General features: G+C 61.0%; 48 protein-coding genes and 2 tRNA genes (1 of these 50 running past the window's edge). 12 read left to right on the top strand and 38 right to left on the bottom strand.

The window, feature by feature from the left end; genetic code table 11:
- Nucleotides 1–607: 607 nt before the first annotated feature.
- From HKK57_RS12060 to amaB, 7 genes are all read right to left on the bottom strand, one after another.
- The gene (locus HKK57_RS12060; RefSeq protein ID WP_029300502.1) at nucleotides 608–1,324 is read right to left on the bottom strand and encodes an ABC transporter ATP-binding protein; all 717 of its coding nucleotides are present in this window, start codon (nucleotides 1,322–1,324) and stop codon (nucleotides 608–610) included.
- Entirely contained in the window at nucleotides 1,321–2,196 is an 876-nt protein-coding gene (locus HKK57_RS12055) for an ABC transporter ATP-binding protein (RefSeq protein WP_029300504.1), read from the bottom strand. The genes HKK57_RS12060 and HKK57_RS12055 overlap by 4 nt, the downstream gene beginning before the upstream one ends.
- On the bottom strand, nucleotides 2,193–3,470 hold the full coding sequence (livM, locus tag HKK57_RS12050) for a high-affinity branched-chain amino acid ABC transporter permease LivM (RefSeq protein WP_029300505.1): 1,278 nt from the start codon (nucleotides 3,468–3,470) through the stop codon (nucleotides 2,193–2,195). The genes HKK57_RS12055 and livM overlap by 4 nt, the downstream gene beginning before the upstream one ends.
- 2 nt (nucleotides 3,471–3,472) lie before the next feature.
- A complete protein-coding gene (locus tag HKK57_RS12045; protein ID WP_029300506.1) occupies nucleotides 3,473–4,387 on the bottom strand; it encodes an ABC transporter permease subunit in 915 nt (304 codons plus the stop codon).
- A 222-nt stretch (nucleotides 4,388–4,609) separates the two neighbouring features.
- A complete protein-coding gene (locus tag HKK57_RS12040; RefSeq protein ID WP_029300507.1) occupies nucleotides 4,610–5,746 on the bottom strand; it encodes a branched-chain amino acid ABC transporter substrate-binding protein in 1,137 nt (378 codons plus the stop codon).
- A 389-nt stretch (nucleotides 5,747–6,135) separates the two neighbouring features.
- Nucleotides 6,136–7,419, bottom strand: coding sequence for an L-pipecolate oxidase (gene amaA, locus HKK57_RS12035; protein ID WP_029300509.1), 1,284 nt, complete (start codon nucleotides 7,417–7,419; stop codon nucleotides 6,136–6,138).
- 149 nt (nucleotides 7,420–7,568) lie between these two features.
- Nucleotides 7,569–9,059, bottom strand: a complete 1,491-nt coding sequence (gene amaB, locus HKK57_RS12030) for an L-piperidine-6-carboxylate dehydrogenase (RefSeq protein ID WP_169390211.1) — start codon at nucleotides 9,057–9,059, stop codon at nucleotides 7,569–7,571.
- A 149-nt stretch (nucleotides 9,060–9,208) separates the two neighbouring features.
- Between amaB and HKK57_RS12025 the strand changes: the two genes are divergently transcribed.
- From HKK57_RS12025 to nadE, 3 genes are all read left to right on the top strand, one after another.
- Complete coding sequence (locus HKK57_RS12025) at nucleotides 9,209–10,099, top strand: LysR family transcriptional regulator (RefSeq protein ID WP_169390210.1); 891 nt, start codon at nucleotides 9,209–9,211, stop codon at nucleotides 10,097–10,099.
- Nucleotides 10,100–10,247: 148 nt separating this feature from the next.
- Nucleotides 10,248–11,462: a nicotinate phosphoribosyltransferase gene (gene pncB / locus HKK57_RS12020; RefSeq protein WP_029300515.1), complete on the top strand. Its 1,215-nt coding sequence runs from the start codon at nucleotides 10,248–10,250 to the stop codon at nucleotides 11,460–11,462.
- A 3-nt stretch (nucleotides 11,463–11,465) separates the two neighbouring features.
- The gene (gene nadE / locus HKK57_RS12015) at nucleotides 11,466–12,293 is read left to right on the top strand and encodes an ammonia-dependent NAD(+) synthetase (protein ID WP_070996420.1); all 828 of its coding nucleotides are present in this window, start codon (nucleotides 11,466–11,468) and stop codon (nucleotides 12,291–12,293) included.
- Nucleotides 12,294–12,426: 133 nt separating this feature from the next.
- Here nadE and azu read toward each other — a convergent pair whose 3' ends face one another.
- Nucleotides 12,427–12,873: an azurin gene (gene azu / locus HKK57_RS12010; RefSeq protein WP_154907262.1), complete on the bottom strand. Its 447-nt coding sequence runs from the start codon at nucleotides 12,871–12,873 to the stop codon at nucleotides 12,427–12,429.
- Nucleotides 12,874–13,255: 382 nt separating this feature from the next.
- Between azu and HKK57_RS12005 the strand changes: the two genes are divergently transcribed.
- On the top strand, nucleotides 13,256–13,444 hold the full coding sequence (locus tag HKK57_RS12005) for a hypothetical protein (RefSeq protein ID WP_029300522.1): 189 nt from the start codon (nucleotides 13,256–13,258) through the stop codon (nucleotides 13,442–13,444).
- 155 nt (nucleotides 13,445–13,599) lie between these two features.
- On the opposite strand, the gene HKK57_RS12000 is transcribed toward HKK57_RS12005, so the two are convergent.
- From HKK57_RS12000 to rnr, 14 genes are all read right to left on the bottom strand, one after another.
- Nucleotides 13,600–14,490: a transglutaminase family protein gene (locus HKK57_RS12000; protein ID WP_169390209.1), complete on the bottom strand. Its 891-nt coding sequence runs from the start codon at nucleotides 14,488–14,490 to the stop codon at nucleotides 13,600–13,602.
- Nucleotides 14,490–16,976 carry a circularly permuted type 2 ATP-grasp protein gene (locus tag HKK57_RS11995; protein ID WP_029300526.1) on the bottom strand — a complete coding sequence of 829 codons (2,487 nt, stop codon included), beginning with the start codon at nucleotides 16,974–16,976 and terminating at the stop codon, nucleotides 14,490–14,492. Before HKK57_RS11995 ends, HKK57_RS12000 begins: the two co-directional genes overlap by 1 nt.
- Before the next feature lie 97 nt (nucleotides 16,977–17,073).
- On the bottom strand, nucleotides 17,074–20,358 hold the full coding sequence (locus HKK57_RS11990; RefSeq protein ID WP_169390208.1) for a transglutaminase family protein: 3,285 nt from the start codon (nucleotides 20,356–20,358) through the stop codon (nucleotides 17,074–17,076).
- Nucleotides 20,359–20,595: 237 nt separating this feature from the next.
- Entirely contained in the window at nucleotides 20,596–21,054 is a 459-nt protein-coding gene (locus tag HKK57_RS11985; protein ID WP_169390207.1) for a hypothetical protein, read from the bottom strand.
- Nucleotides 21,055–21,066: 12 nt separating this feature from the next.
- Nucleotides 21,067–21,516: a hypothetical protein gene (locus HKK57_RS11980; protein WP_169390206.1), complete on the bottom strand. Its 450-nt coding sequence runs from the start codon at nucleotides 21,514–21,516 to the stop codon at nucleotides 21,067–21,069.
- Nucleotides 21,513–22,433 carry a hypothetical protein gene (locus HKK57_RS11975; RefSeq protein WP_029300546.1) on the bottom strand — a complete coding sequence of 307 codons (921 nt, stop codon included), beginning with the start codon at nucleotides 22,431–22,433 and terminating at the stop codon, nucleotides 21,513–21,515. The genes HKK57_RS11980 and HKK57_RS11975 overlap by 4 nt, the downstream gene beginning before the upstream one ends.
- Before the next feature lie 250 nt (nucleotides 22,434–22,683).
- Nucleotides 22,684–24,987: a YgiQ family radical SAM protein gene (locus tag HKK57_RS11970; protein ID WP_029300547.1), complete on the bottom strand. Its 2,304-nt coding sequence runs from the start codon at nucleotides 24,985–24,987 to the stop codon at nucleotides 22,684–22,686.
- Between the two features lie 218 nt (nucleotides 24,988–25,205).
- The gene (gene dnaB, locus HKK57_RS11965) at nucleotides 25,206–26,603 is read right to left on the bottom strand and encodes a replicative DNA helicase (protein ID WP_017138451.1); all 1,398 of its coding nucleotides are present in this window, start codon (nucleotides 26,601–26,603) and stop codon (nucleotides 25,206–25,208) included.
- Between the two features lie 110 nt (nucleotides 26,604–26,713).
- Nucleotides 26,714–27,160 (bottom strand): 50S ribosomal protein L9, encoded by a 447-nt coding sequence (rplI, locus tag HKK57_RS11960; RefSeq protein WP_003171376.1) that lies wholly within the window; start codon nucleotides 27,158–27,160, stop codon nucleotides 26,714–26,716.
- A gap of 18 nt (nucleotides 27,161–27,178) precedes the next feature.
- Entirely contained in the window at nucleotides 27,179–28,072 is an 894-nt protein-coding gene (locus tag HKK57_RS11955) for a hypothetical protein (RefSeq protein WP_029299607.1), read from the bottom strand.
- A gap of 36 nt (nucleotides 28,073–28,108) precedes the next feature.
- The gene (gene rpsR, locus HKK57_RS11950) at nucleotides 28,109–28,339 is read right to left on the bottom strand and encodes a 30S ribosomal protein S18 (RefSeq protein WP_003171373.1); all 231 of its coding nucleotides are present in this window, start codon (nucleotides 28,337–28,339) and stop codon (nucleotides 28,109–28,111) included.
- A gap of 29 nt (nucleotides 28,340–28,368) precedes the next feature.
- The gene (gene rpsF / locus HKK57_RS11945) at nucleotides 28,369–28,791 is read right to left on the bottom strand and encodes a 30S ribosomal protein S6 (protein WP_003217491.1); all 423 of its coding nucleotides are present in this window, start codon (nucleotides 28,789–28,791) and stop codon (nucleotides 28,369–28,371) included.
- Nucleotides 28,792–29,117: 326 nt separating this feature from the next.
- On the bottom strand, nucleotides 29,118–29,873 hold the full coding sequence (gene rlmB / locus HKK57_RS11940) for a 23S rRNA (guanosine(2251)-2'-O)-methyltransferase RlmB (RefSeq protein WP_032862039.1): 756 nt from the start codon (nucleotides 29,871–29,873) through the stop codon (nucleotides 29,118–29,120).
- Nucleotides 29,870–32,500, bottom strand: coding sequence for a ribonuclease R (gene rnr, locus HKK57_RS11935; protein WP_029299598.1), 2,631 nt, complete (start codon nucleotides 32,498–32,500; stop codon nucleotides 29,870–29,872). The genes rlmB and rnr overlap by 4 nt, the downstream gene beginning before the upstream one ends.
- A gap of 224 nt (nucleotides 32,501–32,724) precedes the next feature.
- Between rnr and HKK57_RS11930 the strand changes: the two genes are divergently transcribed.
- The 4 genes from HKK57_RS11930 (at nucleotide 32,725) to HKK57_RS11915 (ending at nucleotide 35,810) form a co-directional block, all read left to right on the top strand.
- Nucleotides 32,725–32,811: transfer RNA gene (locus HKK57_RS11930), tRNA-Leu, on the top strand.
- Nucleotides 32,812–32,988: 177 nt separating this feature from the next.
- Nucleotides 32,989–33,075 (top strand) — tRNA-Leu (locus tag HKK57_RS11925).
- 144 nt (nucleotides 33,076–33,219) lie between these two features.
- Nucleotides 33,220–34,245 (top strand): extracellular solute-binding protein, encoded by a 1,026-nt coding sequence (locus tag HKK57_RS11920; protein ID WP_029299595.1) that lies wholly within the window; start codon nucleotides 33,220–33,222, stop codon nucleotides 34,243–34,245.
- Nucleotides 34,245–35,810: an ABC transporter permease gene (locus tag HKK57_RS11915; protein WP_104911466.1), complete on the top strand. Its 1,566-nt coding sequence runs from the start codon at nucleotides 34,245–34,247 to the stop codon at nucleotides 35,808–35,810. Before HKK57_RS11920 ends, HKK57_RS11915 begins: the two co-directional genes overlap by 1 nt.
- A gap of 90 nt (nucleotides 35,811–35,900) precedes the next feature.
- Here HKK57_RS11915 and HKK57_RS11910 read toward each other — a convergent pair whose 3' ends face one another.
- From HKK57_RS11910 to HKK57_RS11855, 12 genes are all read right to left on the bottom strand, one after another.
- A complete protein-coding gene (locus HKK57_RS11910) occupies nucleotides 35,901–37,835 on the bottom strand; it encodes a methyl-accepting chemotaxis protein (protein WP_169390205.1) in 1,935 nt (644 codons plus the stop codon).
- Between the two features lie 139 nt (nucleotides 37,836–37,974).
- On the bottom strand, nucleotides 37,975–39,264 hold the full coding sequence (locus HKK57_RS11905) for an adenylosuccinate synthase (RefSeq protein ID WP_029299589.1): 1,290 nt from the start codon (nucleotides 39,262–39,264) through the stop codon (nucleotides 37,975–37,977).
- A gap of 54 nt (nucleotides 39,265–39,318) precedes the next feature.
- A complete protein-coding gene (locus HKK57_RS11900) occupies nucleotides 39,319–40,506 on the bottom strand; it encodes an ATP phosphoribosyltransferase regulatory subunit (protein ID WP_029299587.1) in 1,188 nt (395 codons plus the stop codon).
- 296 nt (nucleotides 40,507–40,802) lie between these two features.
- Nucleotides 40,803–41,669, bottom strand: a complete 867-nt coding sequence (gene hflC, locus HKK57_RS11895; protein WP_010213607.1) for a protease modulator HflC — start codon at nucleotides 41,667–41,669, stop codon at nucleotides 40,803–40,805.
- Nucleotides 41,669–42,847: an FtsH protease activity modulator HflK gene (hflK, locus tag HKK57_RS11890; RefSeq protein ID WP_029299584.1), complete on the bottom strand. Its 1,179-nt coding sequence runs from the start codon at nucleotides 42,845–42,847 to the stop codon at nucleotides 41,669–41,671. The genes hflC and hflK overlap by 1 nt, the downstream gene beginning before the upstream one ends.
- A 96-nt stretch (nucleotides 42,848–42,943) precedes the next feature.
- The gene (hflX, locus tag HKK57_RS11885; protein ID WP_169390204.1) at nucleotides 42,944–44,245 is read right to left on the bottom strand and encodes a ribosome rescue GTPase HflX; all 1,302 of its coding nucleotides are present in this window, start codon (nucleotides 44,243–44,245) and stop codon (nucleotides 42,944–42,946) included.
- A gap of 12 nt (nucleotides 44,246–44,257) precedes the next feature.
- Complete coding sequence (gene hfq, locus HKK57_RS11880; protein ID WP_010221594.1) at nucleotides 44,258–44,518, bottom strand: RNA chaperone Hfq; 261 nt, start codon at nucleotides 44,516–44,518, stop codon at nucleotides 44,258–44,260.
- A gap of 95 nt (nucleotides 44,519–44,613) precedes the next feature.
- The gene (gene miaA, locus HKK57_RS11875) at nucleotides 44,614–45,585 is read right to left on the bottom strand and encodes a tRNA (adenosine(37)-N6)-dimethylallyltransferase MiaA (protein ID WP_070996436.1); all 972 of its coding nucleotides are present in this window, start codon (nucleotides 45,583–45,585) and stop codon (nucleotides 44,614–44,616) included.
- Nucleotides 45,585–47,483: a DNA mismatch repair endonuclease MutL gene (gene mutL, locus HKK57_RS11870; protein ID WP_166647829.1), complete on the bottom strand. Its 1,899-nt coding sequence runs from the start codon at nucleotides 47,481–47,483 to the stop codon at nucleotides 45,585–45,587. The genes miaA and mutL overlap by 1 nt, the downstream gene beginning before the upstream one ends.
- Before the next feature lie 14 nt (nucleotides 47,484–47,497).
- Nucleotides 47,498–48,919: an N-acetylmuramoyl-L-alanine amidase gene (locus HKK57_RS11865; RefSeq protein WP_029299576.1), complete on the bottom strand. Its 1,422-nt coding sequence runs from the start codon at nucleotides 48,917–48,919 to the stop codon at nucleotides 47,498–47,500.
- A 17-nt stretch (nucleotides 48,920–48,936) separates the two neighbouring features.
- Nucleotides 48,937–49,404 carry a tRNA (adenosine(37)-N6)-threonylcarbamoyltransferase complex ATPase subunit type 1 TsaE gene (gene tsaE, locus HKK57_RS11860; protein ID WP_029299575.1) on the bottom strand — a complete coding sequence of 156 codons (468 nt, stop codon included), beginning with the start codon at nucleotides 49,402–49,404 and terminating at the stop codon, nucleotides 48,937–48,939.
- A complete protein-coding gene (locus HKK57_RS11855) occupies nucleotides 49,392–50,252 on the bottom strand; it encodes an NAD(P)H-hydrate dehydratase (RefSeq protein ID WP_169390203.1) in 861 nt (286 codons plus the stop codon). Before HKK57_RS11855 ends, tsaE begins: the two co-directional genes overlap by 13 nt.
- 63 nt (nucleotides 50,253–50,315) lie before the next feature.
- Between HKK57_RS11855 and queG the strand changes: the two genes are divergently transcribed.
- Entirely contained in the window at nucleotides 50,316–51,395 is a 1,080-nt protein-coding gene (gene queG / locus HKK57_RS11850) for a tRNA epoxyqueuosine(34) reductase QueG (RefSeq protein ID WP_029299568.1), read from the top strand.
- Here queG and HKK57_RS11845 read toward each other — a convergent pair.
- Together HKK57_RS11845 and orn are read right to left on the bottom strand one after the other, a co-directional pair.
- Nucleotides 51,377–51,991 (bottom strand): trimeric intracellular cation channel family protein, encoded by a 615-nt coding sequence (locus HKK57_RS11845; RefSeq protein ID WP_169851492.1) that lies wholly within the window; start codon nucleotides 51,989–51,991, stop codon nucleotides 51,377–51,379. The two genes, queG and HKK57_RS11845, sit on opposite strands and share 19 nt — an antisense overlap.
- 205 nt (nucleotides 51,992–52,196) lie before the next feature.
- Entirely contained in the window at nucleotides 52,197–52,739 is a 543-nt protein-coding gene (orn, locus tag HKK57_RS11840) for an oligoribonuclease (RefSeq protein ID WP_010213620.1), read from the bottom strand.
- Nucleotides 52,740–52,847: 108 nt separating this feature from the next.
- Between orn and rsgA the strand changes: the two genes are divergently transcribed.
- Nucleotides 52,848–53,879: a small ribosomal subunit biogenesis GTPase RsgA gene (gene rsgA / locus HKK57_RS11835; protein ID WP_029299566.1), complete on the top strand. Its 1,032-nt coding sequence runs from the start codon at nucleotides 52,848–52,850 to the stop codon at nucleotides 53,877–53,879.
- Nucleotides 53,880–54,028: 149 nt separating this feature from the next.
- On the opposite strand, the gene motB is transcribed toward rsgA, so the two are convergent.
- Nucleotides 54,029–55,051 (bottom strand): flagellar motor protein MotB, encoded by a 1,023-nt coding sequence (gene motB, locus HKK57_RS11830; protein WP_029299134.1) that lies wholly within the window; start codon nucleotides 55,049–55,051, stop codon nucleotides 54,029–54,031.
- A 3-nt stretch (nucleotides 55,052–55,054) separates the two neighbouring features.
- Nucleotides 55,055–55,906 carry a flagellar motor stator protein MotA gene (motA, locus tag HKK57_RS11825; RefSeq protein ID WP_029299136.1) on the bottom strand — a complete coding sequence of 284 codons (852 nt, stop codon included), beginning with the start codon at nucleotides 55,904–55,906 and terminating at the stop codon, nucleotides 55,055–55,057.
- A gap of 166 nt (nucleotides 55,907–56,072) precedes the next feature.
- Here motA and HKK57_RS11820 point away from each other — a divergent pair, with 166 nt between their 5' ends.
- Complete coding sequence (locus HKK57_RS11820) at nucleotides 56,073–57,608, top strand: HDOD domain-containing protein (protein WP_029299137.1); 1,536 nt, start codon at nucleotides 56,073–56,075, stop codon at nucleotides 57,606–57,608.
- Nucleotides 57,609–57,666: 58 nt separating this feature from the next.
- Nucleotides 57,667–57,671 carry the beginning of a rhodanese-like domain-containing protein gene (locus HKK57_RS11815; protein ID WP_070996439.1) on the top strand. Its footprint extends 811 nt past the window's final position, so only the first 5 of its 816 coding nucleotides appear in the window; its start codon is at nucleotides 57,667–57,669; its stop codon lies beyond the right edge, outside the window.

Raw genomic sequence — 57,671 nt, 5'->3', positions numbered from 1 at the left:
TGCAAAACCCTCCAGGCCGCTATGTACAAGGCTTTCAGCGCGATTCAAAAAGTTTTTTGCTTGACCTTGGACCCGCCCTATGTAGGCCTGTGCAAAGCAACGCGCCGAGGGACATGGCTCCAGGCCAGTAAATCCGGCCTCTACCAAGGTCTTTCCAGAGTTTAACCACAGACTTATCCACAGGCTCCGGCATCATCTTTCGGTCATATACCTGTGTCTATGAACAGGTTGACAAATCCTGTGCAAGCCCACGAAAAAGCCGCTGATCAAAAAACACTCACCACGCTGCAGGCCACGTAAATAGAGGCTTGCAGCCAGCTACTCCCATGTTACCCACAGCCGGTTCCACAGTGAATGGGGACAAGTCATTTGTGTGACAAAACAGGGATTTGCGGCGGCTATATGTCGCGCTTTGGCAGGTGTGTGGATTTGTTTTCCACAATTTGCCTATGCGCCTGTGGACTACCGAAAAATGTAAGAGCCGGCTCTATGTGGGAGCCGGGCTTGCCCGCGAAGGCCCCCCTCGATTTACCGGAAACACCGAGGGGGATGCATCGCAGGCAAGCCAGCTCCCACACAAAGCCGGCGCCTACAATGGGGGCGGGGTTTAGTGCCCGCCGAGGTAGGCGTTGCGCACTTCCTCGTTCACCAGCAGCTCTTTGCCGCTGCCTGTGAGGCGAATCTCGCCGTTGACCATCACATACGCCCGGTCAGACAGGCGCAGCGCGTGGTTGGCGTTCTGCTCCACCAAAAAGATGGTCATCCCGGTGGCGGCCAACTCACGCAGTGTGGCAAAAATCTGCTTCACCACGATCGGCGCCAACCCCAGGCTCGGTTCATCGAGCAGCAGCAGCTTGGGCCGGCTCATCAGCGCCCGGGCGATGGCGAGCATTTGCTGCTCGCCACCGGACATGGTCATTGCGCGCTGGTTGCGCCGCTCCTTGAGCCGTGGAAACAGCTCGAACATGCGTTGCATATCTTCGCTGGCGTGCTTGTCACCAATCGGGATGGTGCCCATCAGCAGGTTTTCCTCGACGGTCATGTCGGGGAACACCCGCCGCCCTTCCGGGGACTGGGCGATGCCGTTGGAGGCGATGTAGTGGGACGACTTGTGGGTAATGTCCACGCCCTGATACAGGATCTGCCCGGACTCGGCGCGCGGCTGGCCGAAGATCGACATCAGCAGCGTGGACTTGCCCGCGCCATTGGAGCCGATCAGGCTCACCGTCTCGCCTTCGTCGATGTGCAGCGAGACCTTCTTCAAGGCCTGGATCGGGCCATAGAACACGTCCAGGTCCTTCATTTCGAGGATAGGCGTCGTCATACCAACTCCTCTTCATCGGCGCCCAGGTAGGCCGCGATCACTTTCGGGTCGTTGCGGATCGCTTCCGGCCCCCCCTCGGCGATGACGTTGCCGTGGTCCAGCACCACAATGTGGTCGGAAATACTCATCACCATGCCCATGTCGTGCTCGATCAGTACCACTGTGAGGTCGTGTTCGTCGCGCAGCAGGCGAATCATCGCGCTGAGGGCTTCGGTTTCCTGGGGGTTGAGGCCCGCAGCCGGTTCGTCCAGGCAGATGATCTGCGGCCGGGTGCACATGGCCCGGGCGATTTCCAGGCGGCGCTGCTGGCCGTAGGAGAGTTCGCCAGCCAGGCGGTTGGCGCAGTCCACCAGGTCCACCACTTCCAGCCAGTAGAAGGCGTGGTCCAGTGCATCGCTTTCGGCCTTGCGGTAGCCCTTGGTGTTGAGGATGCCCGCCAGCATGTTGCGGTTGACCCACATGTGTTGGGCCACCAGCAGGTTTTCCACCACAGACATTTCCTTGAACAGGCGAATGTTCTGGAACGTGCGGGCCAGGCCGGCGCGGTTCACCAGGTGGGTGCCGCCGAACATCTTGTAGTACACCCGGCTGAAAAAGCTCTTGGGCGAAACAAAGTCGGTGGGCTTGAAACGTTCCCCCAGCAACTGGATCACGTTGGTCTGCTTGCCGCGGATGTTGAGTTCGATCTTGCCGCCGCTGGCCGTATAAAACCCGGTCAGGCAGTTGAACACCGTGGTCTTGCCAGCGCCGTTGGGGCCGATCAGGGCGAAGATCGAGTTGCGCTCGACCTTGAGGCTTACATCGCTCAAGGCCTTGATGCCACCGAAGTGCATCATGAGGTGTTCCACGTTGAGAACGACTTCCTTGCTCATGGCGCCACCCCCTTGCGTGGTGTCACACCGGTACGGCTGATCCGTATCAGGCCCCGTGGCCGCCAGATCATCATCACCACCATCAACACGCCGAACAGCAGTACGCGGTACTCGGAGAAGCTGCGCAGCAGTTCAGGTGCCACGGTGAGCACAAACGCGGCAATTACCACGCCCACCGTCGAGCCCATGCCGCCCAGCACCACAATCGCAAGGATCAACGCCGATTCGAAGAAGGTAAACGACGAGGGGTTGACGAAGCCCTGGTAGCTGGCAAAAAACACACCGGCCAGGCCAGCGGTGGACGCACCAATGGTGAACGCCGAAAGCTTCACCAGCACGTGGTTCAAGCCCATGGAGCGGCAGGCGATCTCATCTTCACGCAAGGCTTCCCAGGCGCGGCCCACCGGCATGCGAGTCAGGCGGTGCTTGATGTACAACACCAGCAATACCACCAGAAACAGCACGATGTAGATGAACAGGAATTTCACGTTGGGGTTGTAGGCAATGCCGAAGAACTCATGGAACGGCACCCCGCCTTCCTTGGCCCGCCGGCCGAATTCCAGGCCGAGGAACGTCGGCGATGGCACCGGCATGCCGTTCGGCCCACCGGTAAACGACAGCCAGTTATTGAGCACCAGGCGGATGATTTCACCAAAACCCAGGGTCACGATGGCCAGGTAGTCACCGTGCATTCGTAACACCGGGAACCCCAGAATACATCCGGCCAACGCCGCCGCGATGGCCGCCAGTGGCAGCACCGTCCAGAAGCCCAGCCCGAGGTATTGATAACCCAGGGCCAGGCCATAGGCGCCGATGGCGTAGAACGCCACGTAACCCAGGTCGAGCAGCCCGGCCAGGCCGACCACGATGTTCAGGCCCAGGCCCAGCAACACGTAGATCAGCCCGAGGATCACCACGGTCAGCAGGTACTTGTTGGCGAAAAACGGAAAGACGATGGCGATCACAATCAGCGCCGGGATGATCCAGCGCAACCGCGACTTGTAGTCCGGCGCCAGCACATGCACGCCGGAGCCCGAGTTTTCAAAACCCTGGAGAATCTTCAAGCCCTTGGGGGTTTGCAGGAACAGGCTCATGACCAGGCGCCCGGCCATCACAATGGCCACCAGCAAGCCCACGCGGGCGGGCTCCAGGTTGAAGCTGTAGCCGTCCAGGACCACGCCGACGATGGGCCCGAACACGATCAGGGAAATCAGCCCGGCGAGGACTGCATCGACCACACTTTTCTTGATATCGATAGATTTGGCTGCAGACATGTTTACACCTTCGCCACGAGTGGGCGACCAAGCAGGCCCTGGGGACGGAAAATCAGAATCACCACCAGCAGGGAGAAACTGAACACGTCTTTGTAGTCAGAGTTGATCAACCCCGAGAACAGCGACTCGGAAATCCCCAGGATGATCCCGCCCAGCATCGCCCCAGGCAGGGAGCCGATGCCGCCGAGTACCGCTGCGGTAAATGCCTTGATGCCAATGATGAAGCCGGCATAGAAGTCGAACGTGCCGTAGTTCAGGGTGATCAGCACACCGGCCAGGGCCGCCATGGCCGCACCGATGACAAACACGTAGGAGATCACGCGGTCGGTGTTGATCCCCAGGATCGAGGCCATCTTGCGGTCTTGCTGCGTCGCGCGGCACATGCGGCCGAGCTTGGTGTACTTGATGATGTAGGTCAGCAGCGCCATGCCGGCAAAGGCCGCGACCAGGATAAACACCTTGGTGTAGGTCAACTGCACGAACCCGGTGCCGATATCGACGCGCCAGGCGCCGGCCAGCAGGGTCGGAATGCCTTGTTGCTTGGCGCCCTGGGCGATCTGCGCGTAGTTCTGCAGGATCAGCGAGATCCCGATGGCACTGATCAGCGGGGCCAGGCGGGTGGAGTTGCGCAACGGTTTGTAGGCGACACGCTCGATGACCCAGCCGTAGACGCCGGTGACGACGACGGTGAATATCAGGGTGCCGAGTATGAGCAGCGGGAAGGATTCAAGACCAAAGTACGCCAGCAGTGCCAGACTGATCGCCGCGAGGTAAGCAGAAATCATATAAACCTCGCCGTGGGCGAAGTTGATCATGCCAATGATGCCATAGACCATTGTGTAGCCGATGGCGATCAGGCCATAGACCGACCCGAGGGTCAGGCCGTTGACCAGTTGCTGCAGGAAAATACCATCCATAACGCAATCTCACGCGGTGAGAACCTGCACACCATCAGGTGTGCGGCCCTTCTGGAGGAAAAGACAGATTGGGTGCCGGGCACCATGGCCCGGGCAACCTCGATCCAATGTGGGAGCTGGCTTGCCGGCGATAGCGGTTTCACATTCAACACAGGTGTTGGCTGTCAGTCCGTCATCGCGGGCAAGCCCGGCTCCCACAAGGGGTCGGTGGTGGCTGGTTGATTACTTCTGCTTTTCCAACTGGTGGTATTTGCCGTCCTTGTCCCACTGGTACACCACGTAGTCGGAGACCTTCAGGTCGCCCTTGGTATCCCACTCTTTCTTGCCCATCACGGTTTGCACCGGATTGGCCTTGAGCCACTTGGCCGCGTCTTCACCCTTGTTGGACTTGGCGCCATTGAAACCGGCCGCCAGGGCCTGGATCGAAGCGTAGGCGTACAGGGTGTAGCCTTCAGGCTCGGTGCCGTTTTTGCGGAACTCTTCCACCACCGCCTTGCTGTCTGGCAGCAGGCGCGGGTCGGCGCCGAAGGTCATGTAGACGCCATCGACGTACTGCGCACCACCGGCGGTCGCCACCAGCTCATCGGTCACTACACCATCGTCGGACATGAACTTGACGTCCTTGAGGCCCGCTTCACGGATCTGGCGCACCAGAGGGCCGGCTTCCGGGTGCAGGCCGCCGAAGTACACGACGTCGGCGCCCTGGGCGCGGATCTTGGTGACCAGGGCGCTGAAGTCTTTCTCGCCACGGGTCAGGCCTTCCTCTATCACCGGCTTGACGCCGCGCTTGGTCAACTGGGCTGCGGTGGCATCGGCCAGGCCTTTGCCGTAGGTGTCCTTGTCGTTGATAACGGCGACTTTCTTGCCCTTGAGCACGTCGACGATGTAGTCACCGGCCACGATGCCCTGCTGGTCGTCACGCCCGCACATACGGAACATGGCGCCCAGGCCACGCTCGGTGACTTGTGGGTTGGTGGAGCCTGGAGTGATGGCGATGATGCCCGCTTCGTCGTACACCTCGGAGGCTGGAATGGTGTTCGAGGAGCAGAAGTGCCCGACCACGCCGATCACTTTGTCCTGGTCGGCCAGGCGGTTGGCCACGGCCACGGCCTGCTTGGGCTCGCAGGCATCGTCACCGGCCACCAGCTTGATCTGCTCGCCGTTGATCCCGCCGGCCTTGTTGATAACGTCAGCTGCCGCCTGGGCACCTTTCATGTACTGCTCACCGAAGGCTGCGTTGGCACCGGTCATCGGCCCCGCCACGCCAATCTTCACATCAGCTTGAACAAACGTAGAAACACCCAGCGCGGCAGCTACCGCGAGGGCCAGGAAACCTTTCTTGTAAAACGTCTGGGACATGAGTGGTGCTCCGAGTTTTTTGTTGAATGGGCACTGCAATTTCACTTCAAACTTTCACTTGAAACCTTCACTGGAAAGCTGAGAGCAAGCAGCGTGCCATTGCGTTTTTTTATTTCAGAAAGACACGGTGTCATTGTTATTACAGGTGTTTCGGTGCCTTTTTGGCGGGACGTGCAACCCTCTAGATCACAGAGGTGCAACCAAGGTGCAAAAAAGGTAAAACCCGCTCGATGAACTGATGTCAGCCAGCCATCAAGCGCGCCTTAGAGCATCTGTAACCATGTGCGTAACGGAAGTGCACATTTACAGTGCGTCACTGCTACGACTCGCACCAATACAGATTAGTAGCCGGCTAAGAAAATGCCGGCTTCTGAAGGGTATTTCGCTGATCAGATGACAATTCGCAGGCATTGGCCGGCGTGGTACAGCGAAAACCCCGCCTCGTACAGGCAACTGCGCAGGCCTACACCGGCCAGCGGCTGCATCGGCGCAAACGGAATCGGCAAGGCCTGGGGATCCTGGTGGCACAAATAGTCGGCAAATGCCTTGCCCACCACGCTGCCCGTGGTCACGCCACGCCCGTTGTAGCCAGTGACCGCCACCAAGCCGGGCGCTGGCTCGAAAAGCCGCATCAAATGGTCTGGGGTAAAGGCGATGCAGCCGGTCCAGGTGCATTCCCAGTCCACCGCCTTGAGGAACGGGAAGTAGTGCTGCTGCACGCGGTCAGCCCAGGCCTTGAGGAACCACACAGGTTTCTGGTTGCCATTGCCCAGGCTGCCGAGCAACAAACGCCCCTCGGCATCGCGGCGGATGCTGCTCAGCACTTGGCGTGTGTCCCAGGAACCCTGGCCGCCCGGCAGGATTTGTTGCGCAGCGTCATCGCTCAATGGCGCCGAAGCCACCTGGTAGTAATAGCCAGGGAAAAAATTGCGCCGCAGCTCGGTCCACTCGCCTTCGGTGTAGGCATTGGAGGCGATCACCACTTGTGCAGCCTGCACCGCGCCCTGGGCAGTTTGCACAGACCAGTGCTGGCCCTGGCGCTCCAGTTGCGTCACCGGGGAATGGTCGAACAACTGCCCGCCCAGGCCCACCGCCGCATTGGCCAGGCCACTGGTGTAGGCCATCGGGTTCAAGGTGCCGGCGCGCCGGTCGAGCAAGGCGGCAGCGATCTTCTTGGTGCCGGTGGCCTGCTCGCACGCAGCACCGGTCAATAACTCCACCGGCGCGCCACGGCGCTTCCATTGTTCCTCGCGGCTGCGCAGGTCGGCTTCGCCACGGGCGTTGTGCGCCATGTGCAATGTGCCCTCGCGGCGCAGTTGGCAATCAATTCTGTACTTGTCGATCAGGCTGAACACCAGGGACGGCGCCGCACCGAGCATGCGGTTGAGCTGGCTGCCCACCGCCGTGCCGAAACCGGCCTCGATGTCGTCCGGGGGGATCCACATCCCGGCGTTGACCAGGCCCACGTTACGCCCCGAACCGCCATGGCCGGTGCGATGGGCCTCCAGCACGCAGACACTTTTGCCTTGCTCCAGCAGATGGATGGCCGCCGACAAACCGGTGATACCGGCGCCAATCACACACACATCCACCTTGACCTCGCCCGTGAGCGCGGCGCGATCTGGCCGGCCAGGGGTCAGTTGTTCCCACAAACACGCTTCGCGTAATGGCATTGCCAGACTCCGGGATGAGACCTAACAAACAATTGTTGAACTGCAAACCCGATCAACTGTGGGAGCTGGCTTGCCTGCGATAGCGGTATTGGATTCGCCATCGCCATCGCAGGCAAGCCAGCTCCCACATTGACCGCATTTCGGCTGGCTCAGTCGAAGGTAATGCCCTGGGCCAGCGGCAATTCCAGCGAATAGTTCACGGTATTGGTCTGCCGGCGCATGTACCCGCGCCACGCATCCGAACCCGATTCACGCCCGCCACCGGTTTCTTTTTCACCGCCAAACGCGCCGCCGATCTCCGCACCGCTGGGGCCGATATTGACGTTGGCGATCCCGCAATCACTGCCTATCGCCGACATGAACTGCTCGGCCTCGCGCACATCGGTGGTAAAGATGCACGACGACAAGCCCTGTGGCACAGCGTTGTTCAGGCGCAATGCCTCGCTGAAGTCCTTGTAGCCGACCACATACAGGATCGGCGCGAACGTTTCGTTGCACACCACATCGCTCTGCTCGGGCATTTCCACAATGGCCGGCGACACGTAGTACGCGTCAGGGAACTGCTCCTGCAACTGGCGCTTGCCGCCAAACACCTTGCCACCTTCGCTCAGGGCCTGCTCCAACGCGTCCTGCATGTTTTCAAAGCTGTGTTTGTCGATCAGCGGGCCGACCAGGTTGCCTTGCAGCGGGTGGCCGATGCGCACCTTGGAATAGGCGGCCTTGAGGCGCGTGACGATTTCTTCCTTGACCGACTCATGGGCGATCAACCGGCGCAGGCTGGTGCAACGCTGACCGGCGGTACCCACCGCGCTGAACAGGATCGCGCGCACGGCCATGTCCAGGTCGGCGCTGGGGCCGAGGATCATCGCGTTGTTGCCGCCCAGCTCAAGAATGCTGCGGGCAAACCGCGCGGCGACCTTGGGCGCCACTTCGCGGCCCATGCGCGTGCTGCCGGTGGCGCTGATCAGTGCCACACGTGGGTCGTCCACCAGGGCAGCGCCGGCGTCACGCCCGCCAATGACCACCTGGCAGAGGTACGGCGGTGCATCGCTGAAGTTTTTCGCCACCCGCTCGAACAGCGCCTGGCAGGCCAGGGCGGTGAGCGGGGTCTTTTCCGAAGGCTTCCAGATCACCGCGTTGCCGCACACCAGCGCCAGCGCGGTGTTCCATGCCCACACCGCCACCGGGAAGTTGAAGGCGCTGATCACGCCGACCACGCCCAGCGGGTGCCAGGTTTCCCGCATATGGTGGCCAGGGCGCTCGGAGGCGATGGTCAACCCGTACAACTGGCGCGACAGGCCCACGGCGAAGTCGCAGATGTCGATCATTTCCTGCACTTCCCCCAGGCCTTCCTGGGTGATTTTGCCGGCTTCCCAAGACACCAACTCGCCCAGGTCGGCCTTGTACTCACGCAGCAGGTCGCCGAACTGGCGCACCAGCTCACCGCGACGGGGTGCCGGCAGCTTGCGCCAGGCGTCGAATGCATGCTCGGCGCGACTGACCTGCTGTTCGACCTCGGCGGCCCCTTCCCAGTGCACACTGGCGATGCGGCTGCCATCGATGGGTGAATGCACAGGCTGTTTACCGGCCTGGTACAACGCCGGGTCTACGCCGAGACGATCAAGCAATGCGGCAACCATGGGTCACTCCTTCAATCCACACAAAAATTGCGCCGCGACCAACACGACGATCAGCGCTTATTTGTAGCTGGCCCAGGACTTGCCAACAAACGACCTTTAGGCGAGATATCATTCCGTTTATTCATGCCAAAACAAAAAAGAGGCAGGCCGTGCTCAATAAAAGACATTTACCCTCGATCACCGCCCTGCAGTGCTTCGAGGCCGTGACCCGCCACCTGAGCTTCACCCGCGCCGCCGAGGAACTGAACCTTACACAGAGCGCGGTCAGCAAGCAGGTGGCGCAGCTGGAAGAGTTGCTGCAACACCTGTTGTTTCGCCGGGTGCGCCGCCGCTTGCAGATGACCCCCGCGGGCGATCTGTACCTGGTGGAAGTGCGAAAGATCTTGAGCCAGGTGGAGATGTCGACCCACTACCTGCGCTCCTACGGCGGCGAGACCGAAGTACTGCGCGTGTCCACGCCCTACACCTTCGGCGCCCGCTGGCTGGTGCCGCGCCTCAAGGGCTGGCGCCTGCGCCACCCGCAGATTCACTTGGACCTGTGCAACGAGCAGACCCCGGACGAGTTGCTGCAAGGCAAGGCCGACTTGGCGTTTTACTTCGGCACAGGCTCGCGACCGGGCACCGAGAGCCTCAAGTTGTTCGGCGAAGAGTTGGTACCGGTGTGCGCTCCCGAGAGCCTGCCGGCCCAGCCGTTGCGTGACCCCACGCAACTGAGCGAACTGGTGCTGCTGCAAAACGCCTCGCGCCCCCAGGGCTGGCACGACTGGTTCGCCAGCCTGGGCTACCAGACCGAGCACAGCTACCACGGGCCGCGCTTTGACACCTTCTATATGTGCATCCGCGCCGCCCAGGTGGGCTGTGGCGTGGCGCTTCTGCCACGGTTCCTGGTGGAAGAAGAGCTGGCAGACGGCAAGTTGGTGATCCCCTGGCAGCATGCAATGCCCAGCCAGGATGCGTACTACCTGGCGTATCCAGAGCATTCGGCGGAGGTGCCCAAGGTGCGGGATTTTGTGAAGTGGATGATGGAGCAGGTTATTTAGCCTCTGGAATGCTCCCACATTTGGAATGCATTCTCCTGTGGGAGCTGGCTTGCCTGCGATGACGCCAGAGGCCACGACAAAAAAACCTCTGGCAAAACAACACAGGTCTATGCGCCACTAGCGCCATTCTTGTCTGGAGATTCCCGTTATGAGCGAGAGTGTGTTTGCCGATCGCATCGTGCAGAACCTGCTCGACACCGACTTCTACAAGCTGACCATGATGCAGGCGGTGCTGCACAACTACCCCAATGTGGAAGTTGAATGGGAATTCCGTTGCCGTAACAGCGAAGACCTGCGCCCGTATCTGGCAGAAATCCGTTACCAGATCGAGCGCCTGGCCGAGTTGAGCCTGAGCCCGGATCAACTGGGCTTTCTGGAACGCATCAGCTTCATGAAGCCGGACTTCCTGCGCTTCCTCGGCCTGTTCCGCTTCAACCTGCGCTACGTGCAGACCGGCATCGAGAACGGCGAGTTGTTTATCCGCCTGCGCGGCCCGTGGCTGCATGTGATCCTGTTTGAAGTACCACTGCTGGCCATCGTCAGCGAAGTGCGCAACCGCTATCGCTACCAGACCATCATCCTGGAGCAGGCGCGCGAGCAGTTGTATCGCAAGTTCGACTGGCTGAGCGCCAACGCCAGCAGCGACGAGCTGGCCGAGTTGCAGGTCGCGGACTTCGGCACGCGCCGGCGCTTCTCCTACCGCGTGCAGGAGGAAGTGGTGAATGTGCTCAAGCACGACTTCCCCGGCCGTTTCGTCGGCACCAGCAACGTACACCTGGCCCGCGAGCTGGACATGAAACCCCTGGGCACCATGGCCCATGAGTGGATCATGGCCCACCAGCAGCTGGGCCCGCGGCTGATCGACAGCCAGATCGCCGCGCTCGATTGCTGGGTTCGCGAGTACCGTGGCCTGCTGGGTATCGCCCTGACCGATTGCATCACCACCGATGCCTTCCTCAGCGATTTCGATCTGTACTTCGCCAAGCTGTTCGACGGCCTGCGCCACGACTCTGGCGACCCGGTGCAGTGGGCCGAAAAAGCCATCGCCCATTACCATAAGCTGGGCATCGAGCCCATGAGCAAGACCCTGGTGTTCTCCGACAGCCTGACGCTGCCCAAGGCCCTGGAGATTTTCCGCGCGCTGCGTGGACGGATCAATGTCAGCTTTGGCATCGGTACCAACCTGACCTGTGACATTCCAGGTGTGGAACCGATGAGCATCGTGCTTAAAATGACCGCCTGCAATGGCCAGCCCGTGGCGAAGATTTCCGATGAAGCGGGCAAGACCCACTGCACGGATCCGAACTTCGTCGCCTATTTGCGCCACGTTTTCAAAGTACCTGCCATCTCTAGCGAGGAGTGAATCATGCAAGCCGTACAGCGTGAGATTGCCCAACAGCTCAAGGTCCAACCACCGTTCCAGGACCACGCCGCACTTGAAGCAGAAGTGGCCCGGCGGATCACCTTTATCCAGGACTGCCTGCTCAATTCGGGGCTCAAGACCCTGGTGCTCGGCATCAGCGGCGGCGTCGACTCCCTGACCGCCGGCCTGTTGGCCCAACGCGCGATGAAAGAGCTGCGCGCCCTCAAAGGCGATGACGCTTACCGTTTTATCGCGGTGCGCCTGCCTTACGAGACCCAGTTCGACGAACACGATGCCCAGGCCAGCGTCGACTTTATCAACCCCGACGAGCGCCACACGGTGAATATCGGCGCGGCGGTCAAGGCCCTGGCCAATGAAGTGGCGGCCTTCGAAGGCAAGGCGGCGGTGTCCCGTGACTTTGTGCTGGGCAATACCAAGGCGCGGATGCGCATGGTCGCGCAATACACCATCGCCGGCGCGGCGAGCGGCCTGGTGATCGGTACCGACCATGCGGCGGAAGCGGTAATGGGTTTTTTCACCAAGTTCGGCGATGGCGCCTGCGACCTGGCACCGTTGAGCGGGCTGGTGAAAAACCAGGTACGGGCGATTGCCCGGCACTTTGGTGCGCCTGAGTCGCTGGTGGAGAAGATCCCGACCGCCGACCTGGAAGACCTGTCACCGGGCAAGCCGGATGAAGCGTCCCATGGCGTGACCTATACCGAGATCGATGCATTCCTGCACGGCGAACCGGTGCGTGAAGAGGCGTTCAGGATTATCTGCGAGACCTATCGCAAGACTGAGCACAAGCGGGTGATGCCGTTTGCGCCGTGAGGTGAGCCTGATAGTTGCGTATTGATTGTCAGACCGCTATCGCGGGCAAGCCCGCTCCCACATTTGAATGTATTCACAAATCAAAATGTGGGAGCTGGCTTGCCTGCGATGAACGATAACGCAGTCTTGAGCCTTACTTCAGAGTCACAGTGCCTTTCATCATCGCGATGTGGCCTGGGAACGAGCAGAAGAACATGTATTTGCCGTCAGCCTTGAGCTTGGACACATCGAAGGTCACCGAGTCGGTTTCACCAGCGCCGATGATCTTGGTATGGGCGATGATGCGGGTATCGCCTTCTTTCAGGTAGTTCTTGTCGATACCGGCGGCCATGCCTTCGGTTGCAACCGGCTGCATATCAGCCTCAGTGGTCAGCACCCAGTTATGGCCCATGACGTTCTTCGGCAGGTTGCCAGAGTGCTTCAGATCAACGGTGAACGTCTTGCAGCTCTTGTCGATTTCAATGGCCTTGGTGTCGAAGGACATTTGGTCAGTGGAGTCGACAGTGACCTTGCACTCTGCAGCAAGCAACTGGCCGCTAGCCAGCGTCAGCAGGGAAACAGCAACGATTTTGGCAAACATGTGAATCTCCAAGGCAGGGTTTAAAAAACGCATGTGCGACAAGGGTGCCTGAGGCAGGCAAATGTTCCAATGATCTGAATCAACAGATTGTATACAACTTTAGGCTATCAGACTGATCGACAGAATCAACCGGCCAAAGTGCCGCACACGACCTATGATCGGCCCATCTTTACTTCCTGGAGTCCGAGCCATGCACCTCAACAGCCTGTTGCGCAGCTTGCTTGCCACTTACGCCTGTGGCGCCAGCGGTACTTACGAAACGGTTAATGTCGACTAACGTTTAATCGGCAAAGGCGATTCTGAAACCCGATTAACCCTTGGGGCGCGTTTAAAGGCAGAATAGCCGCCGCTCAACCTCACCTTCGACCCCAGAGGATCGCCCATGGCAAAACCTAATTACTCCTTCGCCAAACGTCAGAGAGACTTGGCCAAGGAACAGAAGAAAGAGGAAAAGCTGCAACGCAAGAAAGCTGCAGCTGACGAAGAAGCAAGCGCACTGAACCCGGATGCCGAAGGTGAAGTGGCTGCTGATGACACTGAAACCCCGAAAGACCCTGCACCTGAGGCCTGAACACCCGCCTCAATGAATACCTGACCTGTATGTGGCGAGCGGGCTCGCCCCGCGTTGGACTGCGCAGCAGTCCCATTTCTGGGGCCGCTTCGCGCCCCAACGCGGGCGATGCGGCGTTCCGACAAGCCCGCTCGCCACAACACGGGAACCATCGGTTATTCCAGCGGCATGACCGTTACCCGCACTTCCGGGTCATGGCTCCCTCCTCCCAGAATCACCCCGCGCAACGGCGAAACATCTGAAAAATCCCGGCCCCAGGCCAGGGTGATGTGCTCCAGTGCCGGCTGCACATTGTTCGTCGGGTCAAAATCCACCCAGCCCGACCACGGGCAAAACACCGATACCCACGCGTGCGACGCATCGGCGCCGATCAGCCGTGGCTGGCCGGGCGGTGGCTGGGTCAGCAGGTAGCCACTGATGTAACGTGCCGCCAGGCCCCGTGAGCGCAGGCAGGCGAGCATCAGGTGGGCAAAGTCCTGGCACACCCCTCGTCGACGCTCCAGCACCTCCACCAGCGGCGTGGCGACCTGGGTGGCTTCGGCATCGAAGGTGAACTCGCTGAAAATCTTCTCCATCAACCCCTGCACCCCCAACAACAGCGGGCGACCGGGCGCAAAGCAGCTCTCGGAAAACTCGACGAAGTTTTTCTTCAAATGCACGTAGGGCGATTCGAAACGATAGCGGCACGCCTCGATCGCCTCTGCCGACAGCGGCTGGCCGCTGTAGCTCAGGCTGTTGCGGGTCTGGTCCCAGGGTGGTGACTGGCTGAAGTCCAGTACCGGCCGGGCCAGTACTTCGACGGTCAAGCCGGCGTTGACCAGCAATTCATCATGGGGCCGCTCGAACGCCAGCCGGGTGATGGGGTTGCCAAACACGTCCAGCTCATCGCGGCGCGCGGTCGGCTCGGGGCTGATCTGCAACTGGTGCGAGGTGCAGCGCTGCCAGGCACAGGGGCGCGGCCACAGGTGCGCCAGTTGCTGGGCCAGGGACACCGGGCTGTCGTAGTGATAATGGGTGTCGTGGAAAATCTGATAGCGCGCGCTCATTACACAGACACCGTTTGCTGGCTGACATCATCCACGTGGGCAAAATGGCGCAGGGCCAGGCGATCAGAAACTTGCCCGCTCTCATCGGCGACAGCCTGCAACAGGTCCGCCAGGCCATCGAGGGCCGCACGCACGCTGGCGTCGCCAAACAACGGGTTCTCCAGGCAACCCAGGTCAAAGCGCGCCAGGCGCTCCACCAGCGGTGCCAGGCCGGTCTCCCGGGGTACGCCGAAGTCATCGTTGAGCCGGCGCAAGGTGCGGCTCACCAGCTTGAGCTGGAACAGCACCGCATGGGGGTTCTGTTCATCCAGCAGCAACAGGTCCAGCACCGGAATCAATTGCGGCACCGCCAGGTAGCGCGAACGGTAGGTGATGCTGCTGTTGCCCAGTTCCAGCAACCACTCCAGCCCGGCCTGATCGAACACCGCTACCCCGCGCAGGAAGGCCGCGAGGCTGCTGCTGAGAAACTGCAGGCGCTCGATGCGCCGGCCCATCATCAAAAAGCGCCAGCCTTCGTCGCGGGTCATGTCGTCGAGGGCAAAGCCGGACAAGGCCGCCAGGGACATTACCAGGCGATTGAGGAAGTCCAGCAGTTCACCAAAATCCGGCGTCTCGCGTTCCAGCTCCAGGGCTTCGCGCTGCAACTCCACCAGGGCCTGCCAGTTCTCCCGGGACAGCTTGCCGCGCACCTGGGACGCCGCCCACTGCAGACGCTGCAGGTTGGCGCGCAGGCTCGATGGCCAGTCATCACCGAGCAGGGCCTGCAGCAGGCGCTCGGGCAACTCGCCCTCCTCCGGCAGCAGGCGCAGGCTTTCCCCCAGTTCCACGGCGGCCTGCAAGGCCAGGGGGTCGTCACCGTCGACATAGCGCGCCAGGACGATGCGCAGCCAGCGTGCACTGTCATCACAGCGCTCACAGTAACGGCCGAACCAGAACAGGTTTTCTACGACCCGCGAAGGCAGGTACGGGTCGCGACGTACCAGGTCATGGGTGCCGATCGCCCGCTGCGCGCGCCATTGCTCGCCACCGGGCGCACGCTCGCCCAGCACCCAGGTGTCCTTGCTCGCCCCGCCACGCTGCATCGAGACCACTTCGGCATCGGCCTGCGCTGCCACGCGGGTCAGGCCACCCGGCAGCACCCGGTAGCCATCCTCACCGGCCACTGCGTACACGCGCATGCCGATGGCGCGATGTTGCAGATGGTCATCCACGGTATGCCAGACCGGCGCCTGGGACAGTTGGGCCAACTCCTGGGCCACATAGGCGTAGGGTCGCGCCAGCATGCGCTCGGCCAGGGCCTGGCGTTGCTCATCGTTCAGGTCGCGGCCAAACACCGGGGCAAAACTTTGCGAAGGGAACGCCGGCTTGATCAGCAGTTCCGGCAGTTTTTCCAGGGCTTCGGCCAGCACCGGCGCTTCGCCGCACCACCAGGTGGCGATGGACGGCAGGATCAGTTCTTCGCCAAACAGAAACTGGTTGATCTTGGGCAGGAACCCCAGCAGCCCGGGCGATTCCAGCACGCCCGCGCCCAGGGCGTTGGCCACCAGCACATTGCCCTGGCGTACCGCGTCCAGCAGGCCGGGTACGCCCAGGGCCGAGTCGGTACGCAGTTCCAGGGGGTCGCAGAAATCATCGTCCAAGCGCCGCATGATTGCGTGCACACGGCGCAGACCACTGAGGGTCTTGAGGTACACGGTGCTGTCGCGCACGGTCAGGTCGCCGCCTTCTACCAATGGGTAGCCAAGCTGACGGGCCAGGTACAGGTGTTCGAAATAGCTTTCATTGAAGCGCCCCGGGGTCAGCAGCACGATCAGCGGCGGCTGGTCATCGCCGGGCGCCTGGCGGGCCAGGGTTTCCTGCAGGGTGCGGAAGAACCCGGTGAGGTGCTGCACCTGCAAGTCGCGATACAAATCCGGGAATGCGCGGGAGACGATGGTGCGGTTTTCCAGGGCATAACCGGCGCCGGACGGCGCCTGGGTACGGTCCGCCGTGACCCACCAGCGGCCATCCGGGGTGCGCGCAAGGTCCACCGCATACAGGTGCAGGAACACCCCATCGGGCGGCTGGATGCCCTGGCACGGCCACAGGAAGTTGTTATGGCCAAACACCAGCTCAGCCGGCAGCAAGCCTTCGGCAATCAGGCGTTGCGGGCCATACAGGTCGGCCAGCACCGCGTTGAGCAGCCGCGCACGCTGGGCGATACCCGCCGCCAAATGCGCCCATTCATCCGCAGCCAATACGTGGGGTAGCAAGTCCAGCTCCCAGGGGCGGTCGGCGCCCTTGGGGTCGGCGTAGACGTTATAGGTCACGCCGTTTTCCTGGATCTGGCGGGTCAGTAGCGCTTGGCGCTGGGCCAACTGCGCCGGGGTGCTGCGCTGCAGGTGGTCGAGCAGGCGCTGCCAATGGGCGCGCACCGCGCCGCTGTCGTCCAGCAGTTCGTGATAAGTGCCCGCAGTCAGCGGGTAACGGTCGAGCAAGTCGGACATGGAACGCTCGGCAGGGGCAAGGGAAGGCAGATTAACTCACAAACACTGCAAATCTACTGTAGGAGCGGGCTTGCCGGCTCCTACAGCAGATTTGTGTTTAGTCATTTTTATGGGGAAAACGCCGTAGGTCCAGGGTCATAGGCAGTTCATCGTTGATCACCACCGGTGGTATCGGCAACTTCCCGGGGCTATGCCCCAAGCGGAAAAAGCGCGCCATGCGCCGGCTCTCCGCTTCATTGGCATTGACCGGCAGGCTGTCGTAATTGCGCCCTCCCGGATGGGCCACGTGGTACTGGCAACCGCCCAGGGAGCGCTGCATCCACGTATCGAGCAGATCGAATACCAAAGGTGCGTGCACCGCAATGGTCGGCTGCAGGCAGTTGGCCGGTTGCCAGGCGCGATAACGTACGCCCGCGACGAACTCGCCCACCCGGCCCGTGGCGTGCAGCGGCACGGCCACGCCGTTGCAGGTCAGCACATAGCGCTGGGGTGGCAAGCCGCTGAGTTTCACCTGCAAACGCTCAAGGGATGAATCCACATAGCGCACCGTACCACCCGCGGCGCCCTCTTCGCCCAGCACATGCCAGGGCTCCAGGGCCTGGCGCAGTTCCAGCTCGATACCGCTGACGGCATAGTCGCCGACCTTGGGAAAACGGAACTCCAGGTGTGCGGCAAACCATTCGGCACGCAGCGGATAACCGGCCGCGTTGAGTTCGACGATCACGTCGGCAAAATCCTGCTCGATAAAGTGCGGCAGCAGGAACCGGTCGTGCAGCTCCGTGCCCCAGCGCGCCAGCTTTGGCGGCGCGTAGGGCTCACGCCAGAAGCGCGCCACCAGGGCTCGCAACAGCAACTGCTGGGTCAGGCTCATGCGTGCGTGGGGCGGCATCTCAAAGGCACGCAGCTCCAGCAAACCCAGGCGCCCGGTGGCGCCGTCGGGGGAGTAGAGCTTGTCGATGCAAAACTCGGCGCGGTGGGTGTTGCCAGTCACGTCGATCAGCAGGTTGCGCAGTAAGCGGTCCACCAGCCACGGTGGGCATTCCTCGCCTGGCGCGGGCATCTGCGCGAAGGCGATTTCCAGTTCATACAACGCATCGTTGCGCGCCTCATCCACCCGTGGCGCCTGTGAGGTGGGGCCGATAAACAGCCCGGAAAACAGGTACGACAAGGACGGGTGATTGTGCCAGTAGCTGATCAGGCTGCGCAGCAGGTCCGGGCGGCGCAGGAACGGCGAATCCTTGGGCGTGGCGCCGCCCAGCACGAAGTGGTTGCCGCCGCCGGTGCCGGTGTGGCGCCCGTCGATCATGAATTTTTCGGTGGTCAGGCGAGTTTGCCGGGCTTCCTCATAGAGGAACTCGGTGCGTTCCACCAATTCATCCCAGGTTGTCGATGGCTGCACGTTGACTTCGATCACGCCTGGGTCGGGCGTGACGCGGAAGTTGCTCAGGCGTGGATCGCTCGGCGGCTCGTAGCCTTCCAGCAGCACCGGGCAATACAGTTCCTGGGCGGTGGCCTCGATGGCGGCCACCAGTTCCAGGTAGTCCTCGACCCGCTCCAGGGGCGGCATGAACAGGTAGAGCCGCCCCCCGCGCGCTTCGGCACACAACGCGGTGCGGGTCAGCCAGTCAGCGGACTCGTCGACCTTGGGCACACGCTCGTCGATGGGAGCGGGCTCGCCAGGCGCTGGCGCGGTGAAGGGCAGCTCCGGCAGGTCCTGATTGGGGTCGGTCGGATGCACAAAGGGGTAGTCTGCCGCCGTCACCCAAGGCTGTGAGGCCAGGGGCAAGCGATAGCCCAGCGGCGAATCACCCGGTACCAGCCGGCAATGGCTGTCGCGCAGGTACCACCGGCCACTCTGCCAGCGATCATTGGCCGCCGTGCGCGCCAGGGGCAGTACATGGCCGATGACTTTATCCAGGCCCTGGCTGAATACCTTGCGCAGGCGTTCGCGCTCCAGCCCATCCTCCAGGCGTGAATCCTCGGCGCTGACGTTCTGGGGCAAGGCACCTTCGCGCCACAGGTAGTAAAAATTGTCCTCGAAGGCCGGGAATACATAGCGCGCGGGGAGTTTCAGGCGCTCGGCAATGCTCGCCAGGAAGCGCCCGGCCATCACGTCATCGGCGCCGTAGTCTTGCTGCTCGTCGGCAATCAACGCGTCGTTGTGCCAGACCGGCACGCCATCGCGGCGCCAATGGCAATTGAGCGACCAACGCGGCAGTTGCTCGCCGGGGTACCACTTGCCCTGGCCGAAATGCACCAGGCCCTTGGGCGCGTAATGCTTGCGCATGCGCTGGAACAACTCGGCAGACAGTCGGCGCTTGTCCGGGCCGAGGGCGGCGGTGTTCCATTCGGCACCGTCGGGGTCGTCGATGGAAACAAACGTCGGCTCGCCGCCCATGGTCAGGCGCACATCGTCCTTGAGCAGGTCGCCATCGATCTGCCGGCCCAGGGCCTGGATCGCCAGCCATTGCTCTTCGGTGTAGGGCTTGGTCACCCGGGGGGCTTCCCAGATGCGCTCCACGGACATTTCGTGGGTAAATTCGCACTCACACGGTTCCACCAGCCCACTGATCGGGGCGGCGGACGATGGATCGGGACTACAGGCCAGCGGAATATGGCCTTCACCGGCGAACAACCCGGAGGTGGCATCCAGGCCAATCCAGCCGGCGCCGGGCAAATACACCTCGCACCAGGCGTGCAGGTCGGTGAAGTCCACCTCGGTGCCAGACGGGCCGTCGAGGGCCTTGACGTCGGCGGTGAGCTGGATCAGGTAACCGGAGACAAATCGCGCCGCCAAGCCCAGGTTGCGCAGCAATTGCACCAGCAGCCAGGCCGAATCGCGACACGAGCCGGAGGCGTTTTCCAGGGTGAATTCCGGGGTTTGCACGCCCGGCTCCATGCGGATCAGGTAGCCGATATCCGCCGCCAGGCGCTGGTTGAGACCGACCAGGAAATCCACGGCCGGCAGCGGCGTACGGTCGATAGCGGCCAGGTACGCGGCAAATTTTGGCGTCAGCGGCAGGGTTTCCAGGTACGGCGCCAGCTCGCGCTGCTCATCGGCGGCGTAGCTGAAAGGGATTTTTTCGGCGTAGGGTTCAAGGAAAAAGTCGAACGGGTTGAACACCGCCATCTCAGCGACTAGGTCAACTTCGATGCGCAGCTCATTGGTTTTTTCCGGGAACACCAGGCGCGCCAGGTAATTGCCCTGGGGGTCTTGCTGCCAATTGATGAAGTGCTGCTCGGGCAGCACCTTCAGCGCATAGGACAGGATCCGCGTGCGGCTATGAGCCGCCGGGCGCAGGCGCACAATCTGCGGGCCAAGCTCCACCGCACGGTCGTAGCGGTAATGCGTAACATGGTGCAACGCGACATGAATCGACACGGCGGCCTCCTGCGAGCCAGGGCATGGAAACAAAGCGCGCAAGACTTATGCCAGAGCGGCGGTCATTACGCTTTATCGAGGGACCCGGTGCAGTACAGCACCAAAACGGCGCGAGAGTGAACGCCGTGGTGCGAGGGTTGCACATATTTGTGGCGCAAGTGCGGGGCGCAGTGGTGAATCTACCCAATCAACGCTTTTTGCGCGTTGCGATAAAACCGGTTATCGAAGGCGACACCTTCACACGCGACTACTCGATCTAGCGGTTGATTTGACAGACTGCCGAATGCGACGGATTCCAACGAGTTTTGTACGCATCTCTCGTTGGACGTTGCTGTTAAGTGTCACTAATCCAAGGAGTGGGAATAACAGCGCCAACCCGTAGAGACCTTTATGAGGCTGGTACTGAACCATTGGAACTACAAACACCAGACAGGCGAGGTAGATACCGACCATCACCCAAACCCAGGAGGGTCGGCCCCGCAAAATCATAAAGTTGCTATGGACCGTCAACAGAATGAGCAGCGCCCCGACCAACATGATCTTGAGCCCCACTTGAGCCAGCGGCACATCACGAAAATAAGTGACGAACGCCAGCGCCACAGCCAACGCCAACGAAAAATACGCGGCGAATACGCCACCCATAAACGTCAGAAAGTATTGCCTGAAAAAGTCGCGTAGCGTCATCAATTCGCTCATTCGCTTACCCAATCAACGCTTTTTGCGCGTTGCGATTGCGGCTTGGCGCAGGTCGCGTATTTCGAGCAGCCGCTGGCGCATTTCGCGATGGCGCTTGCTGTTGAGCAGCAGCAAGCCCAGCAATGGGAACAATAAGCTCAAGCTATAGATCAACGGATGCTGCTGATCATTGATGGCGGGCAACACACTTAGGAGGCACAACCCCAGAAGCACCGCCAGCGGCCACACCCATTGCGCACGTCCGCGAGCAATCATGAAATTGCAGTGCACCACCACCAAGGTGAGCGCGATGCCACCCAGGAACGAATACTTTGCATTGTCCTCAATGGGAAGGTCCTGAAAATAGCTGTCGAAAAACAACGGAACTGCAAATACCAACGTAAAAATGGACGCGAATATCCCCCCCATAAAAACCGGGAAATACTGCGAAAGAAAACTACGAATGCTGGGAAACTCATTCATTGCTCGATCTCTTCGTATAGGCCTACAGCAACAGTCCGAACATTCCCCGAAATCGCACTGCCGGTAAAACCGACCGCAGCACCCAAGGCATCCTTAATTTGCGTGACTGTTGCATGCTTGACTTCGGTAGGCGCGAAACGCTTGGGTAGTTCACCCGACAACTGCTTCAACTTAATCATCTTCGATGTCAAGCGAGGGTCGTTGATACTCAAGAGTTCCTTGGTCAGTTTGGCTCGCTCCTGCCGACTCAGGCCCTTGAGCACCTCTCTCACACTCTTACCGGTTGTCGCCCTGTTCAGCCTTACCAGCTTGACCGTTGTCAGTGCCGATGCTCCAACCCCAACCAGCGACGCAGCATCCAACACGATCATGGTGTACTGATACCACTCCTCGCTATCGAGTTGATCGTTGCGTGCGGGGTTTCTGATCTCATTGACAGTGCGATATCCACTGGCGAAACACTGGACAGAGCTGGCAGCCGCAGCGGTGTAACCAAGCGCCGCGACCACGGTACTGGCTCCCGCCGAAAACGGAATAGCAACGGTACCACTCAATACTACGACCCAGCCGATCACAGCACCGGCGCAGGACAAAGTGGTGTTGATCGCTTCGCCGACCAGACGCGACTCCCGCGGATTGTCCTGCACCTGCTGGGCAAACTGCGCCGGCGAAACGTACTTTTGCGCCTCACGCAAAATGATGCGCTTGGGCTTGATGCTGCAGATCGGCTTGAACTCGCGCAGGGTAATGACATTGAAGTCAGCGTCGATATACACCACCCCCGCGCCGACGATGCCGGGGTCGGCGTCGATGGCGGCGAACAGGCGAGGCAGGTTGATCTGGCTTTCGATGCGCTGGCGCGCCATGAACTGAGAGCGGTTGGAGTCCATGCCGATGTTGAGCAGGGGGTTGCTCATGGGGTGTTCTTCCTTGAAGGGTTCGAGTGACCGCAGAGGCCTCATTTCTGTAGGAGCGAGCTTGCTCGCGAAAAACTCACAAGCGCCGCGTTTGTCCAGGCAGCTCGCGTTATCGTTGACGTTTTTCGCGAGCAAGCTCGCTCCTACAGGTATGGCAGCTTAACGGGCGCCACCTTAACAAACAGGTTCCCCACCCGCTAGAAAGCAAAACGCCAGCACGAGGCTGGCGTTTTGCATGTTCAGGCTGCGATCAACGCGGTACGACCGGCTTGCGCGCAGGCTTGCCGCCCTTGCCCTTCGCCGCATCAGCGCGCTCCTTGGCCGCCTGCTTGTTACGTGCCTGGGCCGCGGCCTTGGCTTGTTCGCGCTTGTCCCACGGGTTGCTGCCGTCGCTGCCGCGAGGTGGCAGGCCGGTGTGCTGGGTGAGGATCCTGGTGGTGGTTTCCTTGGCGACCTTATGGCTGCCCACCGGCGTCGAGTTCTTGCGACGGGCACTCTGGTAGCTGTCGGTGGACGGCTGGTGCAACGGGATCAACTGGTCCTTGCCCGATCCGATCAAGTCGGCGCGGCCCATGCGGGTCAATGCTTCACGCAGCATCGGCCAGCCCTTCGGGTCGTGGTAGCGCAAGAACGCCTTGTGCAGGCGGCGCTGGTCTTCGCTCTTGACGATGGTCACCGCGTCGCTCTTGTAGGTGACCTTGCGCAGCGGGTTCTTGCCCGAGTGGTACATCGCGGTGGCGGTGGCCATTGGCGAGGGGTAGAACGCCTGCACCTGGTCGGCACGGAAGCCATTGCCCTTGAGCCACAGGGCCAGGTTCATCATGTCTTCATCGGTGGTGCCCGGGTGGGCCGCGATGAAATACGGGATCAGGTACTGTTCCTTGCCCGCTTCCTTGGTGTACTTCTCGAACATGCGCTTGAACTTGTCATAGCTGCCGATGCCCGGTTTCATCATCTGGTTGAGCGGACCTTCCTCGGTGTGTTCCGGGGCGATCTTCAGGTAACCACCGACGTGGTGGGTCACCAGTTCCTTGACGTACTCCGGCGACTCGACAGCCAGGTCGTAGCGCAAGCCGGAAGCGATCAAAATCTTCTTCACACCCGGCAACGCACGGGCGCTGCGGTACAGCTGGATCAAGGAGGAGTGGTCGGTGTTCAGGTTCGGGCAGATGCCGGGGAACACGCACGATGGCTTGCGGCACGCGGATTCGATTTCCGGGCTCTTGCAGGCGATGCGGTACATGTTCGCGGTCGGGCCGCCGAGGTCGGAAATCACCCCGGTAAAGCCCGGGACCTTGTCGCGGATCTCTTCGATCTCGCGAATGATCGACTCTTCGGAACGGTTCTGGATGATCCGGCCTTCGTGCTCGGTGATCGAGCAGAAGGTGCAGCCGCCGAAGCAGCCACGCATGATGTTCACCGAGAAGCGAATCATGTCGTAGGCCGGGATCTTCTCCTTGCCGTACACCGGGTGAGGAACCCGTGCGTAAGGCATGCCAAACACGTAGTCCATTTCTTCGGTGGTCATGGGAATGGGCGGCGGGTTGAACCACACGTCCACTTCGCCATGCTTCTGCACCAGGGCGCGGGCGTTGCCTGGGTTGGTTTCCAGGTGCAACACGCGGTTGGCGTGGGCATACAGCACCGCGTCGCCACGCACTTTCTCTACGGAAGGCAGGCGGATAACGGTCTTGTCGCGGGTCATGCGCGGGCTGGCCAGGATCTGTACGACCTTGGCTTCTTCCGGATCTTCAACCGGCCCCTTTTCCTGCTCGATGGCGCAGGCCTGGGTGTCCTGGGTATTCACGTACGGGTTGATGATCTTGTCGACCTTGCCCGGGCGGTCGATACGGGTGGAGTCCACTTCGTACCAGCCGGCTGGCGTATCACGGCGAATGAACGCGGTGCCGCGCACATCGGTGATGTCCTCGATCTTGTGGCCCCACGACAGGCGCTGGGCAACTTCGACGATGGCCCGCTCGGCGTTGCCGTACAGCAGGATGTCGGCGGTGGCATCGATCAGGATCGAGTTACGCACCCGGTCCTGCCAGTAGTCGTAGTGGGCGATGCGACGCAGGGAAGCTTCGATACCGCCGAGTACGATCGGCACGTTCTTGTAGGCTTCCTTGCAGCGCTGGCTGTACACCAGGCTCGCGCGGTCCGGGCGTTTGCCGGCCATGCCGCCGGGGGTGTAGGCGTCGTCGGAACGGATTTTCTTGTCGGCGGTGTAGCGGTTGATCATCGAGTCCATGTTGCCGGCCGCGACGCCGAAGAACAGGTTCGGCTCGCCGAGCTTCATGAAATCGTCTTTGGACTGCCAGTTGGGCTGGGCAATGATCCCGACGCGGAAGCCCTGGGACTCCAGCAGCCGGCCGATGATTGCCATGCCGAACGACGGATGGTCAACGTAGGCATCACCGGTGACGATGATGATGTCACATGAATCCCAGCCGAGCTGATCCATCTCCTCCCTGCTCATGGGCAGGAATGGCGCTGGACCGAAACATTCGGCCCAGTACTTGGGATAGTCAAATAACGGCTTGGCTGTTTGCATGACGGTGACCGGTGTTGAGATGAAAAATCGCGGGCGCGGAATATAGCACAAATTTTGACCAATTCCGACGGTAATGGTCGGAATTGTGGAGTGCCCTGAATTGTGAATGCTTTGCAATGTGGGAGCGGGCTTGCCCGCGAAAGCGGCGGATCAGCCAGTCGATATATTGACTGACACATCGCATTCGCGGGCAAGCCCGCTCCCACATTGGATGGCGCTTATTCGTCGTCGTCGAAGTTATAACTGCCCGGCGCCAGGTTTTCGAAGCGCGTGTATTTGCCGATGAAGGCCAGGCGGATAAAGCCGATCGGCCCGTTACGCTGCTTGCCGATGATGATTTCGGCAATGCCCTTGTGCTCCGTCTCGGGGTGATACACCTCGTCGCGGTACACGAACATGATCACGTCGGCATCCTGCTCGATCGCTCCGGATTCCCGCAAGTCGGAGTTCACCGGGCGCTTGTTCGGGCGTTGTTCCAGGGAACGGTTGAGCTGGGACAGGGCCACCACCGGGCAGTTGAATTCCTTGGCCAGGGCTTTGAGGGACCGGGAGATTTCGGAAATCTCGTTGGTACGGTTATCACCGCTGGAGCCAGGGATCTGCATCAACTGCAGGTAGTCGATCATGATCAGGGCGATGTCGCCGTGCTCACGCACCAGGCGCCGGGTACGCGCCCGCATCTCGGAGGGGCTGATACCGGCGGTGTCGTCGATGAACAGCTTGCGGTCATTGAGCAGATTGACCGCCGAGGTCAGGCGCGGCCAATCGTCGTCTTCCAGGCGACCGGCACGCACCTTGGTCTGGTCAATCCGACCCAGCGAGGAAAGCATACGCATGATCAGCGATTCGCCTGGCATCTCCAGGGAGTACACCAGTACGGCCTTGTCGCTGCGCAACACGGCGTTTTCCACCAGGTTCATCGCAAAGGTGGTCTTACCCATGGATGGACGGCCGGCGACGATGATCAGGTCGGACGGCTGCAGGCCGCTGGTCTTCTCGTCGAGGTCGGTGTAGCCGGTGGAGATACCGGTGATGGCGTTGTCGGTGTTGAACAAGGTGTCGATACGGTCGATAGCCTTGGTCAACAGGTCGTTGACGCTGACCGGGCCGCCGGTTTTCGGGCGGGCTTCGGCGATCTGGAAGATCTGCCGTTCGGCTTCGTCGAGGATCTCGGCGGCAGTGCGGCCTTCGGGGTTGAAGGCGCTGTCGGCGATTTCGGTGCTGATGCCGATCAACTGGCGCAGGGTTGCCCGCTCGCGCACGATTTGGGCGTAGGCCTTGATGTTGGCGACGGATGGCGTGTTTTTCGCCAGCTCGCCCAGGTAACCGAGGCCGCCAACTTGTGAAGTCTGGCCTTCCTTGTCCAGTTGCTCGGCCAGGGTCACCACGTCGATCGGTGAGTTCTGGTCGGCCAGCTTGGCAATGGCGCGGAAGATCAGGCGGTGGTCATGGCGATAGAAGTCACCGTCCGAGACTTGATCGAGCACGCGCTCCCAGGCGTTGTTGTCCAGCATCAAGCCACCGAGCACGGCCTGTTCGGCCTCGATGGAATGCGGCGGCACCTTCAGGGCAGCGGTTTGCAGATCGTATTGCTCAGGAGCTGAAATATCGTTCATGGCCACTTGGAATTTGGGGATCGTAGAAAAACAAAAGGCACGACCTGTAAACAGGATCGTGCCCGATGTTAACTGGCTGACACGCGAGGTGCCAGTCAGTTAGGTGCTTCTTAAGCTGCTACCACGACAACGCGTACGGTGGCTTCAACTTCAGCGTGCAGGTGCACGGCTACGTCGAATTCGCCTACGTTGCGGATGGTGCCGTTCGGCAGACGAACTTCGCTCTTCTGCACTTCAACGCCGGAGGCGGTCAGTGCGTCAGCGATGTCGTGAGTACCGATCGAACCGAACAGCTTGCCTTCGTCGCCAGCGGTGGCAGTGATAGTCACTTCCAGCTCGGCCAGTTGGGCAGCACGGGTTTCAGCCGAAGCTTTTTTGTCTGCTGCGGCTTTTTCCAGCTCAGCGCGACGCTCTTCAAACGCGGCCAGGTTGGCAGCGGTTGCAGCGGTGGCTTTGCCGTATGGCAGCAGGTAGTTACGACCGTAGCCGGCCTTAACGTTTACTTTGTCGCCCAGGTTGCCCAGGTTGGCGACTTTTTCCAGAAGGATCAGTTGCATGTGAAAATCCTCTAACTTTTAACCTTCACCGTTCGCGTTATCGGCGTCTTTCGGCGCCAGACGACCGCGAAAATCAATCAGGCCGTCGACAATGGCCAAGACCACGAGTAACGGATAGATCAGTTGCATAAACAGCAACAGCGTCACGTACAACCCCACCAGCCAGAACTTGGCCAGGCGCTTTTGCGCCACCAGCCCGTGTATCAGGGCCAGCCCGGCAATCACCAGCGGTACGCTGCACAACGGCGTCAACATGGCCATTTGCGGGCCGAAGTTCGGCCCCACAAGCATGCACGCCAGCAGCAACATCGCTGGGCCTGCGGGGATTCTGATACTGCGAAACTCGCGACCAAAACCACCCGGGTTATACAACAACGCCTGCCAGTAGCGCCCAAGAATCAGGCTCAGCACACTGACGATCTGCAACAGTGCCGCTATCAGGCCGGTAAGGACCGGAGCAATCAGTGTGGCCATGCGCGCTCGCTCATCTACCGACAATTGCTGGTAGAGATCCCCGAGGGCCAGTGGCAGGATTTTTACCAACTCCTGCGACAGCGCCTCGATTTGCGGGCGGAAAGCCGCGCCAAGCACCACTGAATACACCACTCCCAATGCCACGCTGACCAGCAGCGTACGGACCCAGGACTCACTTGCGCGCAGAACCAACGCAAGGCTCGAAGACCCCAGCAGTACCAGAAGTACCCGTGGATCGTCGAATTGCAGCCACCAGATCAAGGCCGGCAGCAACCCCAGGGCAAGGACGCCCAAGGCGTCCTTCAAACCGCGCCGCAGCAGCACAAGGCTTCCTGCGGCAGCACCCAACCAATACAACAACGGCAATGCAGCACATCCAGCCACTACCAGAGTGGCCTGCACACGACCGCGCATGATGAACTCAGCTAAGGCGCGCATGCATTCAATCCCTTACTACTTGTCGACTGCCCGGTCTCAGCGGCCGTGGCTGTCGGTGTAGGCCAGCAGGGCCAGGAAGCGGGCGCGCTTGATAGCGGTGGCCAGCTGACGCTGATAACGAGCTTTGGTACCGGTGATACGGCTTGGAACAATTTTGCCGGTCTCGGATACGTAGGCTTTCAGAGTGTTGAGATCTTTGTAGTCGATCTCCTTCACTTCTTCAGCGGTGAAGCGGCAAAACTTACGACGACGGAAGAAACGTGCCATTTGATAGGCTCCTTAATAAGGTCCGTGGATTACTCGTCAGCGTTATCGCTGTTGTCGCTGTCATCACTATCAGCGCTTTCAGCGCCTTCGTGCTCAGGACGGTCGCGACGCTCACGGCGCTCACTGCGGTTTTCTTCAGCCTTGAGCATCTCGGATTGGCCGGTAACGGCTTCTTCGCGACGGATGACCAGGTTACGGATCACTGCATCGTTGTAGCGGAAGTTGTCTTCCAGCTCGGCCAGGGCCTTGCCAGTGCACTCAACGTTCAGCATCACGTAGTGAGCCTTGTGAACATTGTTGATTGCGTAGGCCAGTTGACGACGGCCCCAATCTTCCAGACGGTGGATTTTGCCGCCGTCTTCTTCGATCAGCTTGGTGTAACGCTCAACCATGCCGCCGACTTGCTCGCTTTGATCCGGGTGGACCAAAAAGATGATTTCGTAATGACGCATGAATGCTCCTTACGGGTTGTAGCCTGCCGCTCAAAAACGGTCAGACAAGGAGTGAATGACACTTAGGAATCTTGCCGCTGGGAGGCACATGCGTGCCCGCCGGGAAGGCAAGGGGCGCAATTGTAGAGAAGGGGAAGAAAGGGTGCAAGGCAATTGGTGATTATTTGAACAATCTCATGCCCCCCCACAAAGCGATGTGGGAACTGGCTTGTGTGGGAGCTGGCTTGCCTGCGATCGCATCACCTACTGATGTACCGAGGTGCCTGCATCGCAGGCAAGCCAGCTCCTACACAAGCCAGCACACATTTGGCCTGTACCAGGCCTGATTACTTCTTGGTCTTGGCCTTGGCGCCGCGCTGGCGCTGGGCTTCGAACAGGCAGACGCCCGTTGCGACTGAAACGTTGAGGCTGCTGACGCTACCGGCCATCGGCAAGTGCACCAGGTAATCGCAATGCTCACGGGTCAGGCGACGCATACCCTTGCCTTCTGCCCCCATGATCAAGATGGTCGGGCCAGTAAGGTCCTGGTCATAGATACTGACCTCGGCCTCCCCCGCCGTACCCACGACCCACAAGCCGCGCTGCTGGAGTTTTTCCAGGGTGCGCGCCAGGTTGGTCACGGCCACCAGCGGAATCACTTCCGCCGCGCCGCAGGCAACTTTACGCACAACCGGCGTCAAGGTGGCCGACTTGTCTTTAGGCACGATCACCGCCAGCGCGCCGGCAGCGTCCGCCGAACGCAGGCAGGCGCCGAGGTTGTGCGGATCGGTCACGCCATCAAGCACCAGCAACAGCGGCGCGCCTTCGGTGCGATCGAGCAGCTCGTCGAGCATTGCCTCGCCCCAGACCTGGCTCGGACTCACGTCCGCGACCACGCCCTGGTGCACGCCTTCGACCCAGACGTCCATTTCACGACGCTCGGCCTGGCCGATGGCAACCTTGTTCTGGTTGGCCAGCTCGACCAGCGCTTGCACGCGTGGCTCGCTACGACCTTCGGCCAGCCACACTTGCTTGACGCGCTTGGGATGGTGACGCAACAACGCTTCTACGGCGTGCACGCCGTAGATTTTTTCCAGACTCATGACTTGGCCTTAGGTTTGCGCGACCCGCCGCTTTTCGCAGGGGCCGAACCCGCCTTAGGCGGGCCTTTACGGTGCTTACTCGGTTTGCTCGACGGTTTGTCGGCGCCCTGGGACTTTCCCCCAGACGCCGCTTTACCACCGCTTTTGGCTTCGTTGAGCAACTGCTGCTTCAATTCACGACTCTTGCGCAGCTCGGCGTTTTTCGCCGCGGCATCGCTAGGACGGTAAGCATCGCTGACCTTTTCCTTGGTCGACGAGCGACGAGCAGGCTTGGCGGCTGGCTCAGCTGCAGCGGCAGCTTTCGCCGGAGCGCCTTTTTTCGCCGGCGCTGCAGTTTCAGCACCACGCTTCTTGCGGCCAATCGGAGCGTCGATGGTTTTTTCAGCCATCTCGAAGTCGATCTTGCGTTCGTCGAGATCGACGCGCATGACCCGCACTTCGACGGTATCGCCCAAACGGAAGCTGCGACCGGTGCGCTCGCCCGCCAGGCGGTGATGCACAGGGTCGAAGTGGTAGTAGTCACCCGGCAAGGCGGTGACGTGCACCAGGCCTTCGACGTAGATGTCGGTCAGCTCGACGAACAGGCCAAAGCCGGTCACGGCGGTGATCACACCCGGGAACGACTCGCCTACGCGGTCTTTCATGAACTCGCACTTGAGCCAGTTCACCACATCGCGAGTGGCTTCGTCGGCACGGCGCTCGCTCATGGAGCACTGCTCGCCCAACTGTTCCAGGGCCGCTTCGTCGTACGGATAGATCCGTGCCTTGGGAATGGTCATGGCACCGGCGCGCTTGACGTGCGGGGTGTTCTGCTTGGAATGGATCACACTGCGAATTGCGCGGTGCGTGAGCAGGTCCGGGTAGCGACGGATCGGCGAGGTGAAGTGCGTGTACGCCTCGTAATTCAGGCCGAAGTGGCCCTGATTGTCGGCGCTGTACACTGCCTGGCTGAGGGAACGCAGCATCACGGTCTGGATCAAGTGGAAATCCGGACGATCCTTGATGCTGGCCAGCAGAGCCTGGTAATCCTTCGGCGATGGGCCGTCCTTGCCTTTGTGCAGCGACAGGCCAAGCTCGCCGAGGAAGGCGCGCAGTTTTTCCAGGCGCTCCGGCGGCGGACCATCGTGGACCCGATACAGCGCAGGAATCTCGTGCTTTTTCAGGAACTCAGCGGTGGCCACGTTGGCCGCCAGCATGCATTCCTCGATCAGCTTGTGCGCGTCATTACGGGTGGTCGGCGTGATCTCGGCGATTTTGCGCTCGGAACCGAAGATGATCCGGGTTTCCTGGGTTTCAAAATCGATCGCGCCACGCACATGACGTGCGCCCAGCAACACCTTGTACAGCGAGTACAGCTGCTTGAGATGCGGGACTACGTCTGCATACTGGCTGCGCAAAGCCTTGGCTTCGCTGGTCTTCGGCGTTTCCAGGATGGTGCTGACCTTGTTGTAGGTCAGGCGCGCCTGGGAATGGATCACCGCTTCGTAGAACTGATAGTCGGTCATTTCGCCGGTTTTCGAGATGGTCATCTCGCACACCATGGCCAAACGGTCGACTTTCGGGTTCAGGGAGCACAGGCCGTTGGACAGCTGCTCCGGCAGCATCGGGATCACGCGCTCAGGGAAGTACACGGAGTTGCCGCGCACCTGGGCTTCGTTATCCAGGGCCGAACCGATCTTCACGTAGCTGGATACGTCGGCAATCGCAACGAACAACTTCCAGCCGCCGGAGAACAGACGCAGTTTGCCGGGCTTGGCTTCGCAGTAGACCGCATCGTCGAAGTCGCGGGCATCTTCACCGTCAATGGTGACGAACGGCAGATGGCGCAGGTCGATGCGCTTCTCTTTGTCTTTTTCTTCGACTTCCGGCTTGAGCTTGGCGGCTTCCTTGAGCACGGCCTCAGGCCATACGTGCGGGATATCGTAGGTGCGCAGCGCAACATCGATTTCCATGCCCGGCGCCATGTAGTTGCCGACCACTTCGACGATATCGCCCTGTGGCTGGAAGCGCGGGGTTGGCCAGTGGGTGATTTTCACCTCGACAAACTGACCGACCTTGGCGGCGCCATTGCGGCCCGGGGTTACCAGCACTTCCTGCTGGACCTTCGGGTTGTCCGGAATCACGAAGCCGATGCCGCCTTCTTCGAAGTAACGACCGACGATGGACTCGTGGGCACGGGACACCACTTCGACGATCACGCCTTCACGGCGACCACGACGGTCCAGGCCGGACACGCGCGCCAGGGCACGGTCGCCATCGAATACCAGGCGCATTTGCGCCGGGCTCATGAACAGGTCATCGCTGCCATCGTCAGGGATCAGGAAGCCGAAGCCATCACGGTGACCGGCAATGCGGCCAAGGATCAGGTCGAGCTTGTCCACCGGAGCGTAGGTGCCACGACGGGTGTAGATCAACTGTGCATCGCGCTCCATGGCGCGCAGGCGGCGGCGCAGCGCTTCGACCTGGTCTTCGGTGGTCAGACCGAATTCTTCAACCAGCTGCTCGCGGCTAGCAGGCGAACCCCGATCGGCGAGATGCGCCAGGATCAGTTCGCGGCTAGGAATAGGGTTTTCATATTTTTCCGCTTCACGAGCGGCCTCGGGATCGAGGGACTGCCAATCGGCCATTAGAGAGTTTTCACCTTGTCTATATGTGGGTTAGTTTGGCATACGCGTATTGAAACGGGAAATTTCCAGCAATAACTAGCCGGGAAATGCGTTTTATAGCCCCAGTAAGCCACCTTGCGCGACCGCCCGCGAAATTTTCCAGGCTTTTTTGATGACGGGGGTTTACAGCGCAAAAGTCACTCCGTATAGTGCGCGCCATCGACGACGGCAACGTTGAAGATACTGCCCAGATGGTGAAATTGGTAGACACGCCAGCTTCAGGTGCTGGTGACCGCAAGGTCGTGGAAGTTCGAGTCTTCTTCTGGGCACCAATTCAAAACCCAAGGTAAGCCTTGAGTTTCACAAAAACCCGCGAAAGCGGGTTTTTGCGTTACAGGCCTTTGATTTTTAACTGAAAATTTGATTTATAAAATCAAATCAGGGGTTTACAGATCAAAAAGCCCGCCGTATAGTTCGCCCCATCAACAGCGGCAACGTTGTTTGATAATGCCCAGGTGGTGAAATTGGTAGACACGCCAGCTTCAGGTGCTGGTGATCGCAAGGTCGTGGAAGTTCGAGTCTTCTCCTGGGCACCAAATTCAGATCAAACCCGCGAAAGCGGGTTTTTTCGTTTCTGGGGTTTAAAAACTCTGCCAGCAATTCCAGCCATGCCCGGACTTGAGAAGGTTTATCGTTTATCCTTGTAAGAATTTGTTGCATACAAGTGAGGAACACCCCGGATGATGATCCGCGATACCCGTCTCAAGACATCCCTTCTGCGTGGCCTGACCATCACTCTGCTCGGCCTGACCCTACTCTCGCCCACCGCCTATTCCGCCGACAAGGTTGAACTGACCCTATACAACGGCCAGCACAAGGAAGTCGGCGATGAACTCGCCAAGGCCTTCGAGGCCAAGACTGGCATCCATGTGAATGTGCGCAAGGGCAGCAGCAACCAGCTAGCCAGCCAGGTCGTTGAAGAGGGTGATCGCTCCCCTGCCGACGTGATCTACACCGAAGAGTCCCCGCCGCTGAACAAACTCGGCGAACAAGGCCTGCTGGCGACCATCGATGCCAGCACGCTAGATGTATTACCCAAGGAATACGTGGCCGCCGACGGCGCCTGGATGGGCGTGACCGCACGCACCCGGGTCGTGGCCTTCAACCCGAAACTGATCAAGGAAGACGAACTGCCCAAGTCGGTGCTGGATTTTGCCGGCCCCGAGTGGCAAGGCAAGGTTGGCTTCGTCCCCACCAGCGGCGCCTTCCAGGAACAAGCCGTCGCGATCCTCAAGATGCACGGGCGCGACGCCGCCGAAGAATGGCTCACCGGCCTGCGCGCGTTCGGCAAGGTCTACAGCAACAATATGGTCGCCCTCAAAGCCGTGGAAAACGGCGAAGTGGCCACGGTGCTGGTGAACAACTACTACTGGTTTGCCCTGAAAAAGGAAAAGACCAACCTGGATTCGCAACTGCACTACTTCACCGATGGCGATGCCGGCGGCCTGATTACCGTATCCGCAGCAGCAGCGCTGAAATCCAGCAAGCACCCCAAGGAAGCGCAGCAGTTGCTGGCGTTCATGGCCAGCGAAGAAGGCCAGCGCGTGATTACCAACACGTCCGCCGAATACCCGCTGCGCAAAGGCATGGAATCCAATCGCGGCCTCAAGCCATTTAGCGAACTGCAACCGCCGAAAATCACTCCCGCCGACCTGGGCAATGCCGAAGAAGCCCTGGAGCTGGAACGTGAGGTTGGCCTGAACTGATGAACCCATCGCTACCGACCCCCGCCTTGCGCGGGGGTTTTAGCCCACGGCGCAAGCGCCCCTCGATCTGGTTGCTGCTGCCGGTCTTGCTGTTGGTCGGCCTGAGCCTGCTGCCGTTGGTGTATGTAGGCCTCAAGGCCTGGCAAGCCGGCTGGGCCGAGGCAGTGCATCTGCTGTGGCGACCGTATGTGTTCGGGTTGCTGCGCAATACTTTGGCACTGATGATCGGCGTGACCGTGGCCTGCGCCGTGATCGGCCTGTCCCTGGCCTGGCTGCTGGAGCGCAGTAACCTCCCGGGCCGGCGCATCTGGGGCGTGATTCTGTGCCTGCCGTTTGCCGTGCCGGCGTTTGTCAGCAGCTTTACCTGGGTGTCGCTGAGCGCCCAGTTCGAAGGCCTTGGCGGGGCGATCCTGGTGATGACCCTGTCCAAGTACCCTCTGGTGTTTTTGCCGGTAGCGGCCACCCTACGCAACCTCGATCCGTCCCTGGAAGAGTCGGCCCGCACCCTGGGGCTCAATCGCTGGGGCGTGTTCTTTCGCATTACTTTGCCGCTGTTGTGGCCGTCGCTGCTGGCCGGCGCCCTGCTGATTGCCTTGCATATGCTGGTGGAATTCGGCGCCCTGTCGATCATCGGCCTGCAAACCTTCACCACGGCGATCTACCAGCAGTTCGAACTGGAGTTCAGCAATGCCAACGCGGCGATGCTGTCTGCGGTATTGCTGATGATGTGCCTGACCCTGCTCTGGCTGGAATTGCGCGTGCGCGGCAAGGGCCGCCATGTGCGCACCGGGCAAGGCGCGGCGCGGCATGCCGAGCAGGTTCGACTGGGTAAATGGGCGCCACTGGGTCAGCTTTATTGCTTGATGCTGGCGATCATTGGCAGCGGCATTCCACTGGGGATGCTCGGTTACTGGCTGGCCGTCGGTTCTTCGGCCGCCTTCCCGGTCGCGCAAATCAGTGAGGCGTTGCTGTCGTCCCTGGCCTTGTCCCTGGGCGGCGCCGCACTTTGCCTGGCGCTGGCGGTGCCAGTCGGCTTGCTGGTGGTGCGCTACAAAGGCCAACTGGCGCTGTGGGCCGAACGCCTGCCCTACCTGCTGCACGCCCTGCCCGGCCTGGTGATTGCCTTGACCCTGGTGTATTTCGCCCTGCATTACGTGCCGGCGCTGTATCAGACCTCGGCACTGCTGTTGATCGCGTATGCATTGCTGTTCTTGCCGCTGGCCCAGGCGCCGATCCGGACCGCGCTGAACAAGGCGGCGCCCCAACTGGAGGAAGCGGCCCGCACGCTGGGTGCATCGTCATTCAGCGCATTTTGCAGGGTGACCCTGCCGATTATCTTTCCGGCATTGGGGGCCGCGTTTGCGCTGGTGTTCCTTGATGCGATGAAGGAATTGACCGCGACCCTGCTGCTTAGCCCGACCGGGCTGAATACCTTGGCCACTGCCGTGTGGGCGCATACCTCGAATGTGGAGTTTGCGGCGGCGGCGCCTTATGCGGCGTTGTTGATTGTGGTGTCGGGGTTGCCCGTCTATCTGCTCACGACGCGGATGTATCTGAGCCGCTGAGCCCGCAATCGCGGGCAAGCCCGCTCCCACATTGGAACGCGATTACCTGTGGGAGCGGGCTTGCCCGCGATGAGGCCCGAGCAGCCAACCTCAGGCCCGAAACTGCCCCAGGCTGGCCTTCAACTGCGCCGCCAACCCATCCAGCACCTTGCCACTGGCGGTGGTCTCCACCACCGCCTGCGCCGCACGCTCGGCCTGGGCGTGGATCACTTCGACCCGACCACGCACCGCATGCGCGCCCTGGGCCTGATGCTCGGCAGCCCGAGTCGCCAGGCCAATCGCCGCATGCACCTGCTCAACCGAGGCCTGCACCGTTTGCTGCAAGCGCACGCTGTCGCGCAGTACCAGCAGCCCCTCACTGGCCTGGCGTCCGGCCTTGCCGATGGTTTCCACCGCCTCGCGCGCGCCTTGTTGCAGCGCCACGATATGCGCCTGGATATCGCCCGTGGAGCTTTGGGTTTTACTGGCCAGCGCGCGCACTTCGTCCGCCACCACCGCAAAACCACGCCCGGTCTCCCCGGCCCGCGCTGCTTCGATAGCCGCATTCAGGGCCAGCAGGTTGGTCTGCTCGGCGATGCCGTGGATCACCGTCAGCACCACCTCGATCTGCTCGCTTTGCTGGGCCAGGCGTTCGATCACCTTGGAGCCGGCCTGCACCTGGCCCGCCAATGCCTCGATCAAACTGCCGACCTCGGCCGAGGTCCGCGAATTTTCATCGGTGGCCTGGCGAATATCCACCACCTGCTGCAACGCGGCCTGCATGGCATGGCTTTCGGCTTGGGCCTCATCAGCCATTTGCGACAGGGCCCGCAGGCTTTCGGCCACTTCATCGCGCTGCAAGCCCGCCGCCGCATCGGCACCGGCGTTGCGCAGAGTCATCGCGCCGATTTCCACACCGGTACGCTGCGCCACATCACCCGCCTCCCGCACAATGGGCTGCAACTTATCCACAAAGCGATTGACCGCCGAGGCCATGGCGCCGATTTCATCCTGACTGTTGATCTGCACGCGCTTGGTCAAGTCGCCCTCACCCGCCGCCAGATCATCCATGGCCGCAATCAGCAGTTTCAAGCGGTTGACCACACGCCGCCCAAGCACCACGGCAATCAGCAGCAACACGCCCAGGCCAACCACCGCCAGGCCCAGGCCGATGCGCCAGCGCAAGGCTTGCGCGGCCTCCTGTACCGCACCCGAGGTGTTGGCCGTCATTTGCGTGGCCGTGGCTTGCGCCGACTGCAGGCGGGCGCCCATGGCTGCCGCACTGTCGGCCGCTGCGCCCTTGAGGCTATCCCCCACCAATTGACCGCCGCTGGCGATCAGCGCAGCAAAGCGCTGGTCCAGCGCCGTCAGGTCAGCCTCCACCGCCGCAGTGGAAACCCCCATGAGCACCTTGCCGATCTCCACGCCATTGGGGCTGATGGAGGCTTCGACGTAGTACACCGAAGGGTCGTTTTTCGCAGCATTCAATACTTTATCCAACGCACGATCACCCTCGCCTTTCTCCAACAGCGCCTTGTTGATCGGGTTCTCCCGGTTCAGATAACGGGTCAGATGCTGGCCAGTAGCGTCGTCATACACCACAAACAACACATTGGGATTGCGCTGGGCGCGCCGGGCGAATTCCGACAGCGCCGGCACATCACTGTCCCACATCGCACGCGGCGCAACCGAGGCCAGCAACTGCGCCATGTCGTTGGCAGAGTCTTTCAGGTCCTTTTCCAGGGTCGCACGCAGTTGCTGCTGCTCTTGCTTCAAACGCGCAGAAAGCCCGGCCGTCAGGCGGTCACTGGTGCTGGTCGATAAGCTGTCCAGGCTGGACGTCACTTCCTTGCCCGCCTGCGTCAATTCGCCCGACAGTTTCTGGCTGTCGACGCCCAGGCGCTTGCCCAAATCGGCTTCCAGGGCCGTGACTGTGCTCCGGGTCAGGGCGACCGCCACCAGCACTTGCACCAAAAGAGCGATACCAAGGGTAACGAACACCGGTCGCAACAACCGGCTTTGTAACAATGAGAGAACGGCAGACATCGGGAATCCCTCCACCACGGGTGCCATTAAATTGATAGCACCGCGAAAGAGAGAAACATAGCAAGGGTCGTGCCGTGCCCGAGACAGAAACGACAAAGGGCCCCCGAAGGGGCCCTTTGCTTTTTACATCAACAGCTTATTAAGCGAACGGATGACGCAGGACGATGGTCTCGTTGCGGTCCGGGCCCGTCGAAATAATGTCGATCGGCGCGCCGATCAACTGTTCAACGCGCTTGATGTAGGCACGGGCATTGGCAGGCAGTTCTTCCAGGGTCTTGGCACCCACGGTCGACTCGGTCCAGCCCGGCACTTCTTCGTACACCGGCTGCAGGCCCACGTAGCTGTCGGCGTCAGTCGGGGCAACATCGTTACCGTCTGCATCTTTGTAGCCGATGCAGATGTTGATGGTTTCCAGACCGTCGAGCACATCCAGCTTGGTCAGGCAGATGCCCGAGATGCTGTTCACATCGATAGCGCGACGCAGGATAACGGCGTCGAACCAGCCACAACGACGAGCACGACCGGTAGTCGCGCCGAACTCGTGACCCTGTTTGGCAAGGTGCGCACCGACATCGTCAAACAGTTCAGTCGGGAATGGACCCGAACCTACGCGAGTGGTGTAGGCCTTGGTGATGCCCAGGATGTAGTCCAGGAACATCGGGCCAACACCCGAACCGGTCGCCACGCCACCAGCGGTGGTGTTGGAGCTGGTCACGTACGGGTAGGTACCGTGGTCGATGTCCAGCAACGAACCCTGGGCACCTTCGAACATGATGTCTTTGCCGGCGCGACGCAGGTCGTGCAGCTCGGCCGTCACGTCCAGCATCAGCGGCTTGAGCAGCTCAGCGTACTCTTTGCACTCAGCCAGGGTCTTGTCGAATTCAATGGCCGGCTCTTTGTAGTAACCGACCAGCATGAAGTTGTGGTAATCCACCAGTTCACGCAGCTTGTCTTCAAAGCGCGGCATGTTGAGCAAGTCGCCCACACGCAGGCCACGACGTGCAACCTTGTCTTCGTAGGCCGGGCCGATGCCGCGACCGGTAGTACCGATCTTCAGCTCGCCACGGGCCTTTTCACGGGCCTGGTCCAGGGCGACGTGGAAGGACAGGATCAGCGGGCAGGACGGGCTGATACGCAGGCGCTCGCGCACCGGTACGCCTTTCTCTTCCAGCTTGGTGATCTCGCGCAACAGGGCGTCAGGTGCAACCACCACGCCATTGCCGATCAGGCACTGCACGCCTTCGCGCAGGACGCCCGACGGGATCAGGTGCAAGACGGTTTTTTCGCCATCGATGACCAGGGTGTGGCCAGCGTTGTGGCCACCTTGGTAGCGCACTACGGCGGCAGCATGTTCGGTCAGCAGATCAACGATCTTGCCTTTGCCCTCATCACCCCATTGGGTGCCCAGGACTACGACATTCTTACCCATAACACTTGTCCTCATTCGCGCAAACTTGGTGCCGGCGTTGGCCGGCAGGAAAACTCAAGAAGCCAGTGGCGATACTTGCCAAAGCCCGTTCTGCTGAATCAATTGCCGGTCGCAGTCCGCTTCACGGGCGGCGGCCAATGGCTGCCCAGGCAAGGCCTGGACGACACGCTGACCCTCGCTGCGCAACTGGCAGACCTGCTGCCAGAGTGCCGCGTCCGTACTGTCTGGCATCCAGATACCGCCAGACGGTAGCTCGACTTCAGCACGCCCCAGGGTCACCAGGGTTTTCAAATCGGTAGAAAAACCAGTTGCCGGACGGGCACGACCAAAGTCGGCGCCGATATCGTCATAACGACCGCCCTGGGCAATGGCTTGGCCAACACCCGGCACAAACACGGCGAACACCACACCGGTGTGGTAGTGGTAGCCGCGCAACTCACCCAGGTCGAAATACAAAGGCAACTGCGGGAAGCGCGCCGACAACTGCTCGGCAATCGCCAGCACATCGTCCAGCGCCGCCAATACAGGCGCAGGCGCTTTGGCCAGGCGCTCACGGGCGGCGGCCAGTACTTCGCGACCACCACACAGATCCACCAGCGCACGCAGCATGCCAGCCAGATCGGCAGGCACACCTTCGGTCAGGGCGATCACTTCGTCGATAGCCTTGCGCTGCAGGGCATCGAACAACTGTTGCTCAACTTCACCGGACAGACCAGCCGCACGGGCCAGGCCACGGTAGATACCGACATGCCCCAGGTCCATGTGCACATCCGGCACGTCAGCCAACTGCAGCATCGCCAGCATCAGACTGATGACTTCGACGTCGCTGCTCGGGCTTGCATCGCCGTATAACTCGGCGCCCAGCTGGATCGGGCTACGGGAAGACGACAAGGCACGCGGCTGGGCATGTAGCACGCTGCCGGCGTAGCACAGGCGGCTCGGCCCTTCACGGCGCAGGGTATGCGCATCGATGCGCGCCACTTGCGGCGTGATGTCGGCACGAAAGCCCATTTGCCGGCCCGATTGCGGGTCGATGACCTTGAAGGTGCGCAGATCCAGGTCCTGGCCCGCGCCGGTCAGCAGGGATTCCAGGTACTCGATATGGGGAGTCACGACAAACTCGTAACCCCAGCTCTGGAACAGATCCAACACCTGGCGACGCGCGATTTCAATACGCGCAGCCTCTGGTGGCAGTACTTCTTCGATGCCATCTGGCAGCAGCCAGCGGTCTACCGTTGCCATTACGCCATTCCCCTATGACCCGGCCAGCCCTTGGGCGAGCCTTGAGTGAAGCAGAAAATACCCGGCCCCTGCATAAACCACGCGCAAGAGCGACGTGACGAATGGCCTGTAACGGGCCTCGTCGGGCACTTTCCTCGAAAAACCTGTCACGCCTGCAGCGCACAACAACAATCAAACATGCAGACGCAAAAAAGCCGGGAATTTCCCGGCTGCCGCATCATACACCCGTTTTCCGAAAGGATCACCCCGCCGAGCGTTTTAGCCGCCCGACGGAGTGAAACCAGCCAGTCAGCGGGTTACTTGGACTTTTCCAGGTAGCGGAAGAAATCGCTACTTGGGTCCAGCACCATGACATCGGTTTTGTTCGCGAAGCTTTCACGGTAGGCACGCAGGCTACGATAGAACGCGTAGAACTCCTGGTCCTGGCCGTAAGCCTTGGCGTAGATCGCCGCGGCTTGAGCATCACCGTCACCGCGAGCCTCTTCAGACTCACGATAGGCTTCTGCCAACAGTACGCGACGCTGACGGTCGGCATCCGCACGGATACCTTCAGCCAGTTCGTTACCCTTGGCACGGTGCTCACGAGCCTCACGCTCACGCTCGGTGCTCATACGCTCGAACACGCTGCGGTTCACTTCCTTGGGCAGGTCAATGGCCTTGACCCGAACATCAACCACTTCGATGCCCAGCTCTTTTTCAGCCATGGTGTTCAACGAACGCGTGATGTCAGCCATCAACGCATCACGTTCACCTGAAACCACCTCGTGCAGGGTGCGTTTACCAAACTGGTCACGCAGGCCCGATTCCAGACGACGGGACAAACGCTCGTCGGCAATCTGCTTGAGGCCGGAAGTCGCGGTGTAGAAGCGCTCGGCATCCTTGACGCGCCACTTGGCGTAGGCGTCAACCATCACGGCTTTCTTTTCCAGGGTCAGGAAGCGCTGCGTCGGTGCATCCAGAGTCATCAGGCGGGCGTCGAACTTGCGCACCTGGTTGACGTAGGGGACCTTCACATGCAGGCCTGGCTGGACATCCGCCTGGACCACGCGACCGAATTGCAGCAACACCGCACGCTCGGTCTGAGCCACGATGTAGAAGCAGTTCCAGGCAGCGATGACCACGACGACACCCACAATCAGGGCGGTCAGCGATTTATTGCTCATCAACGACTCTCCCTGGAACGTGTTTGCTGTTGCTGCAAGTCAGCGGCCGCACGGGCGCTCGCTTCGTTGGCAGCGGCAGTCGAACTGGCGGAAGACGAAGTGTTACCAGCGCTACGACCACCTTCGATCATCTTGTCCAGCGGCAGGTACAGCAGGTTGTTCTGCCCACCCTTGTTGCCGGTCACGAGTACCTTGCTGGTATTGGTGAAGACTTCCTGCATGGTGTCCAGGTACAGACGCTCGCGGGTGACTTCCGGTGCCTTGCGGTACTCGGCCACCAGCTTGGTGAAGCGGTCAGCCTCACCCTTGGCGCGGGACACGACTTCGTCGCGGTAACCGTTGGCATCTTCAAGGATGCGCTGGGCCTGACCACGGGCTTCCGGCACGACGCCGTTGGCGTAGGTTTCAGCCTGGTTGCGCGAACGCTGCTCGTCTTCACGGGCGCGGATCACGTCATCGAAGGCTTCCTGCACTTCACGCGGTGCCGCTGCGCTCTGTACGTTGACCTGGGTAACAGTGATACCGGTGCGATATGTATCGAGGAACCGTTGCAGGCGCTCCTTGATCTCGCTGGCCATCAATTCACGACCTTCGGTCAGCACCTGGTCCATCGCAGTGGAGCCCACTACGTGGCGCAGGGCGCTTTCGGTCGCGTGCTGCAAGCTGATTTCCGGCTGGTCGACGTTAAGCACGAAGTCCTGCAGGTTGCTGATCTTGTACTGCACGGTCAGCGGCACTTCGACGATGTTCTCGTCTTCGGTCAGCATCTGGCCCTGCTTGGTGTAGGCACGCTCACGCGTGACGTTCTCCATGTACTTCTTGTCGATCGGCGGGAAGTAGATGTTCAGGCCTGGACCGACAGTCTCGTAGTACTTGCCGAAGCGCAGCACCACGGCTTGCTCCTGCTCGTCGACTACATAGACCGCGCTGTACAGCCAGACAGCCGCCAGCGCCACGAGACCGAGGCCAAGCAGGCCGTAGCCGCCGCCTTTGCTCGTGCGACCGCCGTCGTCACCACCACGTTTTTTTCCACCACCGAACAACCCATTCAGGCTTTCCTGCAGCTTTCGGAAGGCCTCGTCGAGATCTGGTGGCCCCTTGCGGTCGCCATTATTGCGGCGTTTACCACCCCAAGGATCCTGATTATTCGAGTTGCCACCCGGCTCATTCCAAGCCATAGCGCTCTCCATCTGATAAAGCAAAGACGCACCCACGGCGCGCCGACCAATGCTACAGAATGCCTGCCACAGCGGCACAACCGCTTTCTCAGGCTTTTATTGCAAAGTGTGTTGTTCGAGGAACTCTGTCGGTACAACACCCTCACGACTCACCAGCCGATTGAGCTCCGAACGAGGCAAACGAACAGCCAGCAGGCTGACACCTTCTTCGTCGTGTTCTTCTTTCTGTACGGCGCCCAACTCAAAAAACTGAGCACGCAGTCGAGCAAAACGCTGCGGCAAGCGCAAGGTGCCGACGAACAAATCACCACCGAGCAACTCGGCAATCGCCTGCTCGAGCAGCTCAAGACCGCTACCATCGCGCGCCGAGAGCCAGACCCGTTGGGGCCTGCCGTTTTCGTCACGCTGGATTTGCGGCTCTACGCCCTCAAGCAAATCGAGTTTGTTATAGACCTCAAGGATCGGCAAGTCCTGGGCACCAATCTCGCCCAGTACCACCATGACCTGTTCGATCTGCAACATCCGGTCAGGCTCGGCCGCATCGATTACGTGCAGCAGCAGGTCGGAGTTGCTCGACTCTTCGAGCGTAGACCGGAACGCCTCGACCAGCTTGTGGGGCAAGTGGCGAATGAAGCCCACGGTATCGGCCAGCACAATCGGCCCCAGGTCGTCGAGTTCCAGACGGCGCAAGGTCGGGTCGAGGGTGGCGAACAGCTGGTCGGCCGCGCACACGTCCGATTTGGTCACGTTGTTGAACAGCGTGGATTTGCCGGCGTTGGTATAGCCCACCAGGGACACGGTAGGGATATCCGCACGCGTACGCCCACGGCGCGATTGCTCGCGTTGGCTGCGTACTTTTTCCAGACGGCCCTTGATCTGGCGCAGGCGAACCCGCAGCAGACGCCGGTCGGTCTCAAGCTGGGTTTCACCCGGGCCACGCATGCCGATACCGCCACCCTGACGCTCAAGGTGAGTCCAGCCGCGAACCAGGCGGGTGCTCATGTGGTCAAGCTGGGCCAGTTCGACCTGGAGCTTGCCTTCATGGGTACGGGCGCGCTGGGCGAAAATATCGAGAATCAGACCGGTGCGGTCAATCACGCGGCACTCGAACACACGTTCGAGGTTACGTTCCTGACTGGGCGTGAGGATGTGATTGAAGATCACCAGATCGGCTTCTTCGGCATGGACCAAGTCGCGCAGTTCCTCGACCTTGCCGCTGCCAATCAGAAATTTGGCGGTTGGCCGATGACGCGGCACGTTAAAAAACGCGACGGTCTCGGCGCCGGCCGAATTTGCCAGCTCCTGAAACTCCTGCGGATCTTCGCGCGCCTCAGGGTCCTGTCCATCCAAGTGAACGAGGATTACTCGCTCACCACCACCGTGGCGCTCAAAGAACAAAGGAGACTCCTATCAGGCGTTACCTGGCTCAGCGTCACCCTGTTCGGATTCGGTTGCGCTAGGCAGACGAATTGGACGAACCGGCACTACTGTCGAGATAGCGTGTTTGTAGACCATCTGGCTGACGGTGTTTTTCAGCAGGATAACGAACTGGTCGAAAGACTCGATCGTACCTTGCAGCTTGATGCCGTTGACCAGATAGATGGAAACCCCAACTTTCTCTTTACGTAAAGTATTCAAGTAAGGGTCTTGTAGCGAATGCCCTTTTGACATGTGCCGCACTCCTTTAAGGATCAATAATAAAAAATCGGAAAAATAGATAGTTTGTGACCGTCACACCCCCAAGGATAGACGGCAATTGCAAGGACTCAGCTCAATATGGAGACCGTTCCCAAGTATTTCAAGGCGCGTGACAGATTGTCGCAATCCAGACTGTCCAGCCAATGCAAGTCAGTCCAGCTGCGCAGCCAAGTGAACTGGCGCTTTGCCAATTGGCGCGTGGCAATAATGCCGCGCTCCTGCATTTCGGCTGACGTCAGCTTGCCATCCAGATGATCCCAGACTTGGCGGTAGCCTACAGCACGTATCGAAGGCAATCCCGGATGCAGATCACCTCTTGAACGCAGTGCTACGACCTCCTCTACGAACCCCTGTTCCAACATAATTGTGAATCTTTGTGCAATTCGCTCATGCAGCACCTGGCGATTCGCCGGAGCGATCGCCAGATTTGCGACAGTATAGGGCAATTGTCCCGGTCCAGAGGTGCCTGCGTCAGTACTTTGCGCAGATTGTCTGAGGCGGTGGGCTGTCATGGTCTGACCACTGACGCGCCAGACTTCCAGGGCCCGACTCAGGCGCTGGGGGTCATTGGGGTGAATGCGCGCGGCAGACACCGGGTCAATCGCCGCCAATTGCTCGTGCAGGGCTTGCCAGCCAAGGCGCGCAGCCTCTTCTTCGATTTCGGCGCGCACCTGCGGATCGGCGGGCGGCATGTCTGCCAGGCCTTCCTGCAGCGCCTTGTAATAGAGCATCGTGCCGCCCACCAGCAGCGGGATATTGCCCCGCGCGGTGATTTGCGCCATGGCGGCAAGGGCATCGCTGCGAAAATCCGCCGCCGAGTAGCTTTGCGACGGATCGATAATGTCGATCAGACGATGGGGATGGGCGGCCAACAGCTCTTTGGACGGTTTGGCGGTGCCGATGTCCATGTCCCGGTAAACCAGGGCCGAATCGACGCTGATCAACTCGCACGGCAGGACCTTGGTCAGCTCGATAGCCAGGTCGGTCTTGCCGGCGGCCGTCGGGCCCATCAGGAAGATGGCGGGAGGTAGAGAGCTCATCAACGGCCGCGCAGGAATAGTTTGTCCAGATCATCCAGGCCCATTTGGGTCCAGGTCGGTCGGCCATGGTTGCATTGGCCGCTGCGTTCGGTGTTTTCCATATCCCGCAGCAAGCCGTTCATTTCCGGCAGGGCCAGGCGCCGGTTGGCGCGGATTGCACCGTGGCAGGCCATGGTGCCGAGCAGTTCGTTGATATGCGCCTGGATCCGGTCACTGGTGCCGTACTCCATCAGGTCCGCCAGCACATCAGCTACCAGCCGATTGGCCTCGGCCTGCTTGAGCAAAGCCGGAATCTGCCGGATCGCCAGGGTTTCTGGCCCCAGGCGCTGCAACTCAAAGCCCAGCTTCTGGAACACCGCCAGGTGCTCTTCAGCGCAATCGGCCTCACGCTGGCTGACGGCCAACGACTCCGGCACCAGCAACGGCTGGCCGCTCAGGCCTTCGCTGGCCATGGCGATCTTCAGGCGCTCGTACATGATCCGCTCATGGGCCGCGTGCATGTCCACCAGCACCAGGCCGTGGGCGTTTTCCGCGAGGATATAGATGCCCTTGAGCTGGGCCAGGGCATAACCCAGGGGCGGGATATCACCGCCACCTTCCGGCAAAGCCACTGCGCCCGGTTCGGCACCGGGCAGCGGCGCAAAGAACTCGCGATAGGCCGCCTGGGCCTCAGCCACCGGCACTGCCGATTGCGGTCGCGGGGTGTATTGATATTGATAGCCGGCACCTGCACCGGAACCCGCCGCCGGGTAGCTCGGCTGGGCTTGCGGCGATTGCAGCAGGTTGGCCGCCAGGCTCATTTCGCCCTGGGGCCCGAATTCACCGGCCTCCGGCCCTGTCGGGCGGACGACGGCAGTGACAATCGGCGCGCCCAACTGATCATCCGGGCGCACGTCGCCCAACGCTCGGTGCAAGGTACCGTAGAGGAAGTCATGAACCATGCGCCCATCACGGAAGCGCACTTCATGCTTGGTCGGGTGCACGTTGACGTCAACGACCGCCGGGTCCACTTCAAAAAACAGCACGAAGGTCGGATGGCGGCCATTGAACAGCACGTCGCGATAGGCCTGGCGTACCGCATGGGCCACCAGCTTGTCGCGCACCGCACGGCCATTCACAAAGAAGTACTGCAAGTCCGCCTGGCTGCGGGAGAACGTCGGCAGGCCTACCCACCCCCACAAATGCAAGCCATTGCGCTCGATTTCAATCGGCAGCGCCTGCTCCAGGAAGCCCGCGCCACAGATCGCCGATACGCGTCGGGCGCGCGCGGCATCGTCGTTGGCCTCGTGCAGGCTGAGGATGGTCTTGCCGTTGTGGCGCAAATGGAAGGCCACGTCGAAACGGGCCAGGGCCAGGCGCTTGATGACTTCTTGCAGGTGATCGAATTCGGTTTTTTCGGCCTTGAGGAATTTGCGCCGAGCCGGGGTATTAAAGAACAAGTCACGCACTTCCACCGAAGTGCCTACCGGGTGGGCCGCCGGCTGGACCCGGGGGGCCATGTCGCGACCTTCGGTCTCTACCTGCCACGCCTGCTCGGCGCCACGGGTGCGGGAAGTCAGGGTCAGGCGCGCCACCGAGCTGATCGACGCCAGGGCTTCGCCACGGAAACCCAGGCTCATCACCCGCTCAAGATCTTCCAGGTCACGAATCTTGCTGGTGGCATGTCGCGCCAAGGCCAGCGGCAGGTCATCGGAGGAAATCCCGCTGCCGTCGTCGCGCACCCGCAGCAGCTTGACCCCGCCCTGCTCCACATCCACGTCAATGCGCTTGGCGCCGGAGTCGAGGCTGTTTTCCAGCAGCTCCTTGATCACCGAGGCCGGGCGCTCAACCACTTCGCCCGCGGCAATCTGGTTGGCCAGCCGCGGGCTGAGCAATTCGATGCGCGAGGCGCTGTTCAATACCGATTCACTCATTACTGGGCTGCCAATTCAGTGCCAGGGATGGTCAACACCTGGCCGACTTTCAGTTCGTCGGTTTTCAGGCTGTTGGCGCTGCGTAACGTGGCGGCCGACACCTGGAAGCGTACAGCCAGCATGGCCAGCGTATCGCCAGGCTGCACCCGGTGATCACGCGGGCCTTGGGCAATTTTCCCGGAGTCGCGCAGCCAGGCGATATAGGTGCCCGGTGGCGGATTCTGCTGGAAGAACTGACGCACGCCAGAGCTGATGGAGCGCGCCAGGGCCTGCTGATGGCTGGCACTGGCCAGCTTGTTGGCTTCGTTGGCGTTGGAGATAAAGCCGGTTTCCACCAGGATCGAGGGGATATCCGGCGACTTGAGCACCATAAACCCGGCTTGCTCCACCCGCTGTTTATGCAGCGGCGTGACCCGGCCCATGTTGGTCAGGACTTTCTGCCCGACGTTCAGGCTGGAGGTCAGCGAGGCGGTCATCGACAGGTCAAGCAACACACCAGCGAGCATGCGGTCCTTGTCATCCAGGGACACGTTGCCCGCGCCGCCGATCAAGTCGGAGCGGTTTTCGCTATCGGCCAGCCAGCGTGCAGTCTCAGACGTGGCGCCGCGATCCGACAGGGCAAACACCGAGGCGCCAAAGGCGGCCTTCGACGGTGCGGCGTCGGCGTGGATCGAGACGAACAGGTCGGCGCCCTTCTTGCGGGCGATTTCGGTACGCCCGCGCAATGGGATGAAATAGTCACCCGTACGGGTCAATTCGGCGCGGTAGCCTTTCATGCCGTTGATCTGGCGCTGCAATTCCCGGGCAATGGCCAGGACCACGTCTTTTTCGTGTTGGCCACGGGAACCGGAGGCGCCCGGGTCTTCACCGCCGTGGCCGGCATCGATCACTACGATGACGTCACGCTTGCCGGCCGGTGCGGGCGGCAGCGGTGGCAACTTGACCTGGGGCTGCGCAGGGTTGACCGGCACCGCAGGCGTCGTGGCAACAGCAGGCGTTGGCGCAGGGGCTGGCGCCGCGTCGGCCGGGTTGTCAAACAGGTCGACCACCAGGCGGTTGCCATACTGGGCGTTCGGCGCGAGGGAAAAACTCTTGGGTGTGACGACCTTCTTCAGGTCGATGACCACCCGCAGGTCGGTCGGCGTGCGCTGGGCCGAGCGCATCGCGGTAATCGGCGTGTTGGCCGTGGAAACCTTCAACGGCGCGGCCAGGGTCGCACCATTGATGTCGATGACCAGGCGATCAGGCGCCGTCAGGGTAAAGACACTGTGCTGGACCGGGCCAGACAGGTCGAACACCAGTCGCGTGTTATCCGGCGCTCGCCACAGGCGCACACTTTTTACCTGTGAAGCGGCCAGAGCATTGACAGTCATTGCCGCAAGCAACACCCCCACGACAGCAACCAACGCGCGAAAGCGCATACCTAACCCACCCATTATTAGAATTCCAAAGCCAAAGCGGCGCACCAGGACTCACTGCGCGCGCTCTGGGACAACAATTTCAACTGACGCCCATTGTCATGCGGGGTAATGGTAATGGTCAGGTCAGGCTTTGGCAAAAAGCCTGTGCCCTTGTCCGGCCACTCGATCAGGCATAACGCATCGCCATCGAAGTAATCGCGGATGCCCATGTACTCCAATTCCTCGGGATCCACCAAGCGATAGAGGTCGAAATGGAACGCCCGCACGTCACCGATCTCGTAAGGTTCTACCAAAGTGAACGTCGGACTTTTTACTGCGCCGGTATGGCCAAGCCCACGAATAATGCCGCGCGACAGCGTGGTTTTGCCGGCACCCAGATCGCCCTGCAGAAAAATCAGGCCCGCGCCCTGGGTGATTTCGGCAATGCGTTTGCCAAAAGCCACCATGGCCTCCTCATCCGCAATAAACAGCGTTACTTCAGACACGGTGACTGCTCCTCCAACAACTGACGAATGGCGGGAATCAGGTCGCTGGCAGCCAAGCCGCGACCAAAACTACCCTGACGGTCGCCCGCCGTGGCATGCAACCACACCGCCAGGCTGGCGGCCTCGAACGCCGGCATGCCCTGGGCCAGCAGCGCGCCGGTGAGGCCGGCAAGCACATCGCCCAAACCCGCCGACGCCATGGCGGGATGGCCCTGATCGCAACGCGCCACCCGCCCATCCGGGCTGGCGATCAGGCTGCCAGCGCCCTTGAGTACCGTGACGGCATTGAATTTCTGGCTCAGCGCGCGCGCCACCTTAAGCCGGTCGGCCTGAACCTCGGCTGTCGAGATCCCCATCAGCCGCGCCGCTTCCCCAGGGTGCGGAGTGATCACACAACCGCCCGGCAGAGCTACATGGCCTGCGGCCAGCAGGTTCAGTGCATCAGCATCCCAGACCTGGGGTTGACGGGCATTGGCAGCCACCGACAGCAGGCTTTTACCCCACGCCATGTCGCCGAGGCCGGGACCAATAACGATCACCGAGACTTTTTCCAGCAGGGCCATCAGCTGATTGGCCGAATGCACGCCCCGCACCATGACTTCCGGCAAACGGGTCAGGGCTGCCGGGACGTGCTCGCTGCGGGTCGCCAGGGATACCAGGCCAGCACCGCTGCGCAGTGCGCTTTCGGCACTCAGCAGCGACGCGCCGCCAAAGCCATGGTCGCCGCCAATGACCAGGACATGGCCAAACTGGCCCTTGTGGGCCGCTGGGGAGCGCGCAGCCAGTTGCGGCAAATGGCCAGGCAACAGCGGCTGAACGTCGGTTATTTCGTGTTTTGTCTGCGGCATGCGTCTTCAAGCTCCGATGTCTGGCAGAATTATACGCATCTAACCTGCGGTTTCTCTCGTCTCATGCCTGCTATTACCACCGATCTGCCCGCCCTCGCCCAATCGATCAAAGACTGGGGCCGCGAGTTGGGCTTTCAACAAGTCGGCATCAGCGGCCTGGACCTGGCCGAGCATGAACAGCACCTGCAGCGCTGGCTCGACGCGGGCTACCACGGCGAGATGGACTATATGGGCGCCCATGGCAGCAAGCGCTCGCACCCCGACGAACTGGTACCCGGCACCTTGCGCGTGGTGTCCCTGCGCATGGATTACCTGCCCGGCGACACACAAATGGCGCAACTGCTGGCCCAACCCGAAAAAGCCTACATCTCCCGCTACGCCCTGGGCCGCGACTACCACAAGCTGATCCGCAAGCGCGTGCAGCAACTGGCCGACCGCATCCAGGCCCAGATCGGCCCGTTTGGCTTTCGCGCCTTTGTCGACAGCGCCCCGGTGCTGGAAAAAGCCATCGCTGAAAAGGCCGGCCTGGGCTGGATCGGTAAAAACACCCTGGTCCTCAACCGCAAGGCCGGCAGTTACTTCTTTCTCAGCGAGCTGTTTGTCGACCTGCCGCTGCCTATCGACCCGCCCCACAGCACCGAACACTGCGGCCGCTGCACCGCCTGCCTGGATATCTGCCCGACCAATGCGTTCGTCGGGCCCTATGTACTGGACGCCCGGCGCTGTATTTCCTACCTGACCATTGAGTTGAAGAGCGCGATCCCCGAAGACCTGCGGCCGTTGATTGGCAACCGCGTGTTCGGCTGTGATGACTGTCAGATCGTTTGCCCGTGGAATCGTTTCGCCCGACCTTCAGGAGAAAGCGATTTCAAGCCGCGCCACAACCTGGATAACGCCGAACTGGCCGAGTTGTTTATGTGGGACGAGGATAAATTCCTCAGCAGCACCGAAGGCTCGCCACTGCGCCGTGCCGGTTACGAGCGCTGGCTACGCAACCTGGCCGTGGGCCTGGGGAATGCGCCCTCCAGCATTCCGGTGCTCGAAGCGTTGAAGGCGCGCCGGGATTACCCCTCTGAACTGGTCCGCGAACATGTGGAATGGGCACTGAACCAGCACGCAATCCGTCAGTGCTCGTCGTTGTAGACGAACTTGGGCATTTCCCAATGAAAGCGGATCGCCAGCAGGCGCAGCAGAAAACCGCTGAACAGGGTCAGCAGGATAGCTTGCTCGCTGGGCAGTTCGAGGTAGATGCACAGCATGTAGCACCAGGCCGCGAGGAACGACACGCTGGCGTACAGCTCGCGGCGGAAGATCAGCGGAATGTCGTTGCAGAAGATATCCCGCAGGATGCCGCCGAACACCCCGGTAATCACGCCGCTGACCGAAGCCACCAGCATGCCGTGGCCCATTTCCAGGGCCGTCATGCAGCCGATCAGCGTGAAGGCCACCAGGCCCACGGCGTCCAGCGCCAAAAACAGTGAACGCAAATGGCGCATCAGCGGCGCGATAAAGATCGTCACCAAGGCCGCGACTGAGGTCAGCACCAGGTATTCCGGGTGCTTGACCCAGGTCAGCGGGTAGTGGCCGAGCAGCACATCACGCACCGAACCGCCGCCAAGGGCTGTGACGCACGCGATCAGCACCACGCCGAACCAATCCATGCCGCGCCGACCGGCGGACAAGGCACCGGTCATGGCTTCGGCGGTGATGGCGATGAGGTAGAGCATCAACAGCATGATGGCGATCCTTGCAGGAATATTGTGCAGAGCTGGCGTGTGGTGGCGAGCGGGCTTGCCCCGCGCTGGGCTGCGTAGCAGCCCCGATATTGGGCGATGATATCCGACCGAAGGGTTGCAGTGGCTGAATTAGGGCCGCTGCGCGCCCCAGCGCGGGGCAAGCCCGCTCGCCACGACATACCCACAACAAACCTGCCAAACGGTAGGATCAGGCCTTGATGAAATGCTTGCGGTAATGCTGCAACTCGGCAATCGACTCGCGGATATCGTCCAGGGCCAGGTGGGTGCTGCCCTTGTGGAAGCTGTCCTTGACCTCCGGCGCCCAGCGCGCGGCCAGTTCTTTCAAGGTCGACACGTCAAGGTTGCGGTAGTGGAAGTAGCTTTCCAGTGCCTTCATATGGGTATAGAGGAAGCGGCGGTCCTGGCAGATGCTGTTGCCACAGATCGGCGACTTGCCCTTGGGCACCCATTTTTCCAGGAAGGCAATCGTCTCGGCCTCAGCCTCGGCCATGCTGATGCGGCTGTCGCGCACACGCTGGGTCAGGCCCGAGTTGCCGTGGGTGCGGGTGTTCCACTCATCCATAGTGGCCAACACCGCGTCGCTATGGTGGATAGCGATCACCGGACCTTCGGCCAAGGTGTTGAGGTTGCTGTCGGTGACAATGGTCGCCATCTCGATGATGACGTCGGTGTCAGGGTTCAGACCGGTCATTTCCAGATCGATCCAAATCAGGTTCTGTGGGTTTTGCATGTCGTAGTTCCTTGGCACCTTGGCGTAGCTGCGCAGTTTAGCAGGCGGCGGCGTGCTAGACTCGCGACCGTTTTACCCAACCTTTTGCATTATCGACACGGAACACCAATGGCCAAACGCCAGCTCAACCGTCGCCAAAACTGGCGCATCGAAAAGATCCAGGGTGAACGCGCTGCCCGCGCCGCCAAACGTGAGTCCTCTGCCGTGGAAGCGCTGGAGGGCGGCGACCTGGGACCCGAGCAAACGGGCCTGGTAATCGCGCACTTTGGGGTACAGGTCGAAGTCGAGGCGCTGGAAGGCGAACTGGCGGGCCAGGTTTCCCGCTGCCACCTGCGCGCCAACCTGCCGGCGCTGGTAACCGGCGACAAAGTCGTCTGGCGTGCCGGCAACCAGGGCATCGGGGTGATCGTTGCGCAACTGCCGCGCACCACCGAACTGCGTCGCCCCGACAGCCGTGGCCAGCTCAAACCGGTAGCGGCCAACGTCGACATGATTGTCATCGTCTTCGCTCCGCTGCCCGAGCCCCACGCCAACCTGATCGACCGCTACCTGGTGGCCGCCGAACACGCGGGCATCCGCCCCCTGCTGCTGCTGAACAAATTCGACTTGATCGACGAACAAAACGCTCCGGCGCTGAATGCGCTGCTCGCGGTTTATCGGCAGTTGGGTTACCCGGTGCTGGAAGTCTCCGCGCACCATGGCAATGGCATGGAACAACTGCAACAGCAGTTGGACGGGCGCATCAGCGTGTTCGTCGGCCAGTCGGGCGTGGGCAAGTCGTCGCTGGTCAACAGCCTGCTACCGGAAGTCGAGACCCGCGTCGGTCCGCTGTCGGAACTGTCCGGCCAGGGCACGCACACCACCACCACCGCACGCCTGTTTCACTTCCCGGGCGGGGGCGAGTTGATCGACTCACCGGGCATCCGTGAGTTCGGCCTGGGGCACGTCAGCCGCAGCGATGTGGAAGCCGGCTTTATCGAGTTCAACGACTTGATCGGCACCTGCCGCTTCCGCGACTGCAAGCATGACCGCGAGCCGGGCTGCGCCTTGCTCAAGGCGCTGGAAGACGGGCGCGTGCAGCAGCAGCGGATGAACAGCTATCGCTCGATCATCGCCAGCTTGCCAGAGAGCAGCTATTAAGTTGTAGGCACACGCTTATGTAGGAGCGGGCTTGTGTGGGAGCGGGCTTGCTCGCGAAAGCGGTGGGTCAGCCAACCTCAATGTTTACTGGGCCGACGTCTTCGCGGGCAAGCCCGCTCCCACACAAGCCCGCTCCCACACAAAGCGCATCAGCTCCCGGCCGGGGCTTCTCCGGGAGCCTTCACCCCACCCTCATCAAACAGATTGAGCTTCTGGCGCAACTCATGCGCTGGCAACGGCTGCTGCTCTGGCGGCAGGGCGTTCGGGTCCACCGGCACTTCACCCGGTGCGCCGTCGCCTTGGGTCGGCACTGGCGGCGTTGGTACCTGATCACCTTCAATCGCACGCTGGGCCTTCTTGGTCAGCACGACGATATCAATGCGCCGGTTGACCGGGTTGAACGGGTCCTGGACATCAAACAGCTGCGATGAAGCAAAACCCACCACGCGCGCTACCTGGGTATCCGGATAACTGCCGGCCACCAGGGCACGACGCGCAGCGTTGGCACGGTTGGCCGACAGCTCCCAGTTGCCGAAATCACCCAGGCCCGAATAAGGCTTGGCATCGGTGTGGCCGCTGACGCTGATCTTGTTCGGCACCGCCTTGATGGTGTCGGCCATGGCCAGCAGGATGTCTTCGAAGTAAGGCTTCAAGCGCGCACTGCCAGAATCGAACATCGGGCGGTTAGCCGCATCCATGATCTGGATACGCAGGCCATCCGGGGTGATCTGGAAGTGGATCTGGTCCTTGAATTTTTGCAGTTGCGGGTTCTCATCCACCTTGTTCTGCAACTCTTGCAGCAACAATTCCAGACGTTCCTGCTCGACCTGTTCGGCCATGCTTTCGACGGTCTGGCGTTCGATCGGGATGTTTTCCTGGGGCGCTTCGGTTTGCACTTCCGGGTTGATGGTGCGCTCGGGAGCCAACTCAGGCGAACCACCCAGGTCGATCACAAACGGCGTACCACTCTCGGAGAAGCCGATGGGATCCTTGAAATAACCGGCAATGGCGATCTTCTGTTCAGGGGTGGCAGTGGACATCAGCCACAGCACCAGGAAGAACGCCATCATCGCCGTCGCAAAGTCGGCGAACGCGATTTTCCAGGCACCGCCGTGGTGCCCGGCAGCGAAGCGCTTGACGCGCTTGATGATGATTGGCTGGTTGTTTTCCATGGCTTAGCGACCGCGAACTGCTTGTTCCAGCTCGGCAAAGCTCGGACGGTGCTTCGGATACAACACCTTGCGCCCGAATTCCACGGCCAGGGACGGCGGCATGCCCGAAGCGGATGCCACCAGCGACGCCTTGATGGCTTCGTAGATATTGAGCTCTTCCTTGGCATCGTGGGCCAGGGAGGTGGCCAGCGGACCAAAGAAGCCATAAGCGGCGAGAATACCAAAGAAGGTTCCCACCAACGCTGCACCAACGTGCATGCCGATCGCGGCCTGGTCGCCTTCGCCCAGGGACGCCATGGTCACCACGATACCCAGTACCGCCGCGACAATACCGAAGCCGGGCATGCCGTCGGCGATGCCGGTCACGGCGTGGGATGGGTGTTCGAGTTCTTCCTTGAGGCTGAACAGTTCCATGTCGAACAAGCCTTCCAGCTCGTGCGGGGCCATGTTGCCGGAGGACATGATGCGCAGGTAGTCGCAGATGTAGGCCGTCATGCGGTCGTCTTTGAGCACGGCCGGGTACTTGGCGAAGATCGGGCTCGCCGCGGCGTCCTCGATATCAGCTTCGATAGCCATCATGCCTTCACGGCGGCTCTTGTTGAGGATCTCGTAGACCAGGCCCAGCACTTCCAAATAGAACGTGTGGGAAAAGCGCGAGCTGAACATGCCCAGCGACTTTTTGACCACGTGCATGGTCATGTAGCCTGGGTTAGCCTGCAGGAAAGCGCCAAACGCCGCACCGCCGATGATCAGCACTTCGAAGGGCTGGATCAGCGCAGCAATTTTACCGTGGGACAGAACGTATCCGCCGAGCACGCTTGCGATGACGACGATGATGCCGATAATTTTAGCCATAGGGGATGAGTACTTGCGCCGTCGGGTTCATGGACATATTCGGAAGATCTAAAAACTCTTCTTCTACTTATCGGCAAAACTGCGCCAGACTATAGCCCGTTAAGGCGAAAAGCCAGTTCGGCCCGCTCCGGGCGTGTTGACCGCAAGTGATGATCGCGCCCCAATCATGGCAAACGAAACGACAGTCCCAACTACAAAACCCAACTCTCTGGCCGGCTGGATAAAGCGCCTGGACGAGATTCACCTGCCCGTCCCGCAAGCGAGCCACATGGCCGTGTGCAAGGCCATCGGCGACAGCCGCCGTTCGTTGCGAGATATTGCAGAACTGATGCAAGACAGCCCGGCACTGGTCCTGAGCGTCATGCGCGAAGCCAACAACCAGGCCCACGGCAGCCTGGCGGAACCCGCAGAAAACCTTGAAGTGGCGATCAACCGCCTCGGCCTCAAGCGCACCGAAGAATTGCTCGCACGCCTGCCGTCAGTGCCACTCAATGAAATCCCCGTGGCCCTGCGCCAACTGCAACTGATCAGCCAACATGCCTCGCAGCAAGCCAGCGGCCTGTTCGCCAGCCGCCTGGCGCGCCTTTGGCAGGATATCCATTGGGGCAGCCTGCTGTTTCTCTCGCCGCTGTGGCCGATGGCCGTGGCCTACCCCAAGCTCCTGGAAGAATGGGAACTGCGGGTGATCCACAAGGGCCAGTCGGCACGCAAGGTCGAGCAGGAGCTGTTTGGTGTGCGCCTGCTGGAGCTGTGCCTGGGGCTGACCGAGGCCTGGCGCCTGCCGATCTGGGTGTCCCAGGGCTACCAACTGCTGCTCAAGGAACAACGTTTGCTGGTCAAGGCCCTGCACATCGCCCGCGATGAAGTGCCGCTGAGCCAGCAGCAAAAACTCGATGACGACCCCGCGTTGCGCCGCTGGCTGAACCAGCCGGCCAACACCGTGCTCCTGGCCAATGGCATGGCACTGGCGGCGCAAGAGTCCTGGACCTGCCCGCACACCCAGCGCTGGCAGTACCTCACGGCGCTGTACCTGCAACAACCGCTGGCCGATGTGCAGCAGCAAGTGCACCAACAGGCCGCCATCAGCGCCCGCCATACCCTGACCCCAGGCCTCTGGCATCCAGCGCTGGCGCTGATCTGGCCATGGCATGTGCAGCGTGTGCATCGCGGCCTGCTGCCAGCACCACCACCCACAGCCGAAGCCCTGGCGATCTGGCGCAAGCGGTGCAGCGAGTTGCTGGTAGAGCCGAGCCGCTTCGCCAACGCCATGCACTTGACCACCTGCGCCAAGGAGGCCCTGGTGGCCAGCGGCATGCAGCGCGTCATGCTGCTGATGGCCGACAAGGCCCTGACCATGTTGCGCGTGCATCAGGTCGACGGCCTGCCCAAGGACGCCGCCAACCTGAGCCTTGAGACCGCACAAAGCACGCTGCTGCAACGCTTGCTGGAGAAATCTGCACAAGTGCGCCTGACCCCGGACAATCACGCACAATTCGCGGCGCTGCTGCCTGCCTCCGTGCGCCGCCTGTTCGTGGGCGAGCACCTGCTGTTGCGCTCCCTGAGCTGTAACGGCCGGGTGGTGATGTTGATGATTGCCGACCAGGGTGGCGGGCCGTTCTCCGAAACCACCGTGCAGGCCTTCGGCAAAACCGCCCAATGCATCGAGAAAGCCCTGCACTGCTTTACCAACCGCACCACCTGATGCTTGCGTTACAATCGCCCTCTTTTATCGCCCAAACCTAGTGCCCGGGAGACCTCACATGCC

This window comes from Pseudomonas sp. ADAK21 (assembly GCF_012935735.1).
Taxonomy (GTDB): Bacteria; Pseudomonadota; Gammaproteobacteria; order Pseudomonadales; family Pseudomonadaceae; genus Aquipseudomonas; species Aquipseudomonas proteolytica.
This window is presented reverse-complemented; position numbering and strand designations above follow the sequence as displayed.

Excerpts from the sequence above, each read along its gene's own strand:
- HKK57_RS12060 (WP_029300502.1), bottom strand. The coding sequence starts at position 1,324 with ATGACGACGCCTATCCTCGAAATGAAGGACCTGGACGTGTTCTATGGC.
- HKK57_RS12055 (WP_029300504.1), bottom strand. The coding sequence starts at position 2,196 with ATGAGCAAGGAAGTCGTTCTCAACGTGGAACACCTCATGATGCACTTC.
- livM (WP_029300505.1), bottom strand. The coding sequence starts at position 3,470 with ATGTCTGCAGCCAAATCTATCGATATCAAGAAAAGTGTGGTCGATGCA.
- HKK57_RS12045 (WP_029300506.1), bottom strand. The coding sequence starts at position 4,387 with ATGGATGGTATTTTCCTGCAGCAACTGGTCAACGGCCTGACCCTCGGG.
- HKK57_RS12040 (WP_029300507.1), bottom strand. The coding sequence starts at position 5,746 with ATGTCCCAGACGTTTTACAAGAAAGGTTTCCTGGCCCTCGCGGTAGCT.
- amaA (WP_029300509.1), bottom strand. The coding sequence starts at position 7,419 with ATGCCATTACGCGAAGCGTGTTTGTGGGAACAACTGACCCCTGGCCGG.
- amaB (WP_169390211.1), bottom strand. The coding sequence starts at position 9,059 with ATGGTTGCCGCATTGCTTGATCGTCTCGGCGTAGACCCGGCGTTGTAC.
- pncB (WP_029300515.1), top strand. The coding sequence starts at position 10,248 with ATGAGCGAGAGTGTGTTTGCCGATCGCATCGTGCAGAACCTGCTCGAC.
- nadE (WP_070996420.1), top strand. The coding sequence starts at position 11,466 with ATGCAAGCCGTACAGCGTGAGATTGCCCAACAGCTCAAGGTCCAACCA.
- azu (WP_154907262.1), bottom strand. The coding sequence starts at position 12,873 with ATGTTTGCCAAAATCGTTGCTGTTTCCCTGCTGACGCTGGCTAGCGGC.
- HKK57_RS12005 (WP_029300522.1), top strand. The coding sequence starts at position 13,256 with ATGGCAAAACCTAATTACTCCTTCGCCAAACGTCAGAGAGACTTGGCC.
- HKK57_RS12000 (WP_169390209.1), bottom strand. The coding sequence starts at position 14,490 with ATGAGCGCGCGCTATCAGATTTTCCACGACACCCATTATCACTACGAC.
- HKK57_RS11995 (WP_029300526.1), bottom strand. The coding sequence starts at position 16,976 with ATGTCCGACTTGCTCGACCGTTACCCGCTGACTGCGGGCACTTATCAC.
- HKK57_RS11985 (WP_169390207.1), bottom strand. The coding sequence starts at position 21,054 with ATGAGCGAATTGATGACGCTACGCGACTTTTTCAGGCAATACTTTCTG.
- HKK57_RS11980 (WP_169390206.1), bottom strand. The coding sequence starts at position 21,516 with ATGAATGAGTTTCCCAGCATTCGTAGTTTTCTTTCGCAGTATTTCCCG.
- HKK57_RS11975 (WP_029300546.1), bottom strand. The coding sequence starts at position 22,433 with ATGAGCAACCCCCTGCTCAACATCGGCATGGACTCCAACCGCTCTCAG.
- HKK57_RS11970 (WP_029300547.1), bottom strand. The coding sequence starts at position 24,987 with ATGCAAACAGCCAAGCCGTTATTTGACTATCCCAAGTACTGGGCCGAA.
- dnaB (WP_017138451.1), bottom strand. The coding sequence starts at position 26,603 with ATGAACGATATTTCAGCTCCTGAGCAATACGATCTGCAAACCGCTGCC.
- rplI (WP_003171376.1), bottom strand. The coding sequence starts at position 27,160 with ATGCAACTGATCCTTCTGGAAAAAGTCGCCAACCTGGGCAACCTGGGC.
- HKK57_RS11955 (WP_029299607.1), bottom strand. The coding sequence starts at position 28,072 with ATGCGCGCCTTAGCTGAGTTCATCATGCGCGGTCGTGTGCAGGCCACT.
- rpsR (WP_003171373.1), bottom strand. The coding sequence starts at position 28,339 with ATGGCACGTTTCTTCCGTCGTCGTAAGTTTTGCCGCTTCACCGCTGAA.
- rpsF (WP_003217491.1), bottom strand. The coding sequence starts at position 28,791 with ATGCGTCATTACGAAATCATCTTTTTGGTCCACCCGGATCAAAGCGAG.
- rlmB (WP_032862039.1), bottom strand. The coding sequence starts at position 29,873 with ATGAGTCTGGAAAAAATCTACGGCGTGCACGCCGTAGAAGCGTTGTTG.
- rnr (WP_029299598.1), bottom strand. The coding sequence starts at position 32,500 with ATGGCCGATTGGCAGTCCCTCGATCCCGAGGCCGCTCGTGAAGCGGAA.
- HKK57_RS11920 (WP_029299595.1), top strand. The coding sequence starts at position 33,220 with ATGATGATCCGCGATACCCGTCTCAAGACATCCCTTCTGCGTGGCCTG.
- HKK57_RS11915 (WP_104911466.1), top strand. The coding sequence starts at position 34,245 with ATGAACCCATCGCTACCGACCCCCGCCTTGCGCGGGGGTTTTAGCCCA.
- HKK57_RS11910 (WP_169390205.1), bottom strand. The coding sequence starts at position 37,835 with ATGTCTGCCGTTCTCTCATTGTTACAAAGCCGGTTGTTGCGACCGGTG.
- HKK57_RS11905 (WP_029299589.1), bottom strand. The coding sequence starts at position 39,264 with ATGGGTAAGAATGTCGTAGTCCTGGGCACCCAATGGGGTGATGAGGGC.
- HKK57_RS11900 (WP_029299587.1), bottom strand. The coding sequence starts at position 40,506 with ATGGCAACGGTAGACCGCTGGCTGCTGCCAGATGGCATCGAAGAAGTA.
- hflC (WP_010213607.1), bottom strand. The coding sequence starts at position 41,669 with ATGAGCAATAAATCGCTGACCGCCCTGATTGTGGGTGTCGTCGTGGTC.
- hflK (WP_029299584.1), bottom strand. The coding sequence starts at position 42,847 with ATGGCTTGGAATGAGCCGGGTGGCAACTCGAATAATCAGGATCCTTGG.
- hfq (WP_010221594.1), bottom strand. The coding sequence starts at position 44,518 with ATGTCAAAAGGGCATTCGCTACAAGACCCTTACTTGAATACTTTACGT.
- miaA (WP_070996436.1), bottom strand. The coding sequence starts at position 45,585 with ATGAGCTCTCTACCTCCCGCCATCTTCCTGATGGGCCCGACGGCCGCC.
- HKK57_RS11865 (WP_029299576.1), bottom strand. The coding sequence starts at position 48,919 with ATGCGCTTTCGCGCGTTGGTTGCTGTCGTGGGGGTGTTGCTTGCGGCA.
- HKK57_RS11855 (WP_169390203.1), bottom strand. The coding sequence starts at position 50,252 with ATGCCGCAGACAAAACACGAAATAACCGACGTTCAGCCGCTGTTGCCT.
- queG (WP_029299568.1), top strand. The coding sequence starts at position 50,316 with ATGCCTGCTATTACCACCGATCTGCCCGCCCTCGCCCAATCGATCAAA.
- orn (WP_010213620.1), bottom strand. The coding sequence starts at position 52,739 with ATGCAAAACCCACAGAACCTGATTTGGATCGATCTGGAAATGACCGGT.
- rsgA (WP_029299566.1), top strand. The coding sequence starts at position 52,848 with ATGGCCAAACGCCAGCTCAACCGTCGCCAAAACTGGCGCATCGAAAAG.
- motB (WP_029299134.1), bottom strand. The coding sequence starts at position 55,051 with ATGGAAAACAACCAGCCAATCATCATCAAGCGCGTCAAGCGCTTCGCT.
- motA (WP_029299136.1), bottom strand. The coding sequence starts at position 55,906 with ATGGCTAAAATTATCGGCATCATCGTCGTCATCGCAAGCGTGCTCGGC.
- HKK57_RS11820 (WP_029299137.1), top strand. The coding sequence starts at position 56,073 with ATGGCAAACGAAACGACAGTCCCAACTACAAAACCCAACTCTCTGGCC.